The organism is Acuticoccus sediminis (genome assembly GCF_003258595.1).
Lineage (GTDB): Bacteria > Pseudomonadota > Alphaproteobacteria > Rhizobiales > Amorphaceae > Acuticoccus > Acuticoccus sediminis.
On sequence record NZ_QHHQ01000011.1, the window covers coordinates 1 to 57,671 of the forward strand.

General features: G+C 67.2%; 46 protein-coding genes and 3 pseudogenes (1 of these 49 running past the window's edge). 32 read left to right on the forward strand and 17 right to left on the reverse strand.

Annotation, left to right across the window (positions count from 1 at the left end):
• Positions 1-1,223 precede the first annotated feature (1,223 nt).
• The 6 genes from DLJ53_RS31035 to DLJ53_RS36465 all read left to right on the forward strand — a co-directional run bounded on the left by DLJ53_RS31035 (position 1,224) and on the right by DLJ53_RS36465 (position 15,072).
• Entirely contained in the window at positions 1,224-3,764 is a 2,541-nt protein-coding gene (locus tag DLJ53_RS31035) for a Crp/Fnr family transcriptional regulator (RefSeq protein ID WP_162409734.1), read from the forward strand.
• Between the two features lie 312 nt (positions 3,765-4,076).
• Positions 4,077-5,252 (forward strand): tetratricopeptide repeat protein, encoded by a 1,176-nt coding sequence (locus tag DLJ53_RS31040; protein WP_146620152.1) that lies wholly within the window; start codon positions 4,077-4,079, stop codon positions 5,250-5,252.
• A 26-nt stretch (positions 5,253-5,278) separates the two neighbouring features.
• Complete coding sequence (locus tag DLJ53_RS31045; protein ID WP_111352216.1) at positions 5,279-7,180, forward strand: hypothetical protein; 1,902 nt, start codon at positions 5,279-5,281, stop codon at positions 7,178-7,180.
• Between the two features lie 179 nt (positions 7,181-7,359).
• Positions 7,360-8,853 (forward strand): TIR domain-containing protein, encoded by a 1,494-nt coding sequence (locus DLJ53_RS31050; protein ID WP_111352217.1) that lies wholly within the window; start codon positions 7,360-7,362, stop codon positions 8,851-8,853.
• Positions 8,850-13,013: an nSTAND1 domain-containing NTPase gene (locus tag DLJ53_RS31055; RefSeq protein WP_111352218.1), complete on the forward strand. Its 4,164-nt coding sequence runs from the start codon at positions 8,850-8,852 to the stop codon at positions 13,011-13,013. Before DLJ53_RS31050 ends, DLJ53_RS31055 begins: the two co-directional genes overlap by 4 nt.
• 106 nt (positions 13,014-13,119) lie before the next feature.
• Positions 13,120-15,072: a M10 family metallopeptidase C-terminal domain-containing protein gene (locus DLJ53_RS36465; protein WP_111352219.1), complete on the forward strand. Its 1,953-nt coding sequence runs from the start codon at positions 13,120-13,122 to the stop codon at positions 15,070-15,072.
• Here DLJ53_RS36465 and DLJ53_RS31065 read toward each other — a convergent pair.
• A pseudogene (locus tag DLJ53_RS31065) lies at positions 15,069-15,323 on the reverse strand (IS630 family transposase); the annotation flags it as partial. The gene DLJ53_RS36465 and the pseudogene DLJ53_RS31065 sit on opposite strands and share 4 nt — an antisense overlap.
• On the opposite strand from DLJ53_RS31065, the pseudogene DLJ53_RS31070 reads away from it, so the two are divergent.
• The 3 genes and pseudogenes from DLJ53_RS31070 to DLJ53_RS31080 all read left to right on the forward strand — a co-directional run.
• Positions 15,321-15,449: pseudogene (locus DLJ53_RS31070) on the forward strand (IS110 family transposase); the annotation flags it as partial. The pseudogenes DLJ53_RS31065 and DLJ53_RS31070 sit on opposite strands and share 3 nt — an antisense overlap.
• A gap of 669 nt (positions 15,450-16,118) precedes the next feature.
• Positions 16,119-16,751, forward strand: a complete 633-nt coding sequence (locus DLJ53_RS31075) for a hypothetical protein (RefSeq protein ID WP_111352220.1) — start codon at positions 16,119-16,121, stop codon at positions 16,749-16,751.
• Positions 16,752-16,962: 211 nt separating this feature from the next.
• The gene (locus DLJ53_RS31080) at positions 16,963-19,038 is read left to right on the forward strand and encodes a sulfatase-like hydrolase/transferase (RefSeq protein ID WP_162409736.1); all 2,076 of its coding nucleotides are present in this window, start codon (positions 16,963-16,965) and stop codon (positions 19,036-19,038) included.
• 170 nt (positions 19,039-19,208) lie between these two features.
• Here DLJ53_RS31080 and DLJ53_RS31085 read toward each other — a convergent pair whose 3' ends face one another.
• Positions 19,209-19,781: a hypothetical protein gene (locus DLJ53_RS31085; protein WP_111352222.1), complete on the reverse strand. Its 573-nt coding sequence runs from the start codon at positions 19,779-19,781 to the stop codon at positions 19,209-19,211.
• Positions 19,782-20,290: 509 nt separating this feature from the next.
• Positions 20,291-21,202 carry a LysR substrate-binding domain-containing protein gene (locus DLJ53_RS31090; protein WP_111352223.1) on the reverse strand — a complete coding sequence of 304 codons (912 nt, stop codon included), beginning with the start codon at positions 21,200-21,202 and terminating at the stop codon, positions 20,291-20,293.
• A gap of 140 nt (positions 21,203-21,342) precedes the next feature.
• Between DLJ53_RS31090 and DLJ53_RS31095 the strand changes: the two genes are divergently transcribed.
• From DLJ53_RS31095 to DLJ53_RS31120, 6 genes are read left to right on the forward strand one after another with little or no spacing between them, the layout of a single operon-like run.
• A complete protein-coding gene (locus tag DLJ53_RS31095) occupies positions 21,343-22,941 on the forward strand; it encodes an ABC transporter substrate-binding protein (protein ID WP_111352224.1) in 1,599 nt (532 codons plus the stop codon).
• A 57-nt stretch (positions 22,942-22,998) separates the two neighbouring features.
• Positions 22,999-24,423 (forward strand): lyase family protein, encoded by a 1,425-nt coding sequence (locus DLJ53_RS31100; protein ID WP_111352225.1) that lies wholly within the window; start codon positions 22,999-23,001, stop codon positions 24,421-24,423.
• Positions 24,420-25,400 carry an ABC transporter permease gene (locus DLJ53_RS31105; RefSeq protein ID WP_111352226.1) on the forward strand — a complete coding sequence of 327 codons (981 nt, stop codon included), beginning with the start codon at positions 24,420-24,422 and terminating at the stop codon, positions 25,398-25,400. Before DLJ53_RS31100 ends, DLJ53_RS31105 begins: the two co-directional genes overlap by 4 nt.
• A complete protein-coding gene (locus tag DLJ53_RS31110) occupies positions 25,400-26,593 on the forward strand; it encodes an ABC transporter permease (protein WP_244935201.1) in 1,194 nt (397 codons plus the stop codon). The genes DLJ53_RS31105 and DLJ53_RS31110 overlap by 1 nt, the downstream gene beginning before the upstream one ends.
• Before the next feature lie 10 nt (positions 26,594-26,603).
• Positions 26,604-27,575, forward strand: coding sequence for an ABC transporter ATP-binding protein (locus tag DLJ53_RS31115; protein ID WP_111352227.1), 972 nt, complete (start codon positions 26,604-26,606; stop codon positions 27,573-27,575).
• Complete coding sequence (locus tag DLJ53_RS31120) at positions 27,572-28,552, forward strand: ABC transporter ATP-binding protein (RefSeq protein WP_111352228.1); 981 nt, start codon at positions 27,572-27,574, stop codon at positions 28,550-28,552. The genes DLJ53_RS31115 and DLJ53_RS31120 overlap by 4 nt, the downstream gene beginning before the upstream one ends.
• 409 nt (positions 28,553-28,961) lie before the next feature.
• Here the strand turns inward: DLJ53_RS31120 and DLJ53_RS31130 are convergent, their stop codons facing one another.
• The 3 genes from DLJ53_RS31130 to DLJ53_RS31140 all read right to left on the reverse strand — a co-directional run bounded on the left by DLJ53_RS31130 (position 28,962) and on the right by DLJ53_RS31140 (position 31,377).
• Positions 28,962-29,714: an SDR family oxidoreductase gene (locus DLJ53_RS31130; RefSeq protein WP_111352229.1), complete on the reverse strand. Its 753-nt coding sequence runs from the start codon at positions 29,712-29,714 to the stop codon at positions 28,962-28,964.
• A gap of 71 nt (positions 29,715-29,785) precedes the next feature.
• Positions 29,786-30,427: a TetR/AcrR family transcriptional regulator gene (locus DLJ53_RS31135; RefSeq protein WP_111352230.1), complete on the reverse strand. Its 642-nt coding sequence runs from the start codon at positions 30,425-30,427 to the stop codon at positions 29,786-29,788.
• Positions 30,428-30,516: 89 nt separating this feature from the next.
• Positions 30,517-31,377 (reverse strand): LysR family transcriptional regulator, encoded by an 861-nt coding sequence (locus tag DLJ53_RS31140; RefSeq protein ID WP_111352231.1) that lies wholly within the window; start codon positions 31,375-31,377, stop codon positions 30,517-30,519.
• Positions 31,378-31,619: 242 nt separating this feature from the next.
• Between DLJ53_RS31140 and DLJ53_RS31145 the strand changes: the two genes are divergently transcribed.
• Both DLJ53_RS31145 and DLJ53_RS36215 read left to right on the forward strand, forming a co-directional pair.
• The gene (locus DLJ53_RS31145; RefSeq protein WP_111352232.1) at positions 31,620-32,444 is read left to right on the forward strand and encodes an oxidoreductase; all 825 of its coding nucleotides are present in this window, start codon (positions 31,620-31,622) and stop codon (positions 32,442-32,444) included.
• A gap of 88 nt (positions 32,445-32,532) precedes the next feature.
• Positions 32,533-32,625 (forward strand): annotated as a pseudogene (locus tag DLJ53_RS36215) (VOC family protein); the annotation flags it as partial.
• A gap of 157 nt (positions 32,626-32,782) precedes the next feature.
• Here DLJ53_RS36215 and panE read toward each other — a convergent pair.
• Positions 32,783-33,715, reverse strand: a complete 933-nt coding sequence (gene panE, locus DLJ53_RS31155; RefSeq protein WP_111352234.1) for a 2-dehydropantoate 2-reductase — start codon at positions 33,713-33,715, stop codon at positions 32,783-32,785.
• A 321-nt stretch (positions 33,716-34,036) separates the two neighbouring features.
• Here panE and DLJ53_RS31160 point away from each other — a divergent pair, with 321 nt between their 5' ends.
• Positions 34,037-34,732, forward strand: coding sequence for a GAF domain-containing protein (locus tag DLJ53_RS31160; RefSeq protein ID WP_146620153.1), 696 nt, complete (start codon positions 34,037-34,039; stop codon positions 34,730-34,732).
• A 72-nt stretch (positions 34,733-34,804) separates the two neighbouring features.
• Positions 34,805-36,631, forward strand: coding sequence for a calcium-binding protein (locus tag DLJ53_RS31165; protein ID WP_146620154.1), 1,827 nt, complete (start codon positions 34,805-34,807; stop codon positions 36,629-36,631).
• A gap of 395 nt (positions 36,632-37,026) precedes the next feature.
• Here the strand turns inward: DLJ53_RS31165 and DLJ53_RS31170 are convergent, their stop codons facing one another.
• Positions 37,027-37,176, reverse strand: coding sequence for a histidinol dehydrogenase (locus DLJ53_RS31170; protein WP_244935202.1), 150 nt, complete (start codon positions 37,174-37,176; stop codon positions 37,027-37,029).
• Positions 37,177-37,875: 699 nt separating this feature from the next.
• Entirely contained in the window at positions 37,876-38,577 is a 702-nt protein-coding gene (locus DLJ53_RS31175) for a GntR family transcriptional regulator (protein WP_111352238.1), read from the reverse strand.
• A gap of 128 nt (positions 38,578-38,705) precedes the next feature.
• Here DLJ53_RS31175 and DLJ53_RS31180 point away from each other — a divergent pair, with 128 nt between their 5' ends.
• From DLJ53_RS31180 to DLJ53_RS31205, 6 genes are all read left to right on the forward strand, one after another.
• Entirely contained in the window at positions 38,706-39,506 is an 801-nt protein-coding gene (locus tag DLJ53_RS31180; RefSeq protein WP_111352239.1) for an ABC transporter permease, read from the forward strand.
• A 46-nt stretch (positions 39,507-39,552) separates the two neighbouring features.
• Positions 39,553-40,554 (forward strand): ABC transporter substrate-binding protein, encoded by a 1,002-nt coding sequence (locus tag DLJ53_RS31185; protein WP_111352240.1) that lies wholly within the window; start codon positions 39,553-39,555, stop codon positions 40,552-40,554.
• 87 nt (positions 40,555-40,641) lie between these two features.
• Positions 40,642-41,421: an ABC transporter ATP-binding protein gene (locus DLJ53_RS31190; protein ID WP_111352241.1), complete on the forward strand. Its 780-nt coding sequence runs from the start codon at positions 40,642-40,644 to the stop codon at positions 41,419-41,421.
• Positions 41,418-42,251, forward strand: coding sequence for an alpha/beta hydrolase (locus tag DLJ53_RS31195; protein ID WP_111352242.1), 834 nt, complete (start codon positions 41,418-41,420; stop codon positions 42,249-42,251). Before DLJ53_RS31190 ends, DLJ53_RS31195 begins: the two co-directional genes overlap by 4 nt.
• 87 nt (positions 42,252-42,338) lie before the next feature.
• Positions 42,339-43,256, forward strand: coding sequence for an ornithine cyclodeaminase family protein (locus DLJ53_RS31200; protein ID WP_111352243.1), 918 nt, complete (start codon positions 42,339-42,341; stop codon positions 43,254-43,256).
• 288 nt (positions 43,257-43,544) lie between these two features.
• Positions 43,545-44,924: an MFS transporter gene (locus DLJ53_RS31205; protein ID WP_111352244.1), complete on the forward strand. Its 1,380-nt coding sequence runs from the start codon at positions 43,545-43,547 to the stop codon at positions 44,922-44,924.
• A gap of 88 nt (positions 44,925-45,012) precedes the next feature.
• Here the strand turns inward: DLJ53_RS31205 and DLJ53_RS31210 are convergent, their stop codons facing one another.
• From DLJ53_RS31210 to DLJ53_RS31220, 3 genes are read right to left on the reverse strand one after another with little or no spacing between them, the layout of a single operon-like run.
• Positions 45,013-46,293, reverse strand: coding sequence for a TRAP transporter large permease (locus DLJ53_RS31210; RefSeq protein ID WP_111352245.1), 1,281 nt, complete (start codon positions 46,291-46,293; stop codon positions 45,013-45,015).
• A complete protein-coding gene (locus DLJ53_RS31215; RefSeq protein WP_244935208.1) occupies positions 46,290-46,811 on the reverse strand; it encodes a TRAP transporter small permease in 522 nt (173 codons plus the stop codon). Before DLJ53_RS31215 ends, DLJ53_RS31210 begins: the two co-directional genes overlap by 4 nt.
• A gap of 25 nt (positions 46,812-46,836) precedes the next feature.
• Positions 46,837-47,820, reverse strand: a complete 984-nt coding sequence (locus tag DLJ53_RS31220; RefSeq protein ID WP_111352247.1) for a TRAP transporter substrate-binding protein — start codon at positions 47,818-47,820, stop codon at positions 46,837-46,839.
• 158 nt (positions 47,821-47,978) lie between these two features.
• On the opposite strand from DLJ53_RS31220, the gene DLJ53_RS31225 reads away from it, so the two are divergent.
• Positions 47,979-48,935 carry a LysR family transcriptional regulator gene (locus DLJ53_RS31225; protein WP_111352248.1) on the forward strand — a complete coding sequence of 319 codons (957 nt, stop codon included), beginning with the start codon at positions 47,979-47,981 and terminating at the stop codon, positions 48,933-48,935.
• Between the two features lie 106 nt (positions 48,936-49,041).
• Positions 49,042-49,614 carry a 2-oxo-4-hydroxy-4-carboxy-5-ureidoimidazoline decarboxylase gene (locus tag DLJ53_RS31230; RefSeq protein ID WP_111352249.1) on the forward strand — a complete coding sequence of 191 codons (573 nt, stop codon included), beginning with the start codon at positions 49,042-49,044 and terminating at the stop codon, positions 49,612-49,614.
• A 34-nt stretch (positions 49,615-49,648) separates the two neighbouring features.
• Here the strand turns inward: DLJ53_RS31230 and DLJ53_RS31235 are convergent, their stop codons facing one another.
• The 5 genes from DLJ53_RS31235 to DLJ53_RS31255 form a co-directional block, all read right to left on the reverse strand.
• The gene (locus DLJ53_RS31235) at positions 49,649-50,536 is read right to left on the reverse strand and encodes a beta-keto acid cleavage family enzyme (protein WP_111352250.1); all 888 of its coding nucleotides are present in this window, start codon (positions 50,534-50,536) and stop codon (positions 49,649-49,651) included.
• Between the two features lie 112 nt (positions 50,537-50,648).
• Positions 50,649-50,942 carry a hypothetical protein gene (locus DLJ53_RS31240; protein ID WP_111352251.1) on the reverse strand — a complete coding sequence of 98 codons (294 nt, stop codon included), beginning with the start codon at positions 50,940-50,942 and terminating at the stop codon, positions 50,649-50,651.
• A complete protein-coding gene (locus DLJ53_RS31245; RefSeq protein ID WP_111352252.1) occupies positions 50,939-51,181 on the reverse strand; it encodes a ribbon-helix-helix domain-containing protein in 243 nt (80 codons plus the stop codon). Before DLJ53_RS31245 ends, DLJ53_RS31240 begins: the two co-directional genes overlap by 4 nt.
• Before the next feature lie 156 nt (positions 51,182-51,337).
• Positions 51,338-52,291 carry a hydroxymethylglutaryl-CoA lyase gene (locus tag DLJ53_RS31250; protein ID WP_111352253.1) on the reverse strand — a complete coding sequence of 318 codons (954 nt, stop codon included), beginning with the start codon at positions 52,289-52,291 and terminating at the stop codon, positions 51,338-51,340.
• 60 nt (positions 52,292-52,351) lie between these two features.
• Entirely contained in the window at positions 52,352-53,275 is a 924-nt protein-coding gene (locus DLJ53_RS31255; protein ID WP_111352254.1) for a LysR substrate-binding domain-containing protein, read from the reverse strand.
• Positions 53,276-53,586: 311 nt separating this feature from the next.
• On the opposite strand from DLJ53_RS31255, the gene DLJ53_RS31260 reads away from it, so the two are divergent.
• From DLJ53_RS31260 to DLJ53_RS31280, 5 genes are all read left to right on the forward strand, one after another.
• Positions 53,587-54,564, forward strand: coding sequence for an SMP-30/gluconolactonase/LRE family protein (locus DLJ53_RS31260; protein ID WP_111352255.1), 978 nt, complete (start codon positions 53,587-53,589; stop codon positions 54,562-54,564).
• 140 nt (positions 54,565-54,704) lie between these two features.
• Complete coding sequence (locus DLJ53_RS31265; protein ID WP_111352256.1) at positions 54,705-55,703, forward strand: TRAP transporter substrate-binding protein; 999 nt, start codon at positions 54,705-54,707, stop codon at positions 55,701-55,703.
• A 20-nt stretch (positions 55,704-55,723) separates the two neighbouring features.
• Complete coding sequence (locus DLJ53_RS31270) at positions 55,724-56,248, forward strand: TRAP transporter small permease (protein WP_111352257.1); 525 nt, start codon at positions 55,724-55,726, stop codon at positions 56,246-56,248.
• Positions 56,242-57,519 carry a TRAP transporter large permease gene (locus DLJ53_RS31275; protein ID WP_162409738.1) on the forward strand — a complete coding sequence of 426 codons (1,278 nt, stop codon included), beginning with the start codon at positions 56,242-56,244 and terminating at the stop codon, positions 57,517-57,519. Before DLJ53_RS31270 ends, DLJ53_RS31275 begins: the two co-directional genes overlap by 7 nt.
• A gap of 15 nt (positions 57,520-57,534) precedes the next feature.
• A protein-coding gene (locus tag DLJ53_RS31280; protein ID WP_111352259.1) for a CaiB/BaiF CoA transferase family protein crosses the window boundary here: on the forward strand, positions 57,535-57,671 show its 5' portion. Its footprint extends 1,048 nt past the window's final position; only the first 137 of its 1,185 coding nucleotides appear in the window; its start codon is at positions 57,535-57,537; the stop codon falls past the right edge of the window.

The following is a 57,671-nucleotide window of genomic DNA, read 5'->3' on the forward strand; positions in this document are numbered from 1 at the left end:
TGAGGGGAGAGCCGAGGCGGTGAGGTGGGCTTTAATCGCGAAAGTTCTACTTTCCGATATATCCTGCCTCGTCTTTCGCCTCAACCGCAAACGCTGAACAAAAGCATCAGTCGTGCTGTGTTCTTCTGTGCGATTACGTGATTGTCACTCTGCGCGTTTGCGAGATTACGTAACTACCATTCTGCGCTTCTGCGCTTCTGCGCTTCTGCGGGATCACACAATTGCGCTCGTGCGCGCCTGTGTGGGTACGCGAATACGCTCATACCGTGTTGCGTGTTTGCGGGTCTGTTCGTTTGCGCGTTTGCGCGTTCGTGGGCATGCGCCATTGCGGCTGTGCGCTTGTACGGCTGTGCCGTGTTGCGCGCCTGCGTCTACGTCTATGCGCGCCTTGATATCGGCGTAGGCGCGGTGGGTCGGGAGCGTCGTCTCGAAGGAAACCGTCGACGCTCTCTCGAATGGCAATGATAGGCATGGTGTTCGCCGACACGCCGTCCGGATCTCGATGAGGTGGGCGTAGATTGGTAACTCGTCAGCACCGAGTTCCGTCTGGAGCGGATCGGCGAGGACCGAACGGCGGCTCCAAGCCTCGTCTCCTCCTTCACCACAACTCGCATCGGATGCCGTAGCGGCGGCATGTCGCGAATGTGCAAGAGCGCGCAAACCGCCGATCGCATCTCGGCCAAAAGTTCTTCTCGTCAGGCCAGCACCGGCCGTCGTCAACCGAAGCGAGAAAGTTGAGCGTTCATGTGGATGATCCTCACGGCCGCTATGATCCTTCCGATGCCGATCAGGGGTAGCGCTTGTTCAACATCCACACCAAGAGCAATTTCCAACGTCTACTCGGTCTATGCCTCTCAGATTGATACCGGACGGTGACAGGCGAGGATCTGCTCGGCGCTACAATGCGAGCGTCCATGGGGTACTTCACTTTCGAGCCGAACAATCACCAGGGTGACCCCCGCATAATCATGTTCGAGCCTTTCGGCTCCGGCACACAGCAACGGATCCGCAACGTAACCCTGTGCGTCACGTCCGACATCGACGTCGGCGAGGTTGAATACTGGTCGATCTGACGTAAGACGCACCATGACGGGAGGTGGTGCGATGGGCCCAACCCTAGCCCAGACCCCAAACGAACGATGCTATGCTATTTGCGAAGTCTCGTCCTGGGACGACGAGGGGCACGACGCGATTGCATGTTCCGAACATCGTGAGTCTTGAACGTGATTGACAAGGGCATTCTTGAACGCTGCTCGTTGTTCGCCACGCTGAGTGCCGACGGGCTCCGAGAGCTTGCTCGCGTATCCACGCTGAGTAATGTGGTCCACCCGGGAGACGTCCTGTTCGAGATCGGCGATCCCAGCGACGCGCTCTTCGTCGTCACGCGACCGCGGCGTGGCCAAGGCGACGACGCCCCCCTCGCTCGTTTCGAGTTCGGTGCGACCGCTGGCAAGTTCATCCGCGCTGACCATGTTGGCGAGTTCGGCGTCATCGGCGACGTCGAATTGCTTCTGGCCGGGATCGGCCCCAATCTCCCACGTCGTTGTACCAGGGCCGTCGCCGTCACGCCTCTCGTGGTGATGAGGCTGCCGGCGCAGACCGTCGCCACCCTCAGCGAGAGCGAGCACCGTTTCCGCCGCCTCCTGGTTCGCGAAGGCGCCCGACGTCTGCTGGACGCGATGCAGGTCCAAGTCCGCCGTCGCGAGGTCGGCGCCGAAATCGCCCTGGCGGCGCTGCTCACCGAGGCCGCCGCGACGCAGGGTACATTTCACGGCAACCGAGTCGAATTCGCCCGCAAGATCACCCAGGACGAGTTGGCGAGCGAGCTGGCGGTCAGCCGCCGGACCATCGCCATGCACCTCAGCGAATGGGCCCGCGCCGGCCTCGTCACGACGAGCCCGCTCGTAGTGCTGGATTTCAATCGCCTCCGCTTGCTTGCGAATCTGCAAGACGTCGCGCCGGCCGATGTGCATCAGGACGTCGTCGGCGAGATCGACCATTTGCTCGACGCAGGTGACCTCCTGCGGGCACGCACACTGGCACTCAGCTTCGCCTCGCATCTCCTCGATGCGCCGACCTTGGTGTTTCGCGCAGCACTCACCGCGGCCCGTCTAGGTGCCACCGGCGAGGCCGCTGCGCTGCTCGAACGCCACGGCTTCGGACCGGGTGTCACGGCCGCCGCCGTATCGCACCTCGTGCGCGCTGGGATCCATCGACTGAACGCCACCGACGCATGGGATGACCTCGACGACATCCGGCCGTCGACGGCGTTGGAACGCCAGCTCGCGACTGACATTGCCGCCCTTCTCGGCCGGCTGGAGAAAGACGGCTGCCGCCATGCCGCCACGCTGCAGGAAACGCAAGACCACGCGTCACGCGCCGCAGCGGCCTATGCCATCGCGCACGACATCGCCCGTTCCCCCTTTGCCGCGGTCAATAGAGCAGCCATGACGCTTCTCGCCGGCGACAAGTCGACGGCGACGCAGCTCGCCCGTCCGTACCTGGAGGATCGCTCGCTGGCACCGTCCTATTGGTCTGCCGCGACCGCCGCGGAGGCCCTCCTCATTACCAACGAGACAGAGGCCGCCCGTTGCCAGTTCCGAGCAGCGTCCTTGCTCCCGGACGCCACGGACGGCGCGCGGGCTTCGACGCGGCGCCAGCTTCGCCTGCTCGCTCCGGCGCTCGCGATGGATCCCGACGCGCTGGTGACGTTTATGCCGATCTCCCGCCCGGCGGTTGGGGTCGGGCACATGATCCGCGCGACGGACGCCGACGCAGCCCCCCGTGCCGACACCGCCGAACGTATCGCCAAAGGGGTCGAGGTCGCCTTCCAGACACACAACGTGGGGTCGCTGTATGTGTCGCTTGCCTGCGGCGCCGACATCGTACTGGCCGAAGCCGCGCTTGCCCGTGGTGCGGAGCTGCATGTGGTCATGCCGTTTTCGATCGCCGACTTTCGCGCCGCGTCAGTCGCCATCGGGGATGCAGACGGAGAGGAGGGCTGGAACAACCGTTTCGATGCATGTCTGGCGAAGGCGGCGACGATCACGATCCTATGCCCGGGCGACGTGCCACGCCTCGGCCAGGATTGGTACTATCGACAGACTTTCCGCCATTGTGCTGGCCGAGCGCTGGAACGAGCCGGCCATCTCGACACGGAACCCCTTCTGGTATCGGTCTCCGGGGGCGGCGACCGCAGTACGATCGCAAGCACTTCATCCGGAATGTCCGAATGGGCGGCCCACGGCCTGGAGACCGTCGTCGTCGAATTTCCACTGACGCGGCCGAAGCCGGCCGGGCCGACCGCCGGTCTGACAGTATCGGGCGCCGCTGTCGTCTTTCTCTACCCCATCAACGACCTCGATAGAGGTGCGAAGGACAGGTTTTCGGACACGCTGGCGGTACGGTTTGGTGACGCTCTCCTGGTTCGCGCGCTCAAGAGTCGACGAACGGCCTACGCCATTATCGCGGATACGGTGGCCGAGGTGCGTTCTGTTGTAGAGAGAGCCCGCAAGTGTGCCGCGACAAGCGGTGTGGCGTTGCGGATCATCTGTGACCACGGTGGCATACGCCGGGGGGAGGGGACGATCGCTCACGACCATCTCACTCGGCTCACCGGGGCGACGGACGTGCCGGGTGCACCACCCGATATTACACTCGCGACGGCCACCTACGCGATGGAGGCGACATTCAGCGATCGCAAGGGGCAAACGCTCGTCCCGGTCGGTGCGCGCAGCGACATGTATGCCCTGAGCTGGCTCTGAAGCGGCCCCGTACGCCCCTTCGGAACGCCTCGCGGCGTCCTCTTTCTCGGTTTTCATTCTGAAAATCATGAGGCATAACAACCTATGGTCTCGAATTGACAACCGATCATTTTTTGACTTGGCCGGTTTCACCCCTCAGTATTTTTCCGATGCGACGCGTGTTCTTTGTTCCTTCGGGATTGGACGTAAATGTTTGTCCGGCTATCCCTTTGCCTCGGCCTTCTTGTTGGCCTTGCCGGCCCCGTTCATTCCCAGGAGCCCTCCGAATCAGACTATCTGGCGACGGTTCTCATGCGTCCATCGGATCCGGAGGTGTCGTTTCAATACGCCAGCGCTGCCGCCCGAAACGGAAATATCCGCGGTGCGATTGTCGCGTTGGAGCGTATTCTCTTTCTGTTCCCGGATCTCGACAACATCAAGCTTGAGCTCGGCGTCCTCTATTTCCGCACCGGTCAGGACGTTCTAGCGCAGCGCATGATCGCCGAGGCCCTCGAGAATCCGGACGCACCTGCGGCGGTAAAGGCGCGCGCGGCCGAGATCCTCGCCGCGGCTGACCGGAACCAGAGGCGGTTGATCGCGTCGGGTTACATATCTGCCGGTATCGGCGCCGACAGCAACGCCAATTTCGGTCCGGGCGACGGGGCGACCAGCGCCAGCGGCACGATTGACCCCTCGGCGACCGGGCGAGGCGACATGTCCTTTATCGGCAGTGGCGGATTCAGTCTGCGCTACGACCTTGGGACGCAGGCTGGTCACGCCCTGACTGCCAGCGCAGGGTTCTACTCGCGGCGCTACGTTCAGCTGAACGATTTCGATATGGACGTCCTAACCGGAGCGGTGGGCGTCGATTTCCGGCTGGACCGGATCTTCGGCGGGCCCAGCGTGCTTCAGGTCCGCGCCGACGTCATCCAGCTCTGGCGCGACTACGAATCCTATGTGACCGAGATCGGGCCGTCGGTGCGCCTCACGGTGCCGGCCGGTGCGCGCACGGCCCTCAGCCTCGGGGGCTTCGCCCACTATCAGGACTTCCACGCCACCGGCCTCGTCCCCGCCAACAACATTCGCGACGGCTCGCTCCTCGGCCTGAGCGGCGGCGTGAACTATCGCTTCACCGAGCGCACCAGCGGCGGGTTCATCGTGACTGGCCTTCGCAAACAGGCCGACGCGGCGTTCGAAGCCTTCGGGGAAGTGGCCGCCGGCCTCGTCGGTCAGCATCTCTTCCTGTCGCCCTTCGGCCAGCCGCAGCCGTGGGCGCTGCAGGCCGACGCCACGGCGGCGCTGCGCGCCTATGACAGCCCCGACCGCGCCATCGACCCGACCGAGACGCAGGAGGACGTGCGTCTGCGCCTCGGTGTGGCGCTCAACGTGCCGCTGGGCGATCATGTCGAGCTGACCGCTCAATCGGGGCTGGAGAGCAATATGTCGAACTACGAAATCGACAGCTACGACAACGTCTTCGGCTTGCTCCTTCTCTCGGCTCGCTTCTGACACCCCGCGCTGTCATGAGGTCTACAATGCGCCCCATCGCTCTCGCTGCGCTTCTCGTGTGTGCCCTCGGCGCCGCCCCTCCGGACGCGGGCGCAACGCAGCAGGGCTTCACCGTGCGCCAGCTCAACTACGCTGACGGCACCCGGCGGACCTTCCGCGCCGCACCGCGGGAGACCGTCGAGATCCTCTTTCGCGACGGGGCGTCCGTCGTGCTCGGCCCCGGCGCTGCGGCCACGGTCCGCAGCGGCGCAAGCGGCAGCGTTGCGGTGGCGGTCGACGCCGGGATTGTGCGCATCGCCGGCGGTGCCACGAACCGGACCGTGCCCGTCGCGATCCAGACCCGCGATGCCGCCTTCGCGCTGACGGACGGCACCGCGATCGTCGACGTCTCGTCGGCCGGCACGCGGGCGCATCTGTTCAACGGGGCCGCGCTGGTCGTCTCGAAGAACGGGGTGACGAAAACCCTCTACCGGCCCGGTTTCCAGATCGTCGCGGACGCGGACCGGCTCATGGGTCCCCGCCGCATGGCGCGCAGCCTCCTGCTCGACGATCTCTTCCGGCTCAGTCCGGGGCTCCGCGACGAGGCCGGGCGACACCACGCGACGACCCTCGTCGGCCAGATGCGCCTGGTCCCCGCGATGGGCGCGGGCGGCGGCGGTCACTCGGCCCTCGTCGTGTGTGCCGGCTCCGAGGACGGCGGGGACGCATCGGTCTCCTGCGTCGACGCTCAGCGGGACGAGGCGGAGGACGATGCCGAGCTTCAGGTGGCGCTGGCCGCCCCCGCCGCCGCCCTCACCGATCTCGGCGGCGCGTCGGTCTCCACGGTCGGTCTGCCGCTCACGATCCAGGCCAACAGCTACTTCGCGTCGATCCTCAACCAGCTGTCCCGGCAGGTCGTGGAAACCCCGGACGGCGGGAGCCCACCGCCGACGGACACCATTGCCGGTGCGCTCGACGTCGTCGCGCCGTACCCCGGCACGGAGCTGACGCGCAACACCGTCGACGATCTCCTCGCCCGCACGCGGCCGGACCTGCAGGCCCCGTACACCGGCCCGCCGATCCCCGATATCGTCGGGTTCGCCAGCGGGCTGAGCGCCACGATCAGTGGCGGCGAGGCGGCGACCTACGCCCTTCTCTCGACGGCCGACGCGACGCGATCCAATTTCGCCTTCTTCAACGCCAACCCGCTGACGCGCGGCTTCGAGGCGTCGATCGAGTTCGAAGAGTTCTCCCAGTCCATCACCCAGCAGGACGACAGCGTCTTCGAAAGCGCCGCCGTCTTCGCCGGGTCCAGCGAGGGGCGCCCCTCGCTGGAGGTGACGTCGGGACCCGCGCTCGCGGCGGAGGCGCAGCGCACCGGCGGCTCCACCCCCAACCCGGCGCCGCGCGAGTACGAGCACCTGCGGTGGGGCACCTTCATCGGCTTAGAGCGCAGCGAGGAGAACGGGACGACCGTCGAACGGGGCTACTCCGGAAGCTTCGCCGCCGGTCAGCCGCTGAGCGACGAGGAGGTCGCCGTGGTCAATCAGGCGCGGCGCAATACGACCGCGACGGTGACCTACGATGGCCACGTGATCGGCGACGTGCTCGACGGTGACGTGGTGCGCGGCAACGTCGTCGGCACGTATTCCGACAACTTCGACTTCGCCGCGCGGGAAGGCCGGGTCACGGTCGACTTCGACCGGCGGACCTACACGGGGCGGAGCCGCGGCTTCCCGAACTACGACGCGACCCTGCGCGGGACGGGGTCGGAGGGCATCACCGGCCGTGCGCAGGGCCACTTCGTCGGGCCTCTGGTCAGCGCGACGAGCGCGCGGCTCGATACGCCGGCCGGCATCGTCGGGGGCTTCAGCCTGTCCTCGCCCGATACGGCGGCCCGCCGCTACCGTGCGAGGGGAACGTTCGCGGCCGAAGTGCAACGGCGCTGAGGAGGGTCGCGCCGGCCCGCAGTCCGGGCGCGAGGAGCGCCGGTTGCCGCCGCGGGCCGCGATGGCCTTATCAGCGGTGCTTCATTGGGACATAAAGGAAGCCGATGTGGCTTGCGGGATCGCTCAGGCGCACCGCTCCAGAGAGGCTCCACCACTGCATTGCGAAGGCCGCGACGGCGATGGCGTATACCCCAGGCTACGAGTACGACGTTTTCGTCAGTTATGCGTCCGTCGACGACTTCAATCTCATCGACGACGGTGACGGCTGGATCACGGAACTCGTCGAGCTTCTGGACAGAATGATCCGCAGCCGCCTCGGTGGCGGCGACAACCTCAACATCTACTTCGACCGTCATCGGCTTGCGAGCAATCACGGGCTCTCGACCCTGCTCGATGCCGTGCGCCAGTCGGCGACGTTCTTCGCCGTGGCGTCCAGCGCCTACAATCAACGCGAGTGGACGCAGCGGGAGATCGCCGAATTCTGCGAGCAACCGGACTACACCAACCGGCTCTTCGCGATCGAATACCTGCCGCTCCTGCCCGGCGAGCGCTACCAGTCGATCCTCGAGACGCGAAAGCGGCTCGCCTTCTGGGAGCGTGACAGCGCCTTCAACGTCGAACAGACGCTCGTCCGCGGCTCGGCTACGTACCGGGCGCGCTGCACCCAGGTGGCCCAGCAGATCGCGACGCAGCTCTTCGCCATGCGCTTCGGCAGCGCCGCCCCGTCGCCCGGCGCGCCGGAGCGCGATCCGGCGACGCAACTCACCCGGCCGTCAGCCGCCCTCACGCCCGCGGCGGCCGCGACCCCCGCGGTGACGGCGCCGCATGCGCAGGCCGTTCGCCTCGTCGTGGGGCAGACCGCCGCCGACATGGAAGACGATGCCGAACGCCTCAAGGCCTTCTTCGCGGACCTCGGCTACGACGTCACCTACCTGTCGGAGATCCGCCAGGGCGGGGCGGACTTCAAGGCCGACGCCACCGAGGCGATGGCGGGCGCGACGCTCTTCGTCCTGCCGATCGGCACCCATCCCGGCCGGCGACCGAAGGACCTGCCGGACGGCTACTACGCCGCCCAGCTCGATGTCGCGCGCGACACCGCCACCCCCACGATGGTCTGGCGGCGGCCCGACGTCTCGGGCGCGAACGCCCCGGTGCCGAAGCACGGCGCGCTCATCGACGACGATACCGTGATCGCGGCCACCTATCCGGGTTTCGTGAACCAGGTCCGGTATCTGCTGGAGGCGGCCGCTCGGGCGATATCGGCCGCCGGCAAGCCCACCTCGGGCTATATCTTCATCAACGCGGACCAGTTGGACCGGGCGGCGGCCGAGCACTTGCAGGACGTCTTCGTGACGATCGGACAGGACACCGCCGTTCCGATCTACGACGCCTCGCCGCACGAGCTGCGGGAGGATCTAATCGAGCGCCTGTGCGACTGCGACACGCTGCTTCTTCTCTACGGCGAGGTCGGCCTGCGGTGGGTGCGTGCGCAGCTGTCGATGCTGAGCAAGATGCGCCCGCACATGAGCGCGCGGATCAAGGCGGTCTGCATCGGCCCGCCCGCGGGCAAGTCCAGCAACCTCGGTTTCCGCTCGCCTGACCTTCAGATCCTCGACCTCAACCCGGACTGGCAGCACAGTCCGATCCTGGATCTCGTGAACAGGTCTTCATGACCAGCCCGGACCGGCTCCCGTATCCGGGCCTGCGTGCATATTCCCACGACGAGATCGACCTTTTCTTCGGCCGGGAGCGTTCGACCGACGCCATGGTCGAACGCCTGGCGGCGACGCGCTTCCTGGCGGTCCTCGGACCGTCGGGGAGTGGGAAGTCGTCCCTCGTGCGCACGGGGCTCCTCGACGCGCTCGACCTCGGCCTCTACGCGGCGGTCGGGTCCGACTGGCGCGTGGCTGACTTCTCGCCCGGCGTGTCGCCGCTCACCAACCTGGCCCGCGCCGTCGTCCACTCCGGCGACGCGCCGGCGGACGCGTTCGACGTCGAGGCTCTTCTCGCCGAGGTCGAGCACAGCCCGTTCGGCCTCATCCGGTGGGCCAACGGGGGCCACCTGCGCCGTGGCCAGAACCTACTCCTCCTCGTCGACCAGTTCGAGGAGCTGTTTCGCTACAGCGACTATAGTGCGCGCGAGGAGGCGGAGGCCTTCGTCAACCTCCTGCTGGAGAGCGTGACCAGCGACGCGCCCATCCATGTGGTCCTGACGATGCGGTCCGAGTTCCTCGGGGCCTGCGCGCTGCTGCCGGAGCTCGCCGAACGCATCAACCAGAGCCTCTACCTGATCGGGCGCATGTCGCGCGAAGAGTGTCGCGCGGCGATCGAGGGGCCGGCGGGGGTGCTGGGGTTCGACGTCGAGCCGGCGCTGGTCAGCCGGCTCCTGAACGATCTCGCCGCCTTCGCCCCCTGGGATGCGAAGGAAGAGGTCTCGCAACTGGAGCACCTCTCCCGCCAGGCCGACCAGCTTCCCCTGATGCAGCACGTCCTCAACTGGCTGTGGATGCGCCGGCCGGAGGGCGAGGCGCCGATCACGCTGACGCTTGCCGGCTACCAGGAGATCGGCGGCGTGCGCGGGGCGCTCGACCAGCACGGCGAGAAGATCCTGGCCGATCTCGGCGAAAGGCCGGACGGCGACTGGATCCCCGTCGTGGAGCCGCTCATGCGCGGCCTCGTGACGGGGACCAGCCTCGCGAGTGCCGTCCGCCGGCCGGCGCGGCTCGACGAGCTCGTCGCCCTCACGGGCCGCACCGAGGACGAGTTGCGCACCGTCATCGAGGCGATGCGGGCGCCGCACTGCAGCTTCCTGCGCCCGGATCCCTCCGTGCCGCTCGACGGAGCCACGGTCGTCGACATCACCCACGAGAGCCTGGTCCGCCAGTGGTCCCGGCTCGCCGAGTGGCATCGGGCCGAGACGCTCGACGGGGAGCGATGGCGCCAGCTCGCGGCCGAGGCCGAGGCCCATGCCGCCGGGACGGCCGATCTCCTGTCGGAGACGAACCTTGCCGCCGCCTCGGAGTGGCTCGACCGAGTGCGGCCGACGGCCCCCTGGGCGGAACGTCACGGCGGGCAGTTCGCGACGGTCCACGCGTTCCTCCAGGCGAGCCGGGAGGCCATCGCCGCCGCGCACGAGGAGGAGCGGAAGCGACGGCGCCGGATGCGGCGACTGCGCGACGGTTTGGTCGCGACGCTCACCGTGCTTCTGGTGGTGGTGACGGGAGCCTCGGTCTGGCTCTACCGGGCCAACCGGGAGAAGGATCGCCTGAACGACGCGTTGTTCGACACGAATGCCCGCCTGACGGCGATCAATCGGACGCTCGGCGACTTCAAGACGCGATCGGTCGCCCTCGTGACCGACTTCGCCACGACCATGGCCGAGGCGCAGGATGCGGCGGTCCTCGGGTTCAGCCGCTACGAGGAGCGGCTCTCCAACCTCATCGCGCCGTTCCAGGCCTACACGCTGACGCAGGCCTCCGACCGCCTGACGCCGGCCCAGATCCTGCACTTCCGACTGACCTACGGGCAGACGCTGGAGCGTCTGGGCGCGGACGAGCGGTCCGTGGACGTCATCGCCGAGGCCTTCGAGCTGGCGCGCGAGGAGGCGGCGCCGGGGCGGGGCGACCACGGCCCCGACTTTCTGGTGCCCTTCTTCGAAGTCGTCACGGCCCATGCCTGGAACCGGATGAACGCCGGAGACTATGCGGGCGCCGATTCCGCGCTCGGCCTCTCCGAGCAGGTCCTCGCCGGCCTCGGACGGGAGGTGACCGAGGCGGCGCTTGCCAACGCCGTCGCGCGTGCGACCTTCGCCCGATCGCGCTGGCTCGACGAGGCGGCGGACGGTGACCCGAGCGCGGCGTTTGCCGCGCTGCGTCGCGTCGTCGCGTTCGAGGACCGCGCCCTCGCCGCCGATCCTGAAAACCAGGTCTTCCGTACCCGTGCGATGACATATCGGCGCAACCTTGCCGATCGCGCCCGGCTGGCCGCCGACGCCCTGCCGGCGGACGATCCGCAGCGCAGCGAGCTTCGCCGCGTGGCCGCGAGCGCCGAGGACACCCTGTGCCGCGAGGCGGACGACCTCGTCGAGACGGTGCCGCTGATTGCGGCCAACATCGGCGCGACCTTCGCCCACTGCACCGTCGTCGAAACGCGCCGGCTGACGGTGGACGGGGACATCGCGCGGGCGCGCGCGGCGCTCGACCGCGCCGTCGCGCTCTTCGACATGCTCCTCGCATCCGATCCGGACCTCGCCCCGCTCCAGTTCGCCAAGCTCCAGCTCCTCCAGCAGCGCGTCGCCGTCGAACGCTCCACGAGCGGCTCCGAGACCGCCGCGGCCGAGGCCGGCGGAGCGCTCGCCGACCACTGGTTGACGCTGTTCGGCGAGGGCAGCCGGCTCACCGCCGACGTCTTCCGCTTTGAGCAGGCGCTCCGCTCGATCGTCGACGCCCTGTCCGGCGAGGAGACGAGCGCTGCGCAGCGCATGACCTTCTACCGCGCGGCGCTCGATGCCTTGAGCCGCAACCTCGCGGCGACGCCGGACGGCCCGTCCCTCCGCCGGATGGACGCGATGGTCGCCGCCCAGCTCGCCGCCGTGCTCCGCGCTGAGGATGCCGGCGAGAGCGAGCGACTGGCGCTCCACCAGCGCGTGGTCGCCGATCAAGAGACCCTCGGAACCTTCCAGCCGGGAGACGCGCCGTCGGAGGGGGTGGCGGATGCGTGCGAGGCGTATGCCGGGATGGTGCGGCTGCACGCTCGCGCTAGGCGGGTCGATGCCGCGCGAGGGGTGCTGGCGACCATGGCCTCGCGCTGCGAGCCGGTTCTGGCGCGGTTCCCCTGGGACGTTCGACTGCGCCGGGCGGTGGACGATGCCCGGACGGAGGTGGGCGCCTTGCTGTTCGAACGCGGGCGCTACGCCGAGGCGAGACCCGAGCTGGAGGCGGCAAGCCGCGCCGGAGAGAGCGTCGCGACCCGGTTCCTGGCGCAGATGGCCCGTCTCGGCCTCGGCGTGCCGCGTGACGAGGACCGCGCGGCGAGGCTCGACGCACTGGCGAGGCGCCAGCGTGTCGTCCATCTGTCGATCCCCGTATCGGTCGCGGGTCTGGTCTACGATGTCGACGTCGACCTCCATCAACGACCGGACGACTTCCCGTATCGCGGGATCGGCGACCACGTCGTCTGGCTCGAGACCTTCCGTGGCGCCGAGGTCGTGGGCGACGTCGCGTCCCGTCTCGAAGCGGTCGATCGTCACGCGCGCGAGCGGGGCGTGTCCTTCCCCGCCATGGCGCGCGCGCTGGCGCAGTCCGACGAGGCGCGTTCCGGGCCGCCGCCCGAAGCGGGCGAGACCGAGGCGCCGACGGAAGGGCCGACCATCGACGCGGCTCGAGCGGCCGCCCGGTCCGGCGACTTCGAGGAGAGCCTCGGCCTGCTCGATGCGGCGCGCCGGCGTGGCGGGGCGGCGCACGAGGAGACGCGGGCGGCCCTCGTCACCGCCTATGGCAGCCTCTCCGGCCTCGCGATCCGCTCGGACGCCTCGCGCCTTGCGCTGACCGCGGCCGAGGCGGCGCTGGCGCTCGATCCCGAGCAGACGTGGATCGAGGTCAACCGCGCCGTGGCCCTGATGCGTCTCGGCGACGTCGAAGCGGCGCGCGAGATCTTCATGCGGCATCGGGGGGCGCTGCTCCTTGGAGGGGCGCTTCTGTGGGACCGGGCCGTTCTCGACGAGTTTTCCGACCTGCGGGCACGCGGCATCGAGATGCCGCCGATGGCGGACATCACGGCCCTGTTCGGCGAGACCCTGACCGAGACGGACGACGCGCCGCCGCCACGGCCCTGAGAGCGGGCCGGGGCGGTGCACAGGGCCCGCGGTTGCGCCGCCGGGATGTCGTAAGTACCACGTTCAAAACGTTGTTTTCTTGCGTGGATTTTGGAGGAGCGGCCAGATGGCAACTTTGGGAAGCGTCGCAAATCGTCTGGTCAGCGGGTATTGGTCGCTCACGGACGAGACGACGCGCTGGTTCCAGGAAGACCGCCTCGAGTACAACATCACCGGCTACCGCGTCGGCAACCAGGTCGATCGCAACGGCCTTCTCCCCGCCCACCAGACGCAAGTCCAGAACGTCATGTCGTATTACGACACGCTGTTCGAGGGCATCACGTTCCAGCAGACGACTTCGTCGAACGTCCGCACGACGGATCTGTTCTTCGGCGATTCGCGGGGGAGCGCCGAGGCGTCCACGCTGCCGCGGCTGAAGGGCGACAGCGTCCTCTATGCCTTCACGAACGTCCCGCGCAACTTCAGCCAGACGCTCGACAAAGAGCCGGGGCGTGGCGCGACCTTGTCCGACTACGACATGTATCACTACCAGACGTTCCTGCATGAGATCTTGCACGTTCTCGGCCTCGGCGACACCCACGTGGCCGGCCGGCCCGGCGCCCGGCTCGACAACGACAGCTGGCACGTGTCGATCATGTCGTACGTCGACCAGCTCCAGAATGCGGCGCATGCCGACGGGGCCTCGCGTCTCTACCTGCTGACCCCGCGGCAGGCCGACTTCCTGGCGCTCGAGCGGCACTACGACCTCAGCGGCGCGTTCGACGGGCCCACCGTCTACGGCCGCACAGCCAGCAACGGCGATCTGCCCTGGCCGCTGGACAATATGGCCACGCTGCTCTCCGAAGCCGCCTTCACGATCTACGACGCCGGGGGACGAGATCATCTGAAGTTCGACTATGCGCTCCCCTATCAGCAGCGGATCGATCTCACGATCGTCCGGGGCACGATGGCGGACACGCACGCCTCCGACATCGCCGGGCAGAGAGGCAACCTAACGCTCGCGGTCGGCACCGTCATCGAGCACGCCACCGGGGGCGCCGGGCGCGACACGATCATCGGCAACAGGGTGGCCAACCGCCTCGTCGGCAACGCCGGCGACGATGCGCTCTTCGGCAAGAGCGGCAACGACAGGCTTCTCGGGGGCGACGGAAGCGACACACTGAGGGGTGGGCCGGGCGACGACACGCTCGTCGGGGGTGCCGATCGCGACTTCCTGTTCGGCGGCATCGGCGACGACCGGCTCGTCGGCCAGCGCGGCGACGACAGCCTGCTGGGCAGCAATGGCGACGACACGCTGTTCGGCAATCACGGCGACGACACGCTCGTCGGCGGCTTCGGGGACGATCGCGTGATCGGCGGCCGGCAGGACGATTCCATGTTCGGCGATCTCCAGGACTTCCTCCTCAAAGGCAAGCTGTCGCGGGCCGAGATCCGCCAACGGTCCGGCGACGACTGGATGGATGGCGGCGGCGGCAACGATACGATCGACGGCGGTGCCGGCGATGACACGCTGATCGGCGGGCGCGGCGACGACAGCCTGATCGGTGGCCTCGGCGCGGACTGCCTCGTCGGCGGGATCGGCGACGACTGGATCGAGGGCGGGACGGGGGCCGACGTGTTGTTCGGCGGCAGCGGCGACGACGCCCTCGACGGCGGCCGCAACGCCGACACGCTCTACGCCGGCGAGGGGAACGACGTCCTTCGCGGCGGCCTCGGCCCCGATACGATCTATCTCGGCGAGGGGATCGACCGCGTCGTCCTCGGGCTCGCCGGCATCGACGTCGTCTACGGCTTCGTCAACGGCGAGGATCGTCTCGATCTGACCGATGTGGATGCCGATCCGCAGAGCGACAAGTTCGAAGAATTCACCTTCATCGGTCGGTCGGAGATCATCCGCATCGGCCAGCTCGCGTACCGGATCGACCTGGGGGATCCGCAGACGGGCGGCCCCGTCGTCACCATCGTCGGCAACACCGACCGCGACCCTTCGACCGCGGAAGTCGAAGTCCGCCTGATCGGGCTGGACACGTTCGACGAAGACGCATTCATCTTCGCCTAGTGGATTGATTCCAACGTTTGGATCCCTCGGCCGCGTGCGGCGATGATGGCATCGGGATCGGCGCGCCAGACGAAGGGCTTTGCCTCACCCTCGTTGTGTTCGGCCACGTAGCGGTTGATGGCGGCCTGCAGATCGCAGACCGAGCGGAAGACGCCGTGCTTCAGGCGGCGCCGGGTGAGCTTGGCGAAAAAGCCCTCGACGGCGTTCAGCCATGACGACGATGTCGGCGTGAAGTGGAAGGTCCAGCGCGGGTCGCCAAGCGCCGCGGCAACAAGCGCGCGATGGTGACGCTCGCCCGCCGCATCGCGGTCGTGCTCCACCGCATGTGGCGAGACGGCACGACATTCCAGCCACACGCCGCGCCGACAGCAAAGTGACCGACTAACCGCACGACCCGCTGCCTGCCCGGGCGCGGGCCTCCGAGGTCCCCGAGGGACGTGGTTCCGATTATGCCGCGAGTCTGACTGTTGCCGCCCCTGCGGGCGAGCACGCAAGTGAGTTGGGCACACCGGAATTGCATCGAACCAGCATCATGTTGGCAGCCACTGCGCTGACCACGGACCGAAGCATGCACCCCGGGAAACTCGATGAGAGGTCGCAGCAAGGGCGGCACAGCGGACTTGATACTCGGAAACACCGCTCTGGCGGACGATGGCGTTTGCCCAAAAACGCTTGACGAATACGGCCCCGTTACCGAAGTCAGGCCCCCCATTGAACGCCGTTTGACAGGGGGGATGTGAAGAGCTGCCCAAACCCGCCGGCGGGTAGGGCGCATCTTCTGGTCATGGACGGATGCAAAGGGCTCCGTCGCGCAAAGGACATGACCATGAATGCGCGCGTTCCTCCATGGCTTATGCCTTCAAGAACCGCAGCGACGTGTGCCGTGGCCTCGTGGGATCGCCTCTCTCCGTGAGGAGCCGCCCGCGCCAAGCTCCGGACGAGATCCTGATCCTCGTCTGCAACGCGTACCTCGCGATCGTCCAGCCGGATGGCTCGATTGAAACCGCTTCCGTCGACCACCCCCCGCACAGAATACGGATTCCGCTATGAGCACTACGAGCGTCTCTGTGGAGGCCACGCGATTTTCTGTCTACCTCTCGATCTTCCGGATCGGCGAAAGCAACCGCACCTTCACGCCGGTATTGAACGGTCTCCGCACGCTAGACGAGGCGCTCGAAGATGCCATCAGGTTTCAAGCACCGCGCCGCTTCACGAAAACGCTGAAGCAACTCTATGAAGCCGAGGGTGGCATGGTCGTCCTCACGAACAAACACAACCTGTTATTCTGCGCCCAGCTAGATGACCCGGGTCACCTTGGCGATAAGTTCCAGCAGGAGAAAGTGAACATCTTAGAACCCGGCGAGCTATTAAGCTGGCATCGCAAGGAGGTCCGGAAGCCCTTCTCGCCCGGACGGATCATCATCACCACGCTGCGGGACATTGCGCAGTCCTTCCGGACCAAGGCCGGCGACGCGACCATCATGCCACCCGAGGCGTGGGAGATGTTGGAGTACCTGATCGAGTTCAAGCCGGTCGATGAGCCGGCGGTTCTGGTCGTAGGCGACACGCTACATGTCATCGGCCGCGTGCGGATTAAGGGGGAGCCGGTTTTCGACCGAGCGGAGGTCCTGGCTGCCGCCGAGGCAGACCGGGACGAGGACACCAACGAACCAGCATAGCAGACCTGTGCATGACGCTGAAAAGCGAACTCGCGACCCATGGGTTCAAGCTGACGTTCTCGCGCGTGAGTGATGCATCTGCCGGGACTGAACAGCTAGCGCATGGGCCGGCGGCCGAGACGAAATGAACCGGTTCGGAAGCGATCGCGGATCAGACGTTGCCTAGCGCTCTGAACGCGCCAACCGGACCCGCCGAAATAAGGTTTTGCGCGTGAACGTTATCAACATTTCCTTCGACGACCTCGCATACTGGATCGGTGCAGCCTCGATCTTCACCGACCAGGTCCATGCACCGAACCTCGCGCGCATCGCCGAGTCGGGCACGTCCTTCACCAATGCCTACACGCCGGTCGCACTATGCAGCCCGGCCAGAACGGCGGCGCTTTCGGGCCAGTCGCCCGTCACCACCGGTGTCTTCACCAACCAGGAGAGCTGGCGCGACGGCGTCACGCCCGAGGATACGCTGCCCGCCAACTTCCTTCAGAACGGCTTCCACGTCGCGTCCTACGGCAAGGTCTTTCACCAGAAGACCATCCCCGCCGACCTCGGCGAGAAGCTCTTCAGCGAGTACACGACGGTGATCGGTTACCGGGGCGGCGATCCGGCTCCGACCGAGATCTCACCGATGCCGGACTCGTTTACCGAAGAGATGGCGGACAACGTCACCGCCGATCACGCCATCGGCTTCCTGCGCAGCTACGATGGCGATGCGCCGTTCATGCTGAACGTCGGCTTCGTCAAGCCGCACAAGACCTTCACGGTGCCGGAGCGGTTCTACGACCTCTACCCCATCGAGGAGATCCGGGTGCCCGGCGAGGGGTCGGAGGATCTGCCGGGCATTCCCGCCGTTGTCCTCGAGGAGCTGAAGTATCAGGGCTGGCACCCCAAGCCGGACACGCCGGAGTCCTGGAAGAAATACGTGCAGGCGTATCTCGCGACCGTCTCCTACGTCGACTGGGAGTTCGGCCGCCTCCTCGATGCCGTGGCAGCGACCGGGCACGACGGCGACACGGCCATCGCCGTGTGGAGCGACCACGGTTACCACCTCGGCGACCGCGACGACCGCTGGGGCAAGTTCACCCTGTGGGAGGAGGCGGCGAAGATCCCGTTCATCTTTTCCGTGCCGGGGGTGACCGGCGGCGAGACCGTGGACCAGGTCGTCAGTCTCCTCGACCTCTACCCGACCCTCCTCGACATCGCCGGGCTCGACATCCCCGCACGCCTCGAAGGCATGAGTCTGGTGCCGTTCCTGACGGACGCCGACCTCAGCCTGGACCGGGCGGTCTTCACCTGGATGGGCGACAGCATCATGATGCGCACGCCGCAGTACAGCTACATCCAGTACTCCGACGGTACCGAAGAGCTTTACGACATGGTGGCCGACCCGGAGCAGAACCACAATCTGGCCGACGAGCCCGCCTACCAGGAAGACCTCGGCGCGCTGTGGCAGCGCTGGTACGATGCCTACGGCCACACCGACCCCGGCCCTGTCGGCGAACGAACCACCATCCGCGGCACGCCGGACGACGACAATCTGACCCTGACGCACGGCGACGATATCGGCCGCGGCTACGACGGCGCCGACACCATCGTGGGGAGAGAGGGCGACGACGAGATAACGGGCGGGGCCGGCCGCGACGTGTTGAGCGGGGCAGAAGGCAATGACACGCTGAAAGGCGGCGCGTGGGCGGACGTCCTGCGCGGCAACGAGGGGGAGGACCTCATCCTCGGCGGCGACCATTTCGACCGCCTCCTCGGCCAGGAAGGGCGTGACACGCTGCTGGGACAGCACGGCAACGACACCATGTTCGGCGGCGAAGGCGCGGACATCATCCTGGGGGGCGCCGGCAACGACAGCGCCATCGGCGGCTCACGTTTCGACACGCTCATGGGCGAGGGTGGCAATGACGTGCTGTTCGGCCGCGAGGGCGCCGACAGCCTCTTCGGCAACGAGGGATCGGACACGCTGAGCGGCGAGGATGGGTCCGACACGCTGGTCGGCGGAGATGGTTCGGATGTCCTCATCGGCGGGACGGGAGCGGACGTCCTGTCGCCCGGAACCGGTCGGGACACGCTGCGCTTCGAAGGCCGCTTCGGCACCGACACGGTCGTCGGCTTCACCACGAGCGATACGCTGATCATCGAGGGTGTCCGGCTCGACGAGATCACCGCGACGACCCGCAGCGAGGGGATACTCCTCACCGTCTCCGGCGCGGCGGAAGGCACCATCATGCTGGAGGGCGTCTTTTCGCTCGACGTCGCCGACGTCATCGCCGGTCTCATCTGAACCTCTTCACACGGGTGAGCGCACGATGGGCGACCCGTCAGGCGCTCACCGGAAGGGAAGGAGCGATCGTTCCGACGGGCTTCATTGTCCTCGACCATGCGCCGGTCGGCGCGAAGCGGGATCTCTTCGCGGGGACGGTTCGCCATATCAAAGCGGCGGACAGTTCAAAGTCACCGGGAGGAGGTCTGTTCGTCCGTCTCGCTGATCCACTCGTCCCGGTCAGCTTCGGCCATCGCCTCGGCCTCAGCCTGGTCAATCCAGGGTTCACCCTCGATCCTCAGACGGCTCAGGACATGAACCGTGTCGTTGAGGACCATCACGGAGGGGGAATTGAGGGGGCGGAACTCCAGAAGGCATTCCAGCATCTCCCAGGCCTCGGCAGGCAAGACAGCCCCACCGGTACGTGTCCTGAAAGCCTTGGCAAAATCACTCAAGGTGGTTGGCACGGCCTGGGACGGTGCGTACGGATTCCCGATCCCGATCGAATACCAAAGCAGCCTCTCGCCCGGCTCAATGACGTTCACGGTCTCCTGCTGGAAGTGGTCCCCCAGATGGCCAGGGTCATCCAGCTGGGCGCAGAACGTCAAACCCTCTTTGCTCTTGTACACGACCATGCCCCCGTCCTCGTCGTAAAGCTTTTGAAGGATCTTCGAGAACCGTCGTGGCGCATTGTATGTGTCCGCAATGGCTAATGCCTCAAGCAAAGTAGCCACGGTTTGCTTGATGGGTTCAAATGAATTCAAACGCTTCTCCTCGCGAAATATTGAGACGTATACGGAAAATCTGGGTGGGGCACTGCTCTGTGCTGCGGAGGTGGCGTTGTTCGGCACGAAGTCTCCAATGCATCGTTCTGGGCGAATCCTCGCACATGTTCCCATTTTAATAATTTTAGGCCCATAGAGCGACAGCGCACTGAGGCTTAGGGCCTAGAGCTTATGGCCAGTACCTCACAGTTGGGGCGAGGGCGCTGGTCGCCAAGCGGTCGTATTGGCTAGCTGTGAGATCTCGGCAGGTCGTTCACCTGCACCTGAACCCGACTGGGATCGCAAAACCGATAGTTGAGTCCTGTCGGAATGAACAACCCGTACAGGAATGCTCGCACGGCGGTGCACGGTCGGGCACCGATCGCAGGTCGGCACCCCGGACCATGCCGCTCGCTCTGAGGCATGGCCGGAATAGAGCGCTCGTCGACTTGGTGTGTACCGACAGGTCGATGTCGTTTCGCACGCGTCGGTGCGGCCCCTTCGACGCGCTATGCCTCCGCCAGGGTCGCGTGAAGCCAGCGCCGTAGGATGCGGAATGCAGGGGAATTTCGCCTGTTGTCCGGGTAGACGAAGGCATAGTGGTCGCGCACGGCATGGTCCGGGAACAACGCGACCAGCGTTCCGCCCGCAAGTTCTTCCCGCACCAGCGAATGCCGGGTGATCGAGATGCCCAGTCCCTCGATCGCAGCCGGCAGTTCCAGCCCCGAACTGTCGAAGTCGATGAACCGCGCGGTGGCGAACACCCGGTCGGCGTCATCGCCGAGCCACCGGTGCCAGTTGCGGGTGTATTCGGTCGACCGCAGCAGGACGTGCCGGGCGAGATCCGCCGGCTGGTCGAGCGGCGGTGCCTTGGTGAGGTAGGCAGGGCTGCACACGGGCATCAGGTCGCCCTCGACCAGTCGCTCGTGGCGGTAGCCGCGGGGGACGGTGTAGTCGCCGACGACGATTCCGACATCGAGCCCCTCGGCCACAGCGCCCGGCAGCGCGACCACGAAGCGGACCGATATATCGGGGTGCCGGGCATAAAGGGATCCGAGCACGGGGACGATCCGCTTCTGCAGGAACATCCGCGGGCAACTCACCTGCAGAGGCCGCTGCCCGCTCGCCGAGGTCAGCCGGTAGGTCGCATCGCGAAGCTGAGCCATCGCCTCGGACACGTCCGCCCAGAGGCTTTCCCCCGCCGGGGTGAAGGTGATGCGGCGGTGCGCGCGCTCGAACAGCCGGCAGTTCACGAACGCCTCGAGATTGCGGATCTGGCGGCTGATTGCCCCCGGCGTGACGTGCAGCTCCTCGGCGGCGCGGGCGATGCTGAGGTGGCGGCCGACGGCCTCGAACACGGGCAGGGACGACATCGGCGGGAGCGCCCCGACCGTGTGCTGTTCCGGACGCTGCTGCGACATGGCGGCCCCTCCTGCCGGATGGGCGTAGCCGATCGTTGAGAAAAACTCAATCGAAGGGCAGAATCGGCATTTCTCTTTCCCGCCGCGTCCTGCTCTTACTCGGGCAAAGCCGCAATCAGAGCGGCTGCCAGGGGGGAAGCATGAGAAAGATCGGCTTGGCGGTCTTGGCCGCCGCCGCTGCGGCACTGACTTCGGTGCCGTCCCATGCCGAGGAGCTGAGGGTCGGCCTTGCCGCCATCGCCACCTCGGTCGATCCGCACTTCCACCGTGCGGGATACAATTTCGACCTGCGCGAGAACGTCTCGGACGCGCTCGCCTACGCCAACGGCGCGACCGGCAAGCTGGAACCCCGGCTCGCCGAAAGCTGGACGCAGCCGAGCGACACCCGGTGGGTCCTGACGCTGCAGCCGGAGGCGAAGTTCGACAACGGCAACGCGCTCGGCGCCGACGACGTCATCTATTCGCTCTGCCGCGTCCGCAACGTGCCGGGCAGCCCCGGGCTCTACACCGGCTTCATCGAGACCGTCGCCAACGTTACCGATCCCGGCGACGGAACGCTGGTGATCGAGACCAAGGGCGCGGACCCCAACCTCCTGCGCAACCTCTCGTATATCGGCATCGTCGAGAATCCGACCGGCGCCGCGCTCACCTACGATGCCACGACCTGCGGCAACGACAACTGGCTCTCGACGGCGGACTTCAACAGCGGCGCCATCTCGCCGGGGATCGGCAACTACCGGGTCGTGCGCTTCACGCCGGACGTCGAGATCGTCCTCGAGCGCAACGAGGGCTATTACGGCGAGCCCGCAGCCTACGACAGGGTGACGGTGAAGGTTCTCCCCGACAACGGCGCCCGGATCGCGGCGCTGCTCGGCGGCGCGGTCGACGTCATCAACGCCGTGCCGATCAACGGGCTCGAGACCATCGAGGCCGCGGACGACCTGCATCTGACCTCGGCGCCGTCGACCCTCCTCATCTTCCTGCTGGCGGACCAGCACGACGGGCCGACGCCGCTCGTGACGGGGACGGACGGCAAGAACCCCTTCCTCGATCCGCGCGTGCGCAAGGCGCTCAACCTCGCGATCAACCGGGACGAGCTGGTCGAGACGGTGATGGGCGGCATGGCGCAGCCGGCGAGCCAGATCATCCTCGAGGGCATCTTCGGCCACAATCCGGACCTGCCGCCCTATCCGTACGACCCGGAACAGGCGCGCGCGCTGCTGGCGGAGGCGGGCTATCCCGACGGCTTCGGCCTCGTCCTCAGCGCGCCGGCCGACCGCTACGTGAACGGCGCGCAGGTCGCCCAGGCGGTGACGGCGATGCTGTCGCAGATCGGCCTTCAGGTCCGGCTCGAGACCTTCCCCAAGAGCGTCTACTTCACCCGCGCCAGCGACTACGAGTTCAGCCTGTACCTGGCCGGCGCCGCGGCGGACACGGGGGAGGGGCTCAGCATCATGCTGAACCTCGCCGCGACGCGCGACAGCGCGAAGGGGTGGGGCGGGGCCAATCGCGGCCGCTACTCCAACCCGGTGACCGACGAGGCGCTCGCCAAGGCGCAGACGACGCTGGACGACGCCGAGCGGGAGGCCCTGATCCAGGCTGCCGCCCGCCAGTCCTACGAGGACAACGGCATCGTGCCGCTCTACCACGAGCTCGGCGTCTGGGGCGTGCGCAACGGCGTCAGCTTCGAGGCCAACAGCAACCTCCTCAACATCTTCTACACCGCCCGGCCGGAATGACGGCCCCGCGGGCCGCCTCGCCGCGGCCCGCCCCTTCCCATCCCCGCGAGTACCCCCATGGCCAGCGAACTCTATTTCAACGTCGGCTCTGCCTTTGACGACCGGGGGCTGGGGGTCGTGTTCGCCCCCGCCGCGGTGATGCAGGCCCTTCTGGACGTGGAGCGCGCCGTCGCGCTGGCACAGGCGGAGCTGGGGCTGATCCCGGCCGACTCGGCCGCCGTCATCGCCGCCAACTGCGATGCGGCCCTGCTCGACCCGGTGCGCCTCCAGCAGGACCACGACACCACGCGCCACCCGCTGATGCCGCTCATCAACGAGCTTGTGCGGCTGTGCGGCGAGCCACACGGCGGCTACGTCCACTGGGGCATCACCACGCAGAACGTCATCCAGACCGGGCTGATGCTGCTCGCCAAGCGGGCGCAGCAGACGATCGACGGCTTCGTCGCCGACATCCTGCACCACCTCGGCCGGCACGCCGTCGCCCATGCCGACACGCTGATGGCCGGGCGGACCCACTATCGCCACGCGGTGCCGATAACCTTCGGATTCAAGGTCGCCGTCTGGATCGAGGAGATGCTCGACTGCGCCGAGCGGCTGCAGACCGCCGGCAACCGCGCCTTCCAGGTGATGAGCGGCGGCGCGGTCGGGTGCTTCTCGGCCATCGGCCCCCAGGGGCCGGCGCTCCAGGCCCGGGTGGCGGACCTCCTCGGGATGGGGGAGATGGCGATCCCCTCGCGCGGCATCCGCACCCGGATGTGCGACTGGGTGAACGCGCTGACGCTGCTCGCCTCGGTCTGCCACAAGATCGCCGAGGAGGTCTATCAGTCCGGCGCCGAGGAGTATGGCGAGCTGCATGAGGGGCGGCTCGCCGGCTCGATCGGCTCCTCCACCATGCCGCAGAAGATCAACCCGATTCTCGGCTACGGCATCATCGAGAACAGCCGCAAGCTCTATGCGCAGGCCGCGATGCTGATGGCCGAGGCACACCGCCCCTTCGAGTCGGACGGCAGCACGAACCTGATGTTCGAGAACGCCATCGCCGCTGTCGTCGGGATGATGGGGCAGCTTCTCGCCCGCACCGAAGGCCTCGTCGGCGGGCTCGTGGTCGACGCCGCCCGGATGCGGAGCAATCTCGACCTCTCGCACGGGGCGATCCACGCCGAGTTCGCGATGATGCGGCTCGGCGAGACGGAGGGGAAGCACCACGGGCACGAGATGGTGCATGAGGTCGCGGTCGCCGCCGCCGAGGGCGGGCCCCCGTTCCTCGAAGGTCTGGCCGAGCTGCCGGGTGGCGCGGAGCTGCGGCGCGAGATCGAGGCACGGATGCGGGGCGAGGCGCCGAACGGCCTCTGCGCCGAGTATGCCCGGCACTTCGGCGCGCTGGCCCTCGCGTTCGACCCTGCCGACTTTCCCCCGCCGCGCCAGCGCCGCGGCCTCGCCGTCGTCGCGGCGGAGGCGGCCGCACCTCTTGCCGGCGCATGACCAGCTTCATCCTCACGCGGCTGGTGCAGAGCGTACTCGTCGTCCTCGCGATGTCGCTCGTCCTGTTCGTCGCCGTCTGGCTGATCGGCAACCCGGTCGACGTCCTCATCTCGAGCGAGGCGAGCGAGGCCGACCGGCTCGCCACCATGAAGGCGCTCGGCCTCGACCTGCCGCTTTGGCAGCAGTACCTCGCCTTCCTGGGCGACGCCGTGCGGGGCGACTGGGGCACCTCCTTCGTCACCAAGGAGCCGGTGGCACAGGTGCTCCTGTCGCGCCTGCCCGCCAGCGTGGAGCTGGCGCTCGTCGCCTTCGTCATCGCGGTGAGCGTCTCGATCCCGGCCGGCCTCTATGCCGGCCTCAAGCCGGAATCGCCGGGCGCCAAGGCGATCATGGGCTTCTCCCTCATCGGCGTCAGCATCCCGACCTTCTGGCAGGGGATGCTGCTGATCGTCGTCTTCGCGCTGGTCCTGCCGATCTTTCCGGTCGGCGACCGGGGTGAGGTCGCCACCCATTTCGGCATCACCACGAGCCTGTGGACCGCCGACGGCTGGAGCCACGTCTTCCTGCCCGCCTTCAGCCTCGCCCTCCTCAAGATGTCGCTGCTGATCCGCGTCACCCGCGCCGCGACGATGGAGGTCGCCTCGCTCGACTACGTGAAGTACGCCTACGCCAAGGGCGTGCGCAGCCGGCGCGTGGTGGGCGTCCACATCCTGCGGACGGCCCTCCTGCCGCTGGTCACGGTCATCGGGATCGAGACCGGCAATCTTCTCGCCTACGGCGTCATCACCGAGACGGTGTTCTCCTGGCCCGGACTCGGCAAGCTCCTGATCAACTCGGTCAAGGTGCTCGACCGACCGATGATCGTGGCGCAGCTCTCGTACACCGCCGTCCTGTTCGTCGCGATCAACTTCATCGTCGACGTGCTCTACACGATGATCGATCCGCGCGTTAAGGCGCTGATCGGCCGGAGCCGCTGATGCGCATGCCCGCACTTCGCGCCGCCTTCGGCCGCTTCGCAGAGAGCCCCGCGGCGATGATCTCGCTCGCGATCACCCTCGTGATGCTGTTCGCCGCGATCTTCGCCCCGCTGCTCGCGCCGACCGATCCCTACGATCTCACCCGACTGCAGCTCGCCGATGCCCTGAAGCCGGTGGGCTCGCGCCAGCTCGGGCCGGCCGAGGAAGCGCGCGTCTCGATCCATGTCGGCGCCGGTCCGGCCGAAGCCACCGGCCCCGGCACGGTGCTGCGCGGCGTCAGCGCCGTGCCGTGCGGGGAGGGCTGCGTCGAGCTCGCGGCCGTGCCGCCGGACGTCGCGCTCGCGAGCCTGCAGATCCGCAACCTGCCCAGGGGCGCCGGGGTCGACCAGGCACGAAAGCACCCGGTGCAGCCGTGGTGGACCGTGACCGCGCCCGCCGGCCCGGTCCGCATCACCGGGCTGACCGGTGCGGCCGACATCCAGGTGATCGCGAAGTCGCTGCCGCAGGAGACCGGGCTCACCTTCTACCTCGGCACCGACGGCTTCGGCCGGGACATGCTCTCGGCGATCCTCTACGGCATCCGCATATCGCTGACGGTCGGCCTCGTCACCGCGGCGACGGCCATGGTCCTCGGCACCGGGCTCGGCCTCGTCGCGGCGTGGCGCGGCGGCGTCGCCGACGCCCTCATCATGCGCGCGGTCGACTTCATGCTGGGCTTCCCGGCGCTGCTCGTCGGCCTCGTCGTGCTGGCGCTCCTCGGCAGCGGTGTCGACAAGGTGATCTTTGCCATCGTCCTCGTGCAGTGGTGCTACTATGCCCGCACGACGCGGTCGGTCGCGCTCGGCGAGCTCGGCAAGGAGTATGTCGAGGCGGCACGCGTGCAGCGGCTGTCGCAGGGGCGCATCCTGCTGCGCCACATCCTGCCGAACTGCCTGCCGCAGATCATCGTCCTCTTCACGCTGAACATCGCCGCCGCGATCGCGCTGGAATCCTCGCTCAGCTTCCTCGGCATCGGCCTGCCGTTGACCAAACCCTCGCTCGGCATGCTGATCGCCAACGGCTACGAGTACATCTTCTCCCACAAATACTGGATCAGCATCTATCCGGGCCTGGTCCTGCTGGTGATGATCGTCGCGCTGAACCTCCTCGGCGACCGTCTGCGCGATCTCAACAACCCCAGGCTGGACCGATGAGGTGCGCGCGATGAGCGATGCGGTGCTCGAAGTCGAGGCGCTGAACACCTGGTTCTACACCCGCAAGGGCGTGTTGAAGGCCGTGCGCGACGTGTCGTTCTCGCTCGGCCGGGGGGAGGTCCTCGGCATCGTCGGCGAGTCCGGCTCGGGCAAGTCCGTCACCGGCATGTCGGTGATGGGGCTGGTCGATCCGCCGGGCCGCATCGTGTCCGGCCACATCCGCCTCGACGGCGAACCGCTCGAGGGGCTCGACTTCGAGCGGATGCGAGAGATACGCGGCAGACGCATCGCGATGGTGTTCCAGAACCCGCTGATGACGCTGAACCCGGTGCTGCGCATCCGCGAGCAGATGTTCGAGGCGATCGCCGCGCACGAGAGGGTGCCGGTCGCCGAGATGCGCCGCCGCTCGGTCGAGGCCCTGCAGGCGGTCGGCATTCCCGCGCCGGAGGCCCGGCTCGACGCCTATCCGCACGAGCTCTCGGGAGGGATGCGGCAGCGGGTCGTCGTCGCCATCGCGATCATGCTCGAGCCGGACGTCATCATCGCGGACGAGCCGACCACGGCGCTCGACGTCACCATCCAGGCGCAGATCATCCACGAGATGCGCGGCATGATCGACCGGCGCGGCATGGCGATGATCTGGATCTCGCACGATCTCGCGACCCTCTCCGAGCTCGCCGACCGCATCCTCGTGATGTACGCCGGCGCGATGATGGAGACGGGGTCGACGGCCGACATCATCGCCGGCCCGCGCCACCCCTACACGAAGCGCCTGCTGGCCTCGGCGCCGTCGCGCAACAGGCCCGGCGAGAAGCTCGCCCAGATCCCCGGCACCATGGTCTCGCTCATGGACGTCGGCCCCGGCTGTCCCTTCGCCAACCGCTGCGAGCGCGTCGTGGCCGCCTGCGCCACGCCGGTTCCCGAAACCAGGCTGTCGCCGGGCCGCAGCGTCTGGTGCCACAATCCGGAGGTGGAAGCGTGAGCGTCCAGCCGGTGTTCGAGGCGCGGCATCTCTCGCGCAGCTTCGCGGTGGGGGGCGGCCCGGCGGAGCGGCTGACCGCGAAGCTGAGGCGGCGCGAGCTGCCGGAGGTCCGCGCCGTCTCGGACGTGTCGCTGACGGTGGCGCCGGGCGAGACGCTCGGCATCGTGGGCGAATCGGGCTGCGGCAAATCAACCCTCGCGCGCATGATCGCGGGCATCCTGCCGGCCAGCGCCGGGAGCTGCGCCTTCCACGGGCAGGATTATGAGGCCTTTCTCGCCGACCGCCGGCAGGCGCTGAAGGTGCAGATGGTGTTCCAGGACCCGCTGTCCTCGCTGAACCCCCGTATGCGGGTCGCCGAGATCGTCGGCGAGGCTGCCGTGGTGCACGGCCTCGTGCCCCGCGCCGAACGGGACACTTACGTCGCCGGGATCCTCGGTCAGGTCGGCCTCGGCCCCGAAGCGCTCGGCCGCTACCCGCACCAGTTCTCCGGTGGCCAGCGCCAGCGGATCGGCATCGCCCGCGCCCTCGCGGTCAATCCGGAGCTCCTCATCTGCGACGAGGCCGTCGCCGCGCTGGACGTCTCGGTGCAGGCGCAGATCGTGAACCTCCTGATGGACATCCGGGCGGCGAGCAGGCTGTCGATGATCTTCATCAGTCACGATCTCGGCGTGATCCGTCACCTGTGCGACCGGGTGGCGGTCATGTATCTCGGCCGGGTCGTGGAGCTCGCCGACACCGCCCGGCTGTTCGCGGAGCCGGCCCACCCCTACACGCGCATGCTGCTCGAGGGGATGCCACGGATCTCGCTCACCCGGCGTGGCTTCCAGCCGATCCGCGGAGAGATCCCCTCACCACTTGCCCCACCCCCAGGGTGTCATTTCCACCCGCGCTGCCCGATGGCGACTGATCGCTGCAAGACGGAACGGCCGGAGTTGCGTGCCGTGGCAGGACGGCTCGCGAGCTGTCACCACATCTGACCGGTCAGAGGATCCGATCCCTGTCGTGGGCGAGGGTAAGGTCGAGACCGCGCAGCTCCGCGGTCTCTCTCGGCGTCCTTAAGGCCTCAGCGGCGAACGTAAGCCGGTCGCGGCCAACGCTGCAGCCCGCCTGGGCCAGCTACTTGGCGATGGTGCGGCACCCTGGTTGCGGATGCAGGCCGCCTACGACGCCTGGCATGGGACGCGCGAGGCGGACACCTCGCAGAATCCGACCCCGACGGTGAAATCGACCGCGGATTGCTTTCGGGGCGGCCCGTCGCACACCGACCTTTAGTGCAGGCACTACCAACGCCTTACCCCGTGTCGTGGGGCGGCTGGGGTCAGCGCACCGGTCGACTGTGCCGTGAGTGCGAGGCACCCCGAGGCCGGTCGCCCCTCGTGCGGCAACTCAGGCGCTGATGCCGCCGTCGACGAGAATGCCCGAACCCGTAACGTAGGCGGCGCCAGGTCCGGCGAGGAAGGCGACCGCCTCGGCGACCTCCCGGGTCTTGCCGTAGCGGGCAATCGAGAGGCTCGGGAGGATGGAAGGCGCGAGAGGGCCGTCGGCGGGGTTCATGTCGGTGTCGATTGGACCGGGACGGACCAGGTTGACTGTAATGTCGCGAGGGCCGAGTTCACGGGCGAGACCACGGGTGAAGCTCTCCATCGCGGATTTGGTGGCCGAATAGACTGCGATACCCGCGAACGGGACGGACAGACCCGCATTGCTGCCGATCGTAATGACGCGGCCACCGTTCGGGATGTGTTCGAGCGCAACCTGGGTGGTCACGAAAACGCCGCGCACATTGACGTTCAGCTGCAGGTCCATCTCCTCCAGCGACTGCGCGGAGAATGCCCCCGCGATGAGGACGCCCGCGTTGTTGACCAGGATGTCGAGGCCGCCGAGGGCGGCGACGGTCTGTTCGACCGCCGCCTTCGCGGCTTCAGGACTGGCGGCGTCGGCTTGGATGGCGATGGCCCTGCGGCCCAGGGCGCGAATCTCGGCGGCGAGAGCCTCGGCCTTTTCGGCTGATCTCGCGTAGGTGATGGCGACGTCGGCGCCGTCTTCGGCCAACTTCAGCGCGATGGCCGCGCCGATGCCGCGCGCTGCACCGGTAACGAGCGCTCGCTTGCCGGCGAGACCGAGAGCGGAAGTGTTCATGGCACTGTTCCCAGGTTAGCGTCCGCGCCGTTCAGCGCAGGAATTCTTGTCGATGCCTCCGCGCGGGAGGCTCACCGCCGCGCCTCGGACTCCGGTTCCTCGGAGCGAGGTGTGACAGTCGTACGAGAACCGAGCAGTCTTTCGAGGGCGCTCGCTGCCGTTCTGGCGATCAGGACGAGACGAACGGCGTCCATGCCCTCACGCGCACTGGCGGAAAGCCCCGACATGATGCTGGTCACATAGTCCGTTACGGCGTCCGCCTCGTCCGGATGCGTCGCCGCCACGAACTGGCGGATATTCGCCCGGGCCTGTTGCGCTACCGACCGTGCGACCCGCACGTTTTCGGCAGTCTCGCTACCGCGCGCGCCCTCGAGGACGAGGCACCCTCTTGCCTTCGGATCCGCGGCGTAGGTCTGCGCCGCGGTCTCGAGCAGCTCCGACAGCGCCTCGACGGGGGGCCGGTCCGGCGACAGGATCCGGTCGACCGGCAGCGCGGTCGCCACATATCGCGCGAGCACCTTCTCGAAGAAGGCGAGCTTGCTGCCGAACGCACCATAGAAGCTGGGCGGATTGATCCCCAGCTGCTCGGTCAGCGTTGCCAGCCCGACCGCTTCGAAACCACGTGCATGGAACAGCCGCTGCCCCACCGCCAGGGCGTCCTCCGGATCGAACGCGCGTGGCCGACCGGGAGGCCGCTTTTTCTTGGTGTTCATAGAAAGCCCCGTGCGCCGTCGCTCGGGCATAATATGTAGTGATCACTAAGAAACACAAGGGGGCGGTTGAGGCGTTGCGAGGCCGCGCATCATGCGGTCGCGTTCACGAGATAGTTGGATGCCGTGGAGATGAAGGCACGCAGGCGCTGAAGACGCCGCAGGTCCCGGTGATATCCCATCCAGATGTCTCGCGCCGGCGGCGGCGTCGGCAGGTCCAGGCTACGGATCCCCGGGATCTGGTTGCCGACCACGCGGGGCAGGACAGCGATTCCCACGCCTTCTCTGCACATGCGCCCCTGGACGTTGCGGTTGTTCGATCGCAGGACCGGTCGCGCGTTCGGGAAGCTCTCGATGAGCCACGCGATGTCAGGAAAATGGCCCGTGGAAGTGTCGTGGGTGATCAGCCGAAAGCCGGTTCCGTCGCCATATACCGGCTCCGGCGCTTCTTCCGCGATGTAAACGCCATACTCAAGGCGGAAGAGCCGTCGCTGAACCACGTCGGCAGCGTCAAAAGGAACGATGCGAAATGCCACGTCAGCCTCACGATGGGCGAGGTTGAAGAGGCGTGTGCCGGTCAGGATCTCGACATCGACATTCGGGTAGGCTTGCGAGAAATCAGCCAGGATCGGCGGCAGGACGTACGCCCCGAACCAGTCCGCGGATGAAATGCGCAGATTGCCCTTGAGATTCTGCTCCTGACCGGCAAGGCGGCGCTCCATCGCAACGGCGCCTTCCTCCATCTGTTCCGCCAGCGCGACGATGCCGTTGCCCTCCTCTGTCAGTACGAGCCCGTCCGCCGTCCTTTGGAACAGCGAGTGGCCGACCGCTTGCTCGAGGGCACGAATCCGTCGCCCGACCGTCGGATGGCTGATCCGAAGGGCGCGCGCCGCGCCGCCGAGCGTCCCGGCACGCGCTACCGCGAGAAAGATTCGGACGTCGCTCCATTCCATCTCACACCCTCACAAAAATGAACGGCGGGAATACATCGCTGTCACTCACAGAACAAATATAAGTACCCAGATTGCAGCAACGGCCGAGACCAGTTGCCTGCGACCGGTGCGGCAGCAGGCTCCGCCGGGCCCCGGTTTGGAGAAAGGGATTGGTCGACCGCGGCCAATCCCGCGACCCTGGAAATCTCACGTCCCTGGTACGGACGGCCGAGCGCCGTCTGAAGCAATTCGGAAAAGAACCAATGAAGACTTGGCTCATCACTGGCTGCTCGAGCGGCTTCGGCCGGCGCCTCGCCCTGGCCGCGGCACTGCGCGGCGATCAGGTCATCGCGACCGCTCGCAATGCCAAATCACTCGAAGAGATGGCGGCACCCTTCGCCGGCCGAATGATCACGTTGCCGCTCGACGTGACGGATGCGGCCTCCGCCAAGGCAGCGGTCGCCCGGGCGGACGAGGCTTTCGGCGGGTTTGACGTGCTCGTGAACAACGCCGGTTACGGGTTGTTCGGCGCGATCGAGGAAGGCACGCCCGAGGAGTATCGGACGATGTTCGAGGTGAACGTCTTCGGCCTGATCGAGACCACGCGAGCCGCTCTGCCTGTCCTGCGCCGCAAGAGCGGAACGATCGTCAACATGTCCTCCGGCGCCGGCATCGCGGGCAGCGGTGGAGCAGGTTACTACAATGCCGCCAAGTTTGCCGTGGAAGGCCTTTCGGAGGCGCTCGCAGGCGAGCTGAAACCGTTCGGCATCAAGGTGATGATTGTCGAACCTGGCCCGTTTCGCACTGATTTTCTGGGCCGCTCGATTGCGATGGCGGCCAACGAGATGCCGGAATATGCGGCGAGCTCGCGCAGGCACTATCGCGAAACCAACAACGGCAATCAGGCGGGCGATCCCGACAAGGCGATTGCGGTGATCCTGCAGGCGGTCGACGCCGAGGCGCCCCCGCTTCATCTGCCACTCGGCCCGGCCGCGCACGCGATCGCCGAGCGGAAGCTGGCCGCGTTCCGCAGCGATATTGACGCCTGGCGCGACATCTCGATCGCCACGGATTTCGACCAGCCCTGAGACCTGGCCTCGCCGTAGTTTCAGCGTCAACATCGGAGTTGAGCGCGATCATGATTGCAGCGCTGGAGGGGTTTGCCCAGCAGCTCGTGCCTGGGGCACGACGATAGAGCTCATAACCACACCCGAGCGCACAGCCTATCATGACCGGACCGATCTGCGCAGGTGGCAGGACGAGGGCTGAGCAGGGCGCGGAAACGGGACCCGCCTCGGTTTGGTCGGTCCAATACCAGCGTTGTGGGAGAGTTCGGATAAACCTCAGTCGCGACCGCTGTCGGATCGGATCGACTGGGCCGGTCGCCAGCCCTTCCGGCCAGGTTTGATCAGTGTCTGCCCTGGCCTCATGCCGCAAGACGTCGCGCGCGACCGATCTCGTACGACTTCAGGTGCGCTTGGACCACCGAGAGTATCGGGGTGGGCAGCGAGAACGATGCCGCCCGCCGCACCATGTCGCCAATGATCTGATCCGCTTCTATCGGTGCACCATTCTCGATATCGCGCAACATCGACGTCTTGATGGTCGATCCTGCCTTGGTGACGAAGGACCGAACGTTCGCGACCTCAGCGTCATCAAGCGAATGGCCCGCAGCAGTCGCGACCGAAACACATTCGTCGACAAGCTGACTCGCCAGCGACGTGGCACCCGCCGAAACATAGTCGCCTATCGACGACCGCATGAGGCAGGTCATCCCGGCACTCGATGCGATAAAGACCCACTTGTCCCACATGTTCTGGACGATCCTGTCGCTGAGCACCGCGTCGAAGCCGGCTCCGGACAGCTGGCGGTGGATCGCCTCCACCCGCGAGGAGGTTACGCCAGTGCGGTCGCCCAGCGTCAGGCGGTGCATGTCGTTCATATGAACGATCGTGCCGTCGGGTTGGGCGGTGGTCGAAATATAGCAGGTCCCGCCGAGGACGGCGGAAGCGCCGAATTGCTGCTCGAGCAGTTCGATATGCGCGACCCCGTTCAGAAGCGGGAGGATCGCAGTCTCGCTTCCGACCGAGGGCGCAAGGGAGCGCATGGCGTCTTCCAGATCGTAGGCCTTGCAGCTCAGGATCACGAGATCGTAGGGCTGTGCCAATTGATCGGCCGTGACCAGGCTCGGCATCGCCAGATGGACGTCCCCCAAAGGACTGCTGATCGACAATCCTCGCTCGCGAAGCATTTCGGCACGGCGAGGGCGAACGAGAAACGTCACGTCTCTGCCAGCGGCGGCGAGGCGCCCGCCGAAATATCCTCCGATGCCGCCGGCACCGAGTACCAAAATCCGCATACGTGAATCCGCTCTCCAGCACGAGACGTGAGTCCCCTCAGATGTAGGAGGTCGCCTCGAGGAAATCACTGACAGAACTGCACACTTGCCGTTCAATTCTGTCGCGGCAACCCGACGGCTGAGAGACGTCACCGTGCTCTGGATCTGCTTGGGCGCCACCCGATCCTGATGCTCACTTCGGTTTCCGCTTAATCGCGCCTTCGGGACGCTCGCCCGGTACCGGTCTCCCGGCTCCTTCGAGAGGAGCTTCGATACGATCTCGGAGACCTGCAGGGGCAGGAGTGGGACCTTCCCGCTCGGCGACAGGGGCGTGCGCGCGCCGTGGCAGTGGACACGCGCTTCGGGCTCGGCTTCTGCGCCGAGTTAGAGGAGGCGCCGCTCGACGCCTGTTATCCCGAAGGGTCCGCCTTCCTGGACGGAGGCGATCCCGCCCTCGAGCGCGGCATCGCCTTGCTCGGCCAGCCGCTCATCCATCAGGAGCAGACGATCGGCATCCTCTATCTCGAATCGGCTCCCGGGCGGACGGTTTTCACGCGCCAGTGCGTGTCGCTGATGTCCATGCCGGCCTTGCGGGCCACGGTCTCGTTCGAGTGCGCGCTGCTCGTCGAGGCGCTGCGCGAGACCAACAGCTGGATGGTGAGGGGTCAGCGGATCGGGCGCATGGGAAGTCATCGCTGGAACACCCGCACGCTGCTCTCGCGAGGATCGCGCGAGTGCTACCGGATTCTGGATCTCGACCTCAACGTCAACCCGGTCCCTTTCGAGGCATTCAGGGGCCGCATCCATCCGGACGATCTCGCCATGGTCACGCGCGGGATCGAAGGGGCGGTGCGGTCTCGATCACCTTTCAGCCAGCGGAGTACAGGGTCGTCCACAGGGACGGCACCGTCCTCCACGTCCTCGCCGTGGGGGGTCGATATCGGCCCCTCGGGCGACCAACGCGCCGCGACCACGTGCCCCTTCGTTACATCTCTTCCAAACGACCGCCCCCGGGCGGTCGAGGTCCAGTCGGGGTGACTGCTTGGCAAGCCGGTGCCGCTCGTATAAACATCAATCACTTATGGATAAATTAGCGGCAAGTGAGAGACTGTGAACTACTTCGACGATATTGTTAAATATTACACTGATTTCAAAGGATTTGACGTCGAATTCGGCGCGTACCTCCGCATCGGCCGCTCATTATATAGTGAGTATAATTTTGATGCAAAAGACATTGATTGGACGACCATCTCCCGGGCCACGAACCCAGGCCTCGTTCTTTACGAAGGGGACACCGCAGATCTTTACGTTGGCCTTTTCAATCTAACCGACAACACACCTATCGACGATTGGTGGTTCGACTCCTTCGCAGTCAATCGATCGGGCGAACAAACACTGCGTTTGGAGATTGCCGGAATTATTTCGAATTCCGCCACGTTGACGATGGCGTATTCGGCGGTTGGGTCGAGCGTTGATGATAAAGTTGAATCTCAAGTCACGAACGGATATGATCTTCACGTTTTTGACGTCTCGGCTGACGATTCTTATTTCGGATACGGATCTTCCTTCGGCAGAGTGGACATTACAACCTACTACGAAACAGGAATTTCCGGCGAAGATATTGATAACGACAACCCAACCGACAAACTCAATACGGTGAACGTCAAGGCCATCTTCGGAAATCCGAACCATGATGGCTTTGTCGGGCCCGATCCGGTTATCGAAATGACGGTTAAAGGGGCTTTCAACTATCTGGATCTTGCCGACGAAGCCTACCCTATAGGGTTTGAAAACGGCGCGCCGCAGGCGGTCGACGATGAAGTGGTCATCGAGGAGACGTCCCGTTTCGTCACTGTTGATGTGCTGGCAAACGACTCTGACCCGGACGGTGATCCATTGGCCGTCGCCGTTGAAACCACCGGGCTCTATGGCGAGGCTGTGCTACAAGATAACGGGACGATTCGTTACTACCCCGGCGCCGACTTCCCCGGTTATGACGCTTTCATATACGCGATTCGCGACGGCAATCTCGGCTACTCTGGCGCTACTGTAACGATCCTTTCACCTGCGTACGCCTCTGGCGGTGGCGGATCGGACGGTGACGACGTCATCACCCTGAACGACGCCCCGAACTACATCGACGCCGGTGCCGGCAACGACGTGGTGGAGGCCTACGGTGGCAGTGACACGATTGTCGGCGGCGCCGGCAACGATTCAATCTATGGAGGCGCCGATGCGGACGACTTGTACGGTGGCGACGGCAGCGACCTGCTGGCCGGCCGCCGCGGCAACGATGTCCTGACAGGCGGCGCCCACGACGATCGCCTCTATGGGGCGGAGGGCAACGATACCCTGTCCGGCGAAGCGGGCAACGATACAATCGGGGGGCAGCTTGGCGACGACGACCTGTCCGGCGGCGACGGGCGTGACATCCTCTTTGGCGGGGGTGGCCATGACCGGATGGGCGGCGACGCTGGCAACGACCGCCTGACTGGCCGCCGCGGCAACGACGATATGGCGGGAGGTCGCGGCAACGACGGCCTGTTTGGTGGCGGCGGCAACGACACGATGACCGGTGGCGACGGAGCAGACACCCTCGCCGGCCAAGATGGGAACGACGCGATTTTCGGCGGCAACGGGGCCGATATCCTCGCCGGGAACGAGGGCAACGACACCCTCATCGGTGGCGCGGGCGTCGACACTGTCACCGGCAACGAGGGTGCCGACCTCTTCGTCCTCTCCAAGGGCACCGGCTACGACCTGATCGAAGATTTCCTCGTCGGCACCGATCGTTTCGGCCTGCAAGACGGCCTGACCTTCGCAGACCTGAACATCACTGTTGACGGTATCCGCGCCGGCAGCGATGTACTGGCCGTAGTGTCCGATTTCGATACTGCGGATCTTTCCGCCTCAGATTTCGTGGCTTTTGCCTCTTGAATAGCTCAGGAGTGCCAGCGTTCGAGAGCCGGAAGGATATATCGCTGCTAATATAGTCTTCCTCAATCTCATATATCCCGGGAAGGCCTATAGGGTGTGCTTCTGGTCCTGATCGCTAACATAGTGTCCGCGATGACGTGGATGTGCCGTGCTTTTCGCTCGATGGCGTCAGGGCCGGCCGAGCACCCGTAGAGGTATCCACGGGTGGCGGCAGCCGTGTCGTAGACGACGGCGACGTTGCCTGCACCTCCAACTCGTGGAGTTCGAGTACCCTGGCATGGCTTGCGAGAAGCGCGGCGATGTTCCGGCTTCGGAGGGAGTGCGGCGAACGCTTCGAAGAATGCGAAGATCACCGGAACTCCGCGCCGATTCCTCCCGGCGTATCGCATTCGCCATCAACGCGCGTTCTTCGAGGTGTTCACCTCGTTGGTGGAGCGCGTCAGCCGCGTCAAGGCTTTCCGCACGCAGGCGTTGCCCGGGCCCGCCAGCATGCCGACCGGCGCGATCGTTTGCGTGCCGAATACCATCGCCGCAATCACCTGCACGCATCTGTTCCGCTCGGAATGCCTTCTTAGTGGGTCATATCCGTATACTGGTTCCATAATTCTCATTATGCGCCCAGCGCATGTAGGGGGCACGGCATCAATTTCCGTGTGCGGCACGCGAACTATACCATCGAGTTAGCGGGCGGAGGATGCGCGTAGATGCCTCCGGCCGTTGTCACGTGAGGATGACCGCTCGACCGTCGCACCAAACGCCTGGACTGGTCCGCATGACATCTCGGCGACGTACGCCACCCGTTGAAATTGCAGAAAGCAACGCGCCCAAGGGCCCGGACGCAGCCTGGGACGCTCCGCTTGGCGACCCCCGCCGGGATCGTGCCGGAGGGCACTGCCCCCGCGCTGCTGCCTCCAAGGACAGCGGCGGTGGATAGGTCGTAGAGTGAACCCTGCGGGCGGAACCTTTTGCGGCCGTTCGGCGCGACAGAAGTGCCCTTTCGGCGATCGTCGGCACCGACCAAGCCACTGGGTCCAACTTGTTGTGCTTCGCGATCGAAAGCGCTCCTTTGCTGCGCAAATGACTCCGACGGAAAAGACCACATGAAAATCGCCGGCGTCTCGATCGGCCTCCACCTATCCGGAATCATGCTGCCGGTGGTGGTCTAGTCGTCCATTCCGGCGGCCTTTATCCGGATTGTCTGTCGGGGCACGTGTCCGACAGACCGGCCACCAGCCGCGCGCAGCTCAGGCAATCCTCGCAGCCCCAGCGGGCTCGGTATCGCCGACGTCCTCGGCCGAGAGCGACGTCCGCGTCGCCGCCATGGCGTTTGCGACATGCGTCTCGGCCAGCACTCGCGCCCGGACCGGATCGCGCGCCAGAATGGCGTCGGCGATCTCGGCCAGCTCGGCCACCATCAACGCGCTGCGCCCGGGCGTCGACAACGACGTCCCGCGCAGCAGGCGGATGCGTCCGTGCATGTTGGACAGGACCCCCGCCAGAAACGCATTGCCCGAACCGCGCGCCATGATCGAGTAGAATGCGTTCTTGGCATCGATCAGCGGCCGACCTCCGCCGGCGTCGAGCGCCGCGTGCAGGTCGCCGACAATTGTCTTGAGACGGGCGCGCTCGTCCTCGGTGGCATGAAGCGTGAACTCCGCCGCGGCGAGGCCCTCCAGCTCCTTACGCACGGCGTAGATCTCGAGCGCATCGTCCAGGCTAAGCCGCGTGACGCACATGCCGCCAACGGGCAATGAAACAGCCAGCCCATCCGATTCGAGGCGGCGCAGCGCCTCGCGCACCAGCGGGCGACTGACCCCAAACGATTCACAGAGCTCGCGCTCGATCAGTCGGGCGCCGGGCGGCAGATCCCCGGTCTCTATCGCGGCTCGGAGGTGCTGCTCCACCTGCTCGCGAACCGGTGCGGCGATGCGCTGAATCTTGTTCATGCGGCGTTTTCTCCCCTTGCCCGACTCATAGCGCGATTGTCCCCTCGTGTCATGTTGTCAGACAGTATGGTTGACATGCTGTAAGTCGAGGATACGCTAGTGACACGCTCAGAATTTCCGGACGCTCGATGACCGACGTGGCACAGCCCAACCTCACCGAACCGGCCCGCACTGCCCGCAAACGGCCGACCATGGGACGCGACACGCTTGTGCGCATCGGGACCGCCGTCCTCATCCTCGGCCTGTGGGAAATCTTCGGCCGCCAGGCGAACCCGCTCCTCGTCGCGGTGCCGAGCCAGGTCCTCGTCGCGACGTGGGAGCTCGCCGTCACGGGTGAACTCTTCTCGGCGACGGGCGAGAGCATGCTGGCCTTCGCGGTCGGGTTCGCCATCGCCGCCGCCGTGGGCATGCTGATCGGCGTCATCATGGGCGTGAACCGCACGGCCGAGGTCGCGCTCGACCCCTACATCAACGCGCTCTACTCGATGCCGCTGATCGCCCTGGTGCCGATCCTGATGCTCTGGGTCGGCATCGGCTTTACCGCCAAGGTCATCATCATCGCGCTCTTCGCGGTGTTCCCGGTGATCATCAACACGCTGGCCGGCGTGCGGAACGTCGAAAAGAGCTATCTCGACATCGGCAAGGCGTTCGGCGCCGGCCCGTGGATGAGCTTCAGTCGCATCGTCCTGCCGTCGGCGACGCCGTACATCGCGTCCGGCATGCGCCTCGCCGTCTCCCGCGGCATCATCGCGATGATCGTCGCGGAGTTCCTGACGTCCATTGCCGGCCTCGGCGGGCTGATCATCAACTACACCAACCAGTTCGAGACGGCGAAGGCCTTCGTGCCGGTGTTCGTCCTCGCCATCATCGGGAACGTGCTGACCGCCGTCGTGCGGATCGTCGAGGACCGCCTCGGTGCCTGGCGCTGACCCCTGCTCGCCCCTGCTTCGCATCCCATACCGAGGAAGACGACTGATGAAGACCAAAGGCACACTCGCGCGCATGGCGTTCGCCGCGGCCATCGCGACATTGGCCCTGAGCGCGCCGGCCGCCCGCGCCGCTGACCGCCTGTCGGTCGCCCTTCCGGCGAAGATGTTCGTCAGCCTCCCGGAGTTCGTCGCGCAGGACAAAGGCTTCTACGCCGACCAGGACCTCGAGGTTTCGTTCGACCACATCGCCGACTCCTCGATCCCCATCCGCAGCCTGATCTCCGGTTCGTCGGACATCATCGAAGCCGGTATGGCCGAGACGCTCATCGCCATCGGCCGCGGAGCCGAGGCGCGCACCATCGGCGGCATCGCCACCGGCCTCCACTACGCGCTTTGGGTGCGGCCGGACGCGGGGATCGAGTCGATCGAGGACTTCGTCGGCAAGAACATCGCCGTCTCCAGCCCCGGCTCGCTGCCGCACGTCGTCATCCTCGCGCTGCTGCGTGACGCTGGCGTGCCGCAGGACGAGATCGACACCATCAACTGGGTCGCCGTGTCCGGCTCCAGCGCGCGGCGCAACGCGATCCTCGCGGGCACTGTCGACGCGACCGTCGCCTCCTACTCGCCCCAGGCCGACCGCGCCGAGGGGATCGACATGCTCTCCGTCGTCGGCGAGGCACTGCCGAACTACGTGATGCTGCCGTGGGACGTGTCGGTCGAGAGCATCGAGGAGCGCCGCGACGTCCTCAAGCGCTTCGTCACCGCCGAGCTGCTGGCCACCCGTTTCATCTTCGAGAACGAGGCCGAGGCGCTCGAGATCGCCAAGGCGCACTTCGACTTCTCCGACGAAGACCTCGCCGCCTACTACGACTTCTACACCGGCGGCATCTGGAACCCGAACGGCATCGTGAGCGACGAAGCCGCGACGTACATGCAGCAGCTGAACGTCGACGCCGGGATGCAGTCGAAGGTCTTGCCGGTCGAGGCCGTGCTCGACCAGTCGATCCTGATGGAAGTCCTGGACGAGCTCGGGCGGTTCGAGAACTGAACCGAACGATCTGACTGCCGCGGGCGATCTCGGCCCGCGGTCCCCCCTTGCGGCCGGAGGATGCCCGGCCCCGCGGAGTCGACTGACATGAAGACCCTCTCCATCTCCGGATTGTGCAAGACTTTCGTCGATCGCCAGGGGCGGACAGTCGAGGCCCTGTCCGGCTTCAGCCTTGACGTCGCAGCGGGTGAGTTCATCACCATCGTCGGCCCGTCCGGTTGCGGCAAGACAACGATGCTGCGGATCGTCCAGGGCCTCGAGGAACGGTCGGCCGGCACCGTCACGATCGACGGGCGGGAGATACGCGGCCCCGGCCCGGAGCGCGGCTTCGTCTTCCAGCAGTACGGGCTCCTGCCGTGGCTGACGGCCGCTCGCAACATCGCCTTTGCGCTCGACGCACGCGGCGTGGCCCAGGCCGAACAGGCCGAGCGCATCCGCGTTGCGCTGGAGACCGTCGGTCTCTCCGCCTTCGCCGATCATTACCCGCGGCAAATGTCGGGCGGCATGCAGCAGCGCGTCGGCATCGCCCGCGCCCTTGCCGTCGACCCGGACATCCTCCTCCTCGACGAACCATTCGGCGCGCTCGACGCCCTGACGCGCGAAATCCTCCAGAACGAGATGCTCGCCCTGTCAGAGCGGATGCAGAAGACGATCATGTTCGTCACGCACTCGATAGACGAGGCGATCATGCTCGCAGACCGAGTGGTCGTGATGTCGGCGCGGCCGGGACGGATCGCGACGATCATCGACATCGACATTCCACGCCCCCGCGCGGGCCGTGGCGAGGAGATCCGCGAGAGCGCGGCCTTCACCCACTACCGCCGACAGCTCTGGGATCACCTGATGGCGCGCGAGGTCGCCGCATGAGCGCGCGCGACCACGAGTGGCAGTACAACCCGCGTGTCACAACCCCGGACTCGGCCCGTTACCGTGAGCGCGCCGAGGCCGAAAGCGCGGCGACCCGCGAGCGCCTCGCCTTCGCGGGCGACATCGCCTATGGCGAGCGCCCCGAGAGCACACTCGACCTGTTCCCCGGCACGCCCGGCGGCCCGGCGCACCTCTTCCTGCACGGCGGCTACTGGCGCGGGCGCGACAAGCGGGACTTCAGCTTCGTCGCCGCGCCGCTGGTCGAGATCGGAACCACGGTCCTCGTCGCCAACTACCAGCTCTGTCCCGCTGCCACGCTGCGCGAAATTATAGCTCAGACGGCCGATCTCCTCGCCGCGCTCCCAGGCCTCGCCGGGCGGCACGGGTTCGACGCCAGCCGTGTCATCGCCTCTGGCCACAGCGCGGGCGCGCATCTCCTCGCCGCGGCGATGAGCGCGCCCGAGCACCGCGCCCGCACCGCCGGCTCCGTCCGAAGCCTCGTTCTGGTCAGCGGTATCTTCGATCTGACGCCGGTCCCCGCCATCTCGGTGAACGAGGAGATCCGACTCGATCCCGGCGACGTCGCCGCCCTCAGCCCTATGGCGATGGACCCGCCCGAGGGCGTGGCGATGGACATCGTCGTCGGCGGTGCGGAAAGCCCCGGCTGGATCGCCCAGTCCGCCCTCTACGCGGAAAAGTGCCAGCTCGCCGGGGTAGAGGCGGACTTCCTCGTCGCCCCGTGCGAAAATCACTCTTCGATCATGGAGACGTACGCGGATGCGGCGTCACCTCTCTTCGCGCGCCTCTCGGCGCTTCCCGGCTTCGCCTGAACGGACCTCACCAACGAACGAGCACGCATATCTCCAGGCGGCCGGACGCAGAATCGGGTGGATCGTGCGCAGACGGAATTTCTACCCATGATCGTGATCGACGAAACCGAGGCCCGCGCGCGGGTTAGCCTGATCGATGCCGTGGAGGCCGTCGAGGCGTCCTTCCGCGACCTCGCCAACGGCAAGGCGCGTCTCTTCCCCACCGTGCGTGAGGGCGTGGCGGCCGGGCGAGGCACCTTCGGCGTAAAGTCCGCGGAGCTGTCCTCCGCTGGCATCGTCGGCCTGAAGGCGGGCGGCTACTGGCCCGGCAACATGGAGCACCCGGGGCGGCCGGACAATCACCAGTCCACCACCCTCGTCTTCGAGCGCGATACGGGCCGGCCGATCGGCGCCGTGGCAGCCAACTGGCTGACCGAGGCGCGCACCGCCGCAGTCGGAGCCATCGCGATCCGCGCGCTCTCGCGTGAAGACGCGACGACCTTGTCGATCATCGGAACCGGCAAGCAATCGGCCAGTCAGGTCGAGGCGGCGCTCCTGGCCCGGCCGTTTTCGCGGATCCTCCTCTCGGGCCGACACGCCGAGGGTATCGAGGATCTGCGCATCCGCCTTGAAGCGCGTGGAATCGCGGCGGAGGCCGCCTCGCCGGAGGATGCGGTGCGCGCGGCAGATGTTCTCATCACAATCACCCCGGCGACGGCACCCCTGTTCCCCGCCGATTGGGTCCGCCCCGGAACCCATGTGAATGCGATGGGCGCCGACACGCGCGGCAAACGCGAGCTCAACCCCGCATTGATCAAAGGTGCCCGGCTCGTGGTCGACAGCATCGAGCAATCCACCACGCTCGGTGAGATGGAGGGTGTGCCCGAAGCCGAAGCCGTGCTTCTCGGCGACCTTCTCGCGGGCAAGGTCACCGGCCGCGAAAGCGCACGGCAACGCACGATCTTCGACAGCACCGGCCTCGCGATCCAGGACCTCTGCGTCGCCGCCCGCGCCCTTGGCCACTGATCGAGGGAAGGCCGGGATAGCCTTGATCGGTTCGTGGAGTTAACCGAGCCGCTAAGGCGCATATTCTGCGCCTCCGTCAAGACCGGGCAACCTGTGCTCGGGTCCTGAACCCCCCGGCGGACCTCTGGCGCAGACGGTATCGGTTCAACTGGGCAGGGCGCCGGATGGGCGAATCCGCCACGCACGGCTTTCCAAACCAGCGCGCCGCTCCAGATCCGTGCTATTGCACCGGACTGACACACGAGCACTTCCTGCCCCGGCCCGACCGCGGCCACCGGACACACCTTGATGGACCTTATCGACAAGAGGATCGCCCCCGCCGGCGAGGAGGAGCGGGACGGGCTGCCCGCGCCGCGGCGCTACTACGCGATGGCCGCCGTCTGGCTCGCCCTCGTCATGGCGGTGCTCGACAGCGCCATCGCCAACATCGCGCTGCCGACGATCGCAGCGGAAGTCGGCGCGGATCCGGCCCAGTCCGTCTGGATCATCAATGCCTACCAGATCGCCATCATCATGCTGCTGCTGCCGCTGGCCGCCCTCGGCGAGATCATCGGCTATCGCCGTGTCTTCGCGGCCGGGCTCATCATATTCGTCGTCGCGTCCGTCGGCTGCGTCGCGAGCGACTCGCTCGGCGCGTTGACGGCCTGGCGGTTCGTCGAGGGCGTCGGCGCGAGTGCGATCATGGCGATCAACGGCGCCCTGCTCCGCCTCGTCTGGCCGCATCGCCTCCTGTCCCGCGGCATCGGCTGGAACGCGACGATCGTGGCGATCTCGGCGGCGGCCGGGCCGACAGTGGCGGCTGCGGTGCTGTCCCTCGGCTCGTGGCGCTGGCTGTTCGCGATCAACGTGCCGATCGGTCTCGCAGCGCTCGCCATCGGCCTCTATTTCCTGCCGGCGAGCGAGCGCTCCGGACGGCCGTTCGACTGGGCCTCCGGCGTCCTCAGCGCCATCGCCTTCGGCGCGCTGTTCCTCGCCGTCGGCGACGTGACGGGCGGACACGTCGGCAGCCGTACGCTCGCCGACCTCGCCATCGGTCTCGCGGCCGGGTTCGCGGTCATCTGGCTGTCGCGGCGGTCGGTCGCGCCGATCATCCCGCTCGACCTCATCCGCATCCCGTTGCTCCTCCGAAGCTACGGGACGTCCGTGTTCGCCTTCGCGGCGCAGATGATCGGCCTCGTGGCGCTGCCGTTCTATCTCGGACACCGGTTCGGCTTCTCGCACGTCACGGTGGGCCTCGTCGTCACCGCGATCCCGATCGGGACGATGGTCGCGGCGCCGCTGTCGGCGCGCCTTCTCGATAGGATCTCCGCCGCCACGCTCGGCGCGGCGGGGCTCATCCTTCTGGCCGCGGCCTATCTCGCCGTCGCCGGGCTCTCGTCCGCGGCGCTCATCGCCGCCTGCATGTGGATCGTCGGCTTCGGCTTCGGGCTGATGCAGACGCCGAACAACCGCGTGATGCTCGGCGAGGCGCCCTGGCGCCGGAGCGGAGCGGCGGCCGGGATGCTCGCAATGTCCCGCCTGACGGGTCAGACTCTCGGCGCGATCGTGACGGCGCTCTGCCTTCGGGTGTGGGGCACGTCCTCGGTCGCGCCCTTCCTCGTCGCGGCGGCCTTCGGCCTCGTGTCGGCCGCCTTCAGCGCGACACGCAGAGGCCGCACCGCGGGGTAGGCACGCGCTCCGAAGGCTGCGCTGCGACCCGCCGCGTCGGCCCCGGCCGGCGGTTCCCGGCCGCAGCGAGCGTGGTGGCCCGGGCCGATCAGTAGCCCATCGCCCGGGGCAGCGCGGTGACGAGGCCCGGGAAGACGATGCAGAGCGCGAGAAGCGCGTACATCGCGAGGATGAACGGCCAGCTCTCGCGCACCAGCGTCCCCATGTCGACCTTGGTGATCCCGCAGACGACGAAGAGGATCACGCCGACCGGCGGCGTCAGCATGCCGATCACGAGATTCAGGACGAACAGGAAGCCGAAGTGCAGCGGGTCGATCCCGTACTGGACCGCGATCGGGTGGAAGAGCGGCACCAGCATGATGTAGGCCGCGTTCGATTCCAGGAACATGCCCACCACCAGGAGCATCGCCGCGATCAGCCACAGGAAGGCGAACGGGTCCCTGGTGATCCCTCCGACCAGACCTGCGAGCTTCAGCGGGAGCATGTCGATGGTGAAGAGGAACGTCACCGTGGAGGCGAATGCGATCATCGCGCCGACCACCGCCGTGGTCTTCGCCGCCGTCACGATGACGTCCGGAAGGTCGGCGAGCCGGAGCTGACGCGTCACGCAGAAGCCGAGGAAGAGCGCGTAGCAGCAGCCGACGGCGGCCCCCTCCGTCGGCGTGAAGGCGCCGCCCACGATACCGCCGATCACAAGGATCGGCAGAAGGATCACGAGGCCGTTGCGCTTCAGCTGCCGGGCGATGTTGGCAAGCGACACCGGCGCGCCGGTGACCGGATAGCCGCGCCGCCAGGAGATCAGCGAGCACAGCGCCATCAGCGCCGCGAAGAGGATCAGCCCCGGCACCACGCCCGCCATGAAGAGCCCGCCGACCGAAACGCTGGACCCGGCCATGTAGGCGTAGACGATCATCGCGCCCGACGGCGGGATGATCGGCCCGAGGTTGGCGGCGGCGGCGACGATGCCGGCCGAAAAGCCGAGCCCGTATTCCTTCTTCAGCGACGGCACCAGTGTGGAGGACAGCGCGGAGGCGTCGGCGACGGCAGCGCCCGAGACCGAGGCGAGGCCGGCGCCCGAGACGATCGCGACCTGGGCGAGCCCGCCGCGCATGCGCCCGATGAAGGCGTTCGCGAGGTCGACCAGGCGGTCCATGATCCCCGCCTTCAGCATCAGCTCTCCGGTCAGCATGAAGAGCGGGATGGACATCAGCGGGAAGGAATCGACCGCGTTCATCAGCCGGGTCGGCAGGATCGCGAGGTCGAAGTCCGCGATCAGAAGGCCGGCGAGCGCCGAGACGCCGAGCGCGAAGGCGAGCGGCATCCCGAGGATGGCGAGGCCGAGGAAGGCGGCGATCACGACGAGGCTCATGAGGGCTGCTCCAGGATGGCGTCGCCTTCGGGCGGAACGAGCGTAGCGGTCGCCGTCGGCCAGATCGCCTCGGCGAGGAGGTGCAGCGCCGTATGGAGGGCGCTGACGATGACGGGGACGAAGAAGACGCTGGACGTGACGTCGAGCGATCCGAGCCGCTCCGACCAGGTGGCGTCCGCGACACGGATCGCGGTCGCGAAGACGACGAGGAGCATCCCGGCCGCCAGAAGCGCGAGGAGCCGGGCGAGGCCGTCTCGCAGGGGTGCGGGCAAGCGGCTCACCAGGATGTCGATCCCGACGTGCGCCCTGTCCCGCAGGCCCAGCGGAATAGCGAGGAAGACCGTGGCGACGAAGGCGAGGCGCGAGACTTCCTCGGCCCAGTCGATCGAGGAGTTGAGGAGGTAGCGCATCCCGACCTGGGCCGAGACCACGGTCACCATCACGGCGACGCATCCGATGACGAGGAGGCGGACACCGGTGTCGATGCCCGCCAGAACCCCGAGCGCGATCCGCTTCATGCCCGCCACGGACCCCGCCTCGCCGTTACTGGCCGACCGCGGGGCTGCCGAGCAGGCTGGCGATCTCCGGCGAGAGCTTGGACTTGGCGTCCGCGGCGACCGGCGCGGTCGTCTCCCGCAGGGCCGCGGCGAACTCCGGCGACACTTCCGTGTAGGTCATGCCGTCGGCGATCAGCTTGTCCAGCGCCGCAGCGTCCTGCTCGGCGGCGAGCTCGCGCTGGAAGGCGATCGCCTTGCCCATCGCGTCGCGGATCGCGGCCTGTGTCTCGGGATCCATCGCCTCGAACTTCTTGCGGTTGGCGACGACGGAGATGAAGTCGAAGAAGTGGTTGGTGTTGGAGACGTACTTCTGCACCTCGGCGTAGCCGGCGACGTTGATGATGGCGAACGGGTTCTCCTGCCCGTCGATGACCCCCTGCTCGAGCGCGGAGTACAGCTCCTTCACGTCCATCGCGACCGGGTTGGCGCCGAGCGCGCGGAAGGTGGCGAGGTGGGTCTCGTTGGGCTGCAGGCGGATCTTCAGGCCGTCGATGTCCGCGACGGAGGCCACCGGACGCACGTTGTTGGTTAGCTGGCGGAAGCCGAGTTCCATGTAGCCGAGCGAGAGCATGCCCTCGTCGGCGAGCTTGCCGTCGATCGCCTCCCCGACCGGGCCGTCGACGACGGCGAAGGCGTCCGCTCGGTCGGCGAACTGGAAGGGCAGCGAGATGGCTGCGAGATCCGGAACCGTGCGGCTGAGGTAGGCCGAGCCGACCCAGATGATCTCGACCGCGCCGAGCTTGACGGCCTGCACGTTCTCGGCCGCGCCGCCGAGCTGCTGGGCGGGGAAGACGTCGACGGTGACGGCGCCGTTGGTGGCCGCCTCGAGCTCCTTCTTGAAGACCTCCATGGCGAGGCTGGAGGAATGCTCGGTGGCGAAGTTGCCGGCGACGCGGATGGTCTCGGCGTGCGCAGTAAACGTCAGCGCCGCGAGCGCGCCGGCGACGACGGGAAGAAGCATCTTGTTCATGGGTTCTACCTCGGCGGTTCCCTATGGGACGGTGACGTTCCGGTCGCGGTCCGACGTCGGCCGCGGATCATTTCGATGGATTGAAGTTGCCGTGTCCGGGCATTGCCATCCATGACAAAATTGGAGACGCTGCGTACGGAAAATTAGAACGGTGCGCGATGGCTCTTCACCTCGTTCCCCGCGGAATTCTCTACATCGAGGCGGTTGCCGCGGCCGGCTCCATCCAGGCCGCATCGCGGGAGATCGGCATCTCCGCGTCCGCGATCGACCGCCAGATCGTGCTGCTGGAGGACAAGCTCGGCGTGCAGCTCTTCGAGCGGCAGACAGGCGGCATGGCGCTGAGCCCGGCCGGCGAGAGCTTCCTCGTCCTCGCCCGGCGCTGGCGCGCGGACGAACGGCGCATCTGGTCCGATATCAAGCAGATGCAGGGCTCGGAAGTCGGCCACGTCCGCCTCGCGGCGATGGACTCCATGGTCAACGGCGTCGTCCCGCGGATCCTGAGCGCGGTGTTCGAGCGCTTCCCGAAGCTGCAGATCGACGTCGAGGTGATGCCCCCCGACGGAGTCCCGGACGCACTCACCGAGGGCGAGATCGACCTCGCCATCGCCTTCAACGTGCGCCCGAACCGCGACCTGCACACCGTGTGGAGCGAGACGCTGCCGCTCGGCTGCGTGGTGTCGCCCGGCCACCCGCTGGCATCCGAGCCGGACACGACGCTGAAGGAGGCGACGCGCCACGCGATCGTCCTGCAGAGCCACGCCCTCGCGATCCGCCGGATCCTGGAAGCCCGGCACGGCTGGATGTTCTCCGAGGGCGGGCCGCCGGTCGCGACGAACTCGCTCCAGCTCGTGAAGCATCTGGCCGCGGCGGGCACCCACGTCGCGATCACGTCCGAACTCGACGCCGCGCCGGAGATCCTCGACGGGCACCTCGTCTTCGTGCCGGTGTCCGACCGGACCGCCTCGCCGCAGTCGGTCGCGCTCGTCATCAGCACGCGGCGCAGCCTGCCGCGCGTCAGCCGGATCGCGAGCGAGATCGTCGAACGCGTCCTGAGCGACATGCTGGCGGAGGTGCGCGCCCGGCGGATGGCGGCGACCGGTGCCGCCCCGGCGTGAGTCCGCCGGCCATTCGAATTTCTCGAACGGCACGTCGCCGATTTTGTCATAGTTGAGAACATGAGAGACCCGTAGCCTCGCGCTCCATTCAGACGAAAGAGCGCCGATGCCGACGGACGGGATCACTCTTGGAGCCATCAACGAGGCGGACGATGCGGCGGCCGCCGGGATGATCGTGCCGTTCATCGAACGCTCCCCGCTGCTCGCCGCGCGCGTCGCACGACGCCGGCCCTTCCGCGATCCGGACGCACTCGCGGAGGCGGTGCGCGTGGAGATCGGAGCGCTGTCGCATGACGAGCTCGTCGCCGTCCTCCGCGGTCACCCGGAACTCGCCCCGCCCGCGCCGGAGGCGATGACGTCGCACTCGCAGAGCGAGCAGGGGCGGCTCGGCCTTTTCGTCCCCGATGGGGAGGTGCGCAGCCGTCTCGCCGAACTCAACCGGATCTATCGCGAGAAATTCGGATTTCCGTTCATCGTCGCGCTGGTGCGCCACCCCGATCTCGCTTCGGTGCTCGCCGCCTTCACTGTCCGTCTGTCGTCGACCGCGGAGGAGGAGATGGCGGCAGCGCGTGACGAGATCGCCGCCGTCAGCCGCAGCCGCATCCTCGCCGCGCTCGGACCCGGCGACGATCAGGCGCCGGAGCCTCCTTCTTTCGCGGCGCAATCAGCCCTCGGCTGATCGGGCCGGCGCCCGCTCGCCGACCGGCCGTGGCTTAGGCTGCCGCCATGGCCTCGCGGATGGTGGCGGCGCTGGCCGGACGCCGGCCGCTCGAAACGATCCTGCGGACCATCGCCTCCACGTAGTCGAGATTGCTCCGTCCGGTCCCGAAGGGCGCGTCCTCGAGACCGACCCGCAGGCCCCCTCCCCGCTCCATCGCCAGCTCGGCGAGCGGGTCGATGTCCACGCCGAGGCCCGCGACCATCCACCGGCTCCCCGGCGCCTCCTCTGCGAGGAGCGCAAGATAGGCGTCGAGCGCGTAACCCTTCGGCGGAAATCCGAAGGTGAACTCGTCCGAGAACATGAACCGGTAGAGCGGGGCGGGCATCCCCGGCCGCTGCCGCGCCGCCGCCGCGCCCAGCCTGAGGAACCCCGGCTCGTAGATCGCGTAGCTCGGGTGGAAGCGCTTGGTGTCGGCCAGCGACAGGCCCTCGTCGATGTCGGCGAAGTCGTTGCGGTAGACGAAGCCGCCCCTCCCGCCCTCGATGTCGCGGTAGCGGGCGAGGTTGGCCGTCCCGGGATCGACCACGGACCACTCGATGAGTCCCTCGTCCGCCAGCCGGGAGACGGCAGCGAAGCGCCCGGCCGCCCCGCCCTCGATCGCGACCCCCTTGTCGCCCGCCAGCGGGATCGAGGGATAGACGATCACGTCGACCTTCGCGCGGATCCCCTCGAAGATCGCGGCGTAGATCTCCCAGTCGTCCTTTTGCAGCCCGGTAGAAGCATCGTAGGCGTGAAGGTGGATGACGGCCGCCCCCGCCTCGGCGCAGGCGATCCCCTCGGCCACGATCTCCGCGATGGTGACCGGAATTCCCGGCTGGCGGTGCCTGCCCCACGGCCCGTTGAGCGCGGCCTCGAGCCACACGTCGTTCGTCGCTTCCATCTTTCGCCCTGGGATCTTTCCGCCCCAGCCTCCCCGAAACGACGGGAGGGTAACCGGTGAACGACCCCGACGCGAGCGTGCCTCCCCCTCACCAGGCGCCGGACGGAGGCGGCTACTGCGTCCAGTCCTGGCCGGCGAAGTAGACGCGGACGATGCGCAGCTCGTCGTCGGCGAACTCCGCCAGGACCGTGGCCTGACGGCGGTAGCCGAAGGTCCGGAAGGCGGTATGGACGGGGTGCGCGGTCCCGAGCTGGGCGCCCCGCGCCGCGCACCCCTCCAGCCAGTCGAGGAAGGCATCCGACCAGTCGAGCGCGAAGGCACGGCCGCGGGCATGCGCCAGCACGCGGCCCCAGCGGGCGATATCCTCGATGGCCTCGTCGGTGAGGACGAGGCGGCGCGCCTTCATTCCGCGATCGCTGCCCGGATCCGCCGCCGCGCCGCGTCAGCGCCGGTCAGCGTGGCGCCGGCGCGATAGCGTGCGATATCGGCGTCGATCTGCTTCAGGTCGGGCCCGGTCGGCCGATCCAGAAACTCCCGCAGCGCCGCTCGCACGACCTCGGACACGGAGGCATAGTCCCCGCTCGCCAGCTCGGCTTCGATGGCGGCGGCGTGCTGGTCGGTCAGGCTGATACTGACGTTCTTCATGGCCAAGCCACTCACATTTACTACGATAAAATAGCATGCGAAGGGCTGTCGTCCAAGGTCCGGCGGACCACCCCGCCGGTAGCGTGGCCGTCCGCCATGGTCCCCTTGGATGTCCGCGAGACGGCAGGACCTCGCCCCGCCGTCCGAAATCAGGCGTTACGCCGCGACAGCCTGGCTGGGCGGAATGCCGAGAAGGTCGGCGAAGAGGCGGGCCCGCGGGATGGCGCGGACGTGGCTCGCCATCGGCACGCCGCTCTCGGCGAGGATCATCGTGCCGGCGTCGAGCAGCTTCTCGAGGTCGATGCCGGTCGTCACGCCGAGGCGCTGGAACAGGTAGACGACGTCCTCGCTCGGGATGTTGCCGGTCGCGCCGGGCGCGAACGGGCAGCCGCCGAGGCCCGCGACCGAGGTGTCGAACGAGCGGATTCCGCCGTCCATCGCCGCCAGAATGTTGGCGATGCCGAAGCCCGCCGTGTCGTGCCCGTGGAAGCAGAAGCGCGCGCTGCCGCCGAAGGTGTCGATGCACCGCTTCGTCAGGCTCTTGACGTGCGCGGGCGTCGCCATGCCGGTCGTGTCGCTGATGGCGTATTCCATGCCCTCGCGCAGCGGGATGATCTTCTCCAGCGTGGCGAGCACCTTGTCCTCGTCCGTCACGCCGTCGAACGGGCAGTGGAAGCAGGTGGCGAGGCCGACGCGGATCGTCAGCTCGTTCAGCGGGTCGATCTCCTCCAGCATCGCCTTGAGGTCGGCGATGGAGGCGTCGGTCGAGCGGCGCACGTTGGACTGGTTGTGCGCCTCGGAGACGGAGAGGACGAAGATGAGGTTCTTCACCCCCGCCGCGAGCGCGCGGTGCGCCCCCTTGGCATTGGGGACCAGCGTCATCCCGGCGACGTTCGGCATCGGCGGCAGGCCGGCCATCACCGCTTCCATGTCCTGCATCTGCGGGATCGCCTTCGGGCTGACGAACGAGCCGAACTCCATGCGGGTGAAGCCGGCGTCGGCGATGCGGCGGATGAGGTCGATCTTGACGTCGGTCGGGATGAACCTGGCGATGTTCTGGAGCCCGTCGCGCGGACCCACCTCGACGATTTCGACTTCGCTCTCGGTCATGGCGCTTCCCTCCTTTTTGTGTGTCTGTCCCGGCCTAGAGGAAGGGGCGCGGTGCGACCATTATTCGTTGGGAAGGGGGAGCTTCTCGCGTCGATAAGCCTCCGACTCGCCGCGCAGGTGGCGCAGCATCAGGCGCACCGAGGCATTGAGACGGCCGGAGGAGCGCATGCAGATCGACAGCGTGCGGTGTGCCCACTCGTCGTCCAGCGGCACGCTGACGACCCGCGGGTCGTCCGGCACGACGCCCTGCGGCATGATCGCGAAGCCGAGGCCCGCGGCCGCCATCTCGATCGCCGAGCCGAAGGTCGTCACCTCCAGGACCGGATCGATCGTGAGTCCCTGCGCTTCTGCCGCCTCCGACAGGAGGATCTGCAGGGAACTGCCGGTCTCGAGGCTGATGAACGAGCGCTCGGCGAGCGCCCGGAAGCGCAGCGACGCGCTCGCCGCCAGCGGGTCGGACGCCGGCAGGAGCGCGATGAGCTGGTCCTCGCGCCAGGCGATCGCCGTGAGACCGGACGGCAGCGGGATGTGCCCGGCGACGACCCCGATGTCGGCGATCCCGTCCTGCATCGACTGGATGACGTTGGGGGTCGTCTCCTCCCGCAGCACGACCCGCACCTCGGGGTAGAGCCGCGTGAAGCTCGCGATCTCGCACGGCAGGAACTGGTGCATCGCCGAGGAGTGGGCGTGGATGCGCACCTGCCCGCGCGTTCCTCCGGCGTAGGTGGAGAGATCCGCCGCCATCTCGTTGACGGACTCGAACAGGGACCGGGCGTGCGCGGCGAGGGCCTCGCCGGCTGGCGTCGCGCTGACCCCGCGCGGGTGGCGGTAGAAGAGCAGCACGTCGAGCTCGGTCTCGAGGTCGTTGATGCGCTTGCTGACCGCGGAGGAGGCAATGTGCTCCTGCTCGGCCGCCTTGGTCAGGCTCTTCAGATTGTAGACCGCCACGAAGATGCGCAGCGTGGTGAGATCGAAGCGGATCACGGGCGAATCCAGTCCCTCGGCGACCGTCCCACCGAGGTCGCCCGGGCGTGGCGGGCGCGCGGCGGGCGGTCATGGGCAGCTCGTTTTTTCATCGTTGCGTGATGCTAGATCGGGCCGCGTCCGCTGGGAAGCGGCCCCGTGGATCATAGTCTTCGCCGATCAAGAACGCTGGTGTTCCGAACCACGTCTTCTCCACCCCGGTGCCCCGCAATAGCCTTTCCGTGAGCCGGCGCACCATCCGTCGCCGGCTCGTCAGAAGCCCGCCGCGCGACCATTCGCAGAACGAGCGGGCCTGAGCCTGGGAGGACCCTATGGATGGCTTCACGCCGGGCATGCTCGGCGGGGTCGGCGATGCGCTCGCGCGACCCGAATGCGTGCTCACCACCCGTAGCGGTGACCTTTACGTGTCCTATGCGGCCGGCAACGGCGTCGGCGGCGTCAGCCACGTCGACCCGTCCGGCCGGACGCGCCACATCGTTGCGAAGGACGCGCCGGACGGGTTCCTGCCCAACGGCATCGCGCTCCTCCCCGACCGCTCCTTCCTGATCGCCAATCTCGGCCCCGGCGGCGGCGTCTACCATCTGGCGGACGACGGGACGCTGACGCCGCGACTCCTGGAGATCGACGGCACGCCGCTGCCGCCGACGAACTTCGTCGGCATCGACCGCAGCGGACGCATCTGGGTCACCGTCTCCACCTGGCAGGTCCCGCGCGAGAAGATGATGTTCAAGGGTCGCGGCGACGGCTTCGTCGCCGTCATGGACGGGGACGGCGGCAACGCCCGCATCGTTGCCGAGGACATCGACTTCACCAACGAGGGCGTCGTCGATCCGACCGGCGCCTGGCTCTACGTCAACGAGACGATGGGCCAGCGCACCTCGCGCTACCCGATCGCGCCGAACGGCGATCTCGGCGCCAGGGAGGTCGTCGCGCAGTACGGCCCCGGCACGTTCCCCGACGGACTGACCTTCGACGCGGAGGGCGGCGTCTGGATCGTTTCGGTCTGCTCCAACCGCGTGGTGCGAACCCACGCCGACGGTCGCCAGGACATCGTCCTGGAGGACGCCGATCCGGACGTCCTCGCCGACTGTATCGCAAGGTTCGACGCCGGTGAGTGCGCCCGCCCGCTCATCGACACGGGCGGCAAGCGCACGCTCGGCAATCTCGCCAGCATCGCCTTCGGCGGGCCGGACCTCTCCACGATCTACCTCGGCACCCTCTTCGGCACGCGGATCGTCCACATGCCCGCGCCGGTGAAGGGTGCCGAGCCCGTCCACTGGACCTTCTAGTCGAGCGACCCCAGGCCTCGCGCGGGGCCGTCACAGAGCGCGTCCGCCTCCGGTTCGCCGGGGCCGGCCGCGCTCCCGAGAGAGCGCGCGCCAAAAGCACCGGCAGAAGCCGGGCCGATAATCCGGGAGGAACACGGAACATGAAGAAATTCACGGCCACCATTGCCGCCGCCGGCATCGCCGCGCTGACGGCCCTGCCGGCCCTCGCGCAGGACATGACCCTGCGCATGGGCACCTTCGCCACGTCGACGAGCCCCTGGGGGCAGGCGATGAAGGCCTTCTCCGACATCGTCGGGGAGAAGACCGACGGGCGCATCAAGATCGAGGTCTACACCGACGGCCAGATCGGCGGGATGCAGCAGCTCCTGACCGGCATGCAGCTCGGCACCATCGACATGGCCTACTTCGACGTCACCGTCGCCGCCTTCCTGAAGGGCGCCGAGGAGATCAAGGTCGCCATCGTCCCCTACCTGTTCGACACCAAGGCGGACGCCGCGAAGGTGCTGAACTCCGAGCTCTTCCAGAAGATCTACGAGGACATCGCGCAGCGCACGGGCGTGCGCATCTTCGCCGCCTACGGCGACCGCTCGCCGCGCGCGATCCAGACGACCAAGGGCCCGATCGAGACGCCCGAGGATCTCAAGGGCTTCCGGATGCGGGTCGCCGGCATCGACATCTACGAGGCGATGTTCGAGACGCTCGGCACCCAGATCACCCCGCTCGGCATGACCGAAATCTACAATGCCCTGTCGCGCGGCATCGTCGACGGCCAGGACAACGGCTTCGAGCTCGCCGTCCCGCCGAAGTTCCACGAGGTCGCCAAGTACTGGTCCGCCACCGACCACGTCTACGGCGTCACTGGATGGTTCATCTCCGAGCAGGTGTGGAACCGCCTGTCGGACGACGACAAGCAGATCTTCCGCGAGGCCGGCAAGGCGGCGGGCAAGGTCTCGACCGACGCCACTAACGCGCTGGACGCCAAGGGCCGCGAGATCCTCGAAGAGGCCGGCGTGACCTACACCGAGCCGGACCGCGAGGCGTTCAAGGAGGCCCTGAAGGACGTCTACAAGGACTTCGAGGGCACGGTCTGGCCGGACGGGCTGGTCGCCCAGATCCGCGCGCTTCAGGACCAGGACTGACGGAACAGGGCGCGCCCGGCATGCTCGGCTTTCTCGCGCGGATCGAGGCGGGCGTCGCCTTCGCCGTCAAGGCTGCGGCGATGATCGTGATGGTCATCGTCGCGGTCTTCACCCTCGGCTCGGCGTCCGACCGCTACATCTACGATACCGCCTTCAACGCGTACGACCAGATCGCGCAGCTCGCGCTGGTCTGGCTGACCTTCCTCGGCATCGTGCTCGCCTTCCGGGCGCGCACCAACATCCGCGTCGACCTCGTCGACGGCATGCTTCCGGTGCGCCTCCTCGCCGCGCGTGACATCGTCAGCGACGTCGCGGCCATCGCCATCTTCGGCGTGATCCAGTGGAAGGTCTGGCGCCTGGTCGAGGTCGGGGCCGGTCAGGTGATCATGGGCACCCCCTTCTCCTCCGACGCGACCTTCCTGGCGCTCGCGGTGAGTTCGGCGGCGGCGATCGTCATCCTCGGCATCCGCCTCGTGCTTCGGCTCGCGCGGTGGGGCGCGCCAGAGGTCGACGCGGGCACAGGTCCGGAGGACCAGGCGTGCTGACCATCATCTTCCTCGTCTTCCTCGGCGCCGTTCTCGTCGGCTTCGACGTCGGGCTCTCGATGGTCGCGGCGGCGATCGTCGGGATGATCCTCCACCCGACCTATCCGGTCGACCTCATCATGGTGCCGCTCACCATGTCGAACGCGGTCAACGACTCCACCCTGGTGACGATCCCGCTGTTCGTGCTCGCGGCCGAGATCATGAACCACGGCGGGCTGACGCGCCGGCTGGTCGACTGGGCGCTGTCCGTCGTCGGCCACGTGAAGGGCGGTCTCAGCCAGGTCTCGATCACGTCCAACCTCATCATGGCTGGCGTCTCCGGCTCGGCTGTCGCCGACGCGGCTGCGACGGGCGGGATCCTCATCCCGGCGATGCGCAAGGAGGGCTACCCGGAGGGATATGCCGGCGCGGTCGTCGCCTCCGGCGCGATGCTGGGTCCGATCATCCCGCCGTCGGTGCCGATGATCATCTACGCGGTGATCGCCAACGTCTCCGTCGTCAAGCTCTTCATGGCGGGGATCGTGCCCGGCGTGATGCTGGCGGTCGGCTACATGGTGATCTGCTGGCTGATCGCGCGGTCGCGCGACTACCCCTCGCGGCCGCGCCAGGGGCTGCGGGCGATCATCGCCACCACGCAGTACTCGCTGTTCGCGCTCGGGATGCCCGTCATCATCGTGCTCGGCATGCGGTTCGGCTACGTCACCGACATCGAGGCGTCCGCGCTCGCGGCGCTCTACGCCCTCCTCGTCTCGGTCTTCGTCTACCGCGCCATCGGTCTCCGGCAGCTTCTGCGGGTGATCTTCCTCGCGACGCGATCGGCCGCGGCGGTGCTCTTCCTTCTGGCCGCCGCGGGGCCGTTCGGCTGGCTGCTGGCCGAGGCGAAGATCAACGACGCTATCGCCAGCGGGATCCTCTCGATCACGTCCGATCCGCTGGTGGGGCTTCTCCTCATCAACCTGATCCTGCTCGCGATCGGGTGCTTCCTCGAGCCGCTGCCCGCACTCGTGATCTTCATCCCGTCGCTGCTGCCGGTCGGCGCCGCGCTCGGCATCGATCCGGTTCACCTCGGCCTCGTCATGGTGATGAACCTCATGATCGGGATGCTGACGCCGCCCGTCGGGCTGCTCCTCTTCGTGGTGGCCGGGATCGGGCAGATCCCGCTGGTGAAGATCATCCGGGCGGTGCTGCCCTTCCTCGTGTGGTCGCTCGTCGTGCTCGGCATCGCGACCGTCTTCCCGGCCGTCGTCCTCTGGCTGCCGGGCCAGGTCTGACCATTGGAGCGTTACATGTCGCAAGGCCCGCTTGCCGGCGTCCGCGTCGTCGATCTCACCCGCGTGCTGGCGGGTCCCTTCTCCACCATGCTCCTCGCCGACCTCGGCGCGGAGGTGATCAAGGTGGAGACCCCGGCCGGGGACCAGATCCG

Bases quoted from the DNA above. Each gene is read 5' to 3' on its own strand.
- DLJ53_RS31045 (WP_111352216.1), top strand. From the start codon at position 5,279: ATGCGCCCCATCGCTCTCGCTGCGCTTCTCGTGTGTGCCCTCGGCGCC.
- DLJ53_RS31050 (WP_111352217.1), top strand. From the start codon at position 7,360: ATGGCGTATACCCCAGGCTACGAGTACGACGTTTTCGTCAGTTATGCG.
- DLJ53_RS31055 (WP_111352218.1), top strand. From the start codon at position 8,850: ATGACCAGCCCGGACCGGCTCCCGTATCCGGGCCTGCGTGCATATTCC.
- DLJ53_RS36465 (WP_111352219.1), top strand. From the start codon at position 13,120: ATGGCAACTTTGGGAAGCGTCGCAAATCGTCTGGTCAGCGGGTATTGG.
- DLJ53_RS31075 (WP_111352220.1), top strand. From the start codon at position 16,119: ATGAGCACTACGAGCGTCTCTGTGGAGGCCACGCGATTTTCTGTCTAC.
- DLJ53_RS31090 (WP_111352223.1), bottom strand. From the start codon at position 21,202: ATGTCGCAGCAGCGTCCGGAACAGCACACGGTCGGGGCGCTCCCGCCG.
- DLJ53_RS31095 (WP_111352224.1), top strand. From the start codon at position 21,343: ATGAGAAAGATCGGCTTGGCGGTCTTGGCCGCCGCCGCTGCGGCACTG.
- DLJ53_RS31100 (WP_111352225.1), top strand. From the start codon at position 22,999: ATGGCCAGCGAACTCTATTTCAACGTCGGCTCTGCCTTTGACGACCGG.
- DLJ53_RS31105 (WP_111352226.1), top strand. From the start codon at position 24,420: ATGACCAGCTTCATCCTCACGCGGCTGGTGCAGAGCGTACTCGTCGTC.
- DLJ53_RS31110 (WP_244935201.1), top strand. From the start codon at position 25,400: ATGCGCATGCCCGCACTTCGCGCCGCCTTCGGCCGCTTCGCAGAGAGC.
- DLJ53_RS31115 (WP_111352227.1), top strand. From the start codon at position 26,604: ATGAGCGATGCGGTGCTCGAAGTCGAGGCGCTGAACACCTGGTTCTAC.
- DLJ53_RS31130 (WP_111352229.1), bottom strand. From the start codon at position 29,714: ATGAACACTTCCGCTCTCGGTCTCGCCGGCAAGCGAGCGCTCGTTACC.
- DLJ53_RS31135 (WP_111352230.1), bottom strand. From the start codon at position 30,427: ATGAACACCAAGAAAAAGCGGCCTCCCGGTCGGCCACGCGCGTTCGAT.
- DLJ53_RS31140 (WP_111352231.1), bottom strand. From the start codon at position 31,377: ATGGAATGGAGCGACGTCCGAATCTTTCTCGCGGTAGCGCGTGCCGGG.
- DLJ53_RS31145 (WP_111352232.1), top strand. From the start codon at position 31,620: ATGAAGACTTGGCTCATCACTGGCTGCTCGAGCGGCTTCGGCCGGCGC.
- panE (WP_111352234.1), bottom strand. From the start codon at position 33,715: ATGCGGATTTTGGTACTCGGTGCCGGCGGCATCGGAGGATATTTCGGC.
- DLJ53_RS31175 (WP_111352238.1), bottom strand. From the start codon at position 38,577: ATGAACAAGATTCAGCGCATCGCCGCACCGGTTCGCGAGCAGGTGGAG.
- DLJ53_RS31180 (WP_111352239.1), top strand. From the start codon at position 38,706: ATGACCGACGTGGCACAGCCCAACCTCACCGAACCGGCCCGCACTGCC.
- DLJ53_RS31185 (WP_111352240.1), top strand. From the start codon at position 39,553: ATGAAGACCAAAGGCACACTCGCGCGCATGGCGTTCGCCGCGGCCATC.
- DLJ53_RS31190 (WP_111352241.1), top strand. From the start codon at position 40,642: ATGAAGACCCTCTCCATCTCCGGATTGTGCAAGACTTTCGTCGATCGC.
- DLJ53_RS31195 (WP_111352242.1), top strand. From the start codon at position 41,418: ATGAGCGCGCGCGACCACGAGTGGCAGTACAACCCGCGTGTCACAACC.
- DLJ53_RS31200 (WP_111352243.1), top strand. From the start codon at position 42,339: ATGATCGTGATCGACGAAACCGAGGCCCGCGCGCGGGTTAGCCTGATC.
- DLJ53_RS31205 (WP_111352244.1), top strand. From the start codon at position 43,545: ATGGACCTTATCGACAAGAGGATCGCCCCCGCCGGCGAGGAGGAGCGG.
- DLJ53_RS31210 (WP_111352245.1), bottom strand. From the start codon at position 46,293: ATGAGCCTCGTCGTGATCGCCGCCTTCCTCGGCCTCGCCATCCTCGGG.
- DLJ53_RS31215 (WP_244935208.1), bottom strand. From the start codon at position 46,811: ATGAAGCGGATCGCGCTCGGGGTTCTGGCGGGCATCGACACCGGTGTC.
- DLJ53_RS31220 (WP_111352247.1), bottom strand. From the start codon at position 47,820: ATGAACAAGATGCTTCTTCCCGTCGTCGCCGGCGCGCTCGCGGCGCTG.
- DLJ53_RS31225 (WP_111352248.1), top strand. From the start codon at position 47,979: ATGGCTCTTCACCTCGTTCCCCGCGGAATTCTCTACATCGAGGCGGTT.
- DLJ53_RS31230 (WP_111352249.1), top strand. From the start codon at position 49,042: ATGCCGACGGACGGGATCACTCTTGGAGCCATCAACGAGGCGGACGAT.
- DLJ53_RS31235 (WP_111352250.1), bottom strand. From the start codon at position 50,536: ATGGAAGCGACGAACGACGTGTGGCTCGAGGCCGCGCTCAACGGGCCG.
- DLJ53_RS31240 (WP_111352251.1), bottom strand. From the start codon at position 50,942: ATGAAGGCGCGCCGCCTCGTCCTCACCGACGAGGCCATCGAGGATATC.
- DLJ53_RS31245 (WP_111352252.1), bottom strand. From the start codon at position 51,181: ATGAAGAACGTCAGTATCAGCCTGACCGACCAGCACGCCGCCGCCATC.
- DLJ53_RS31250 (WP_111352253.1), bottom strand. From the start codon at position 52,291: ATGACCGAGAGCGAAGTCGAAATCGTCGAGGTGGGTCCGCGCGACGGG.
- DLJ53_RS31260 (WP_111352255.1), top strand. From the start codon at position 53,587: ATGGATGGCTTCACGCCGGGCATGCTCGGCGGGGTCGGCGATGCGCTC.
- DLJ53_RS31265 (WP_111352256.1), top strand. From the start codon at position 54,705: ATGAAGAAATTCACGGCCACCATTGCCGCCGCCGGCATCGCCGCGCTG.
- DLJ53_RS31270 (WP_111352257.1), top strand. From the start codon at position 55,724: ATGCTCGGCTTTCTCGCGCGGATCGAGGCGGGCGTCGCCTTCGCCGTC.